Origin of the sequence: Methylocaldum sp. (assembly GCF_035627495.1) — a bacterium.
Taxonomy (GTDB): domain Bacteria; phylum Pseudomonadota; class Gammaproteobacteria; order Methylococcales; family Methylococcaceae; genus Methylocaldum.
In genome coordinates, this window is sequence record NZ_DASPLO010000078.1 from 1 (window position 1) to 57671 (window position 57671).

General features: G+C 55.4%; 54 protein-coding genes (1 of these 54 running past the window's edge). 21 read left to right on the forward strand and 33 right to left on the reverse strand.

The features are described from left to right. Positions 1 to 280: 280 nt before the first annotated feature. Genes nuoC through ndhC form a run of 3 tightly spaced genes read right to left on the reverse strand, consistent with a single transcriptional unit; the run spans position 281 to position 3150 of the window. Positions 281 to 2071, reverse strand: a complete 1791-nt coding sequence (nuoC, locus tag VEB01_RS06520; RefSeq protein WP_324873876.1) for an NADH-quinone oxidoreductase subunit C/D — start codon at positions 2069 to 2071, stop codon at positions 281 to 283. A gap of 9 nt (positions 2072 to 2080) precedes the next feature. Next, a complete protein-coding gene (locus VEB01_RS06525) occupies positions 2081 to 2719 on the reverse strand; it encodes an NADH-quinone oxidoreductase subunit B (protein ID WP_324873878.1) in 639 nt (212 codons plus the stop codon). 17 nt (positions 2720 to 2736) lie between these two features. After that, positions 2737 to 3150 (reverse strand): NADH-quinone oxidoreductase subunit A, encoded by a 414-nt coding sequence (ndhC, locus tag VEB01_RS06530; RefSeq protein ID WP_324873880.1) that lies wholly within the window; start codon positions 3148 to 3150, stop codon positions 2737 to 2739. Between the two features lie 349 nt (positions 3151 to 3499). Between ndhC and argS the strand changes: the two genes are divergently transcribed. Together argS and VEB01_RS06540 are read left to right on the forward strand one after the other, a co-directional pair. After that, positions 3500 to 5260, forward strand: coding sequence for an arginine--tRNA ligase (gene argS / locus VEB01_RS06535; protein ID WP_324873882.1), 1761 nt, complete (start codon positions 3500 to 3502; stop codon positions 5258 to 5260). A gap of 82 nt (positions 5261 to 5342) precedes the next feature. Further along, positions 5343 to 5927 carry an SPOR domain-containing protein gene (locus tag VEB01_RS06540; protein WP_324873884.1) on the forward strand — a complete coding sequence of 195 codons (585 nt, stop codon included), beginning with the start codon at positions 5343 to 5345 and terminating at the stop codon, positions 5925 to 5927. Positions 5928 to 6119: 192 nt separating this feature from the next. Here the strand turns inward: VEB01_RS06540 and hmuQ are convergent, their stop codons facing one another. The 6 genes from hmuQ to VEB01_RS06570 form a co-directional block, all read right to left on the reverse strand. After that, positions 6120 to 6422 (reverse strand): heme-degrading protein HmuQ, encoded by a 303-nt coding sequence (hmuQ, locus tag VEB01_RS06545; protein ID WP_324873886.1) that lies wholly within the window; start codon positions 6420 to 6422, stop codon positions 6120 to 6122. A 42-nt stretch (positions 6423 to 6464) separates the two neighbouring features. Continuing rightward, positions 6465 to 7829 carry a nucleotide 5'-monophosphate nucleosidase PpnN gene (gene ppnN / locus VEB01_RS06550; protein ID WP_324873888.1) on the reverse strand — a complete coding sequence of 455 codons (1365 nt, stop codon included), beginning with the start codon at positions 7827 to 7829 and terminating at the stop codon, positions 6465 to 6467. A gap of 275 nt (positions 7830 to 8104) precedes the next feature. After that, entirely contained in the window at positions 8105 to 8740 is a 636-nt protein-coding gene (locus tag VEB01_RS06555) for a uracil-DNA glycosylase family protein (protein WP_324873889.1), read from the reverse strand. A gap of 13 nt (positions 8741 to 8753) precedes the next feature. Next, positions 8754 to 10814 carry a glucans biosynthesis glucosyltransferase MdoH gene (gene mdoH / locus VEB01_RS06560; RefSeq protein ID WP_324873890.1) on the reverse strand — a complete coding sequence of 687 codons (2061 nt, stop codon included), beginning with the start codon at positions 10812 to 10814 and terminating at the stop codon, positions 8754 to 8756. 17 nt (positions 10815 to 10831) lie between these two features. Further along, on the reverse strand, positions 10832 to 11239 hold the full coding sequence (locus tag VEB01_RS06565) for a hypothetical protein (RefSeq protein ID WP_324873892.1): 408 nt from the start codon (positions 11237 to 11239) through the stop codon (positions 10832 to 10834). 89 nt (positions 11240 to 11328) lie between these two features. Beyond that, a complete protein-coding gene (locus VEB01_RS06570; protein ID WP_324873894.1) occupies positions 11329 to 12912 on the reverse strand; it encodes an OpgD/OpgG family glucan biosynthesis protein in 1584 nt (527 codons plus the stop codon). 591 nt (positions 12913 to 13503) lie between these two features. Here VEB01_RS06570 and VEB01_RS23055 point away from each other — a divergent pair. From VEB01_RS23055 to VEB01_RS06585, 4 genes are read left to right on the forward strand one after another with little or no spacing between them, the layout of a single operon-like run. Further along, entirely contained in the window at positions 13504 to 13674 is a 171-nt protein-coding gene (locus VEB01_RS23055) for a hypothetical protein (protein WP_414675422.1), read from the forward strand. Between the two features lie 4 nt (positions 13675 to 13678). Then, complete coding sequence (locus VEB01_RS06575) at positions 13679 to 13957, forward strand: HAD family hydrolase (RefSeq protein WP_324873896.1); 279 nt, start codon at positions 13679 to 13681, stop codon at positions 13955 to 13957. A 6-nt stretch (positions 13958 to 13963) separates the two neighbouring features. After that, on the forward strand, positions 13964 to 14227 hold the full coding sequence (locus VEB01_RS06580) for an HAD hydrolase-like protein (protein WP_324873897.1): 264 nt from the start codon (positions 13964 to 13966) through the stop codon (positions 14225 to 14227). Between the two features lie 12 nt (positions 14228 to 14239). Next, positions 14240 to 14734 carry a SixA phosphatase family protein gene (locus VEB01_RS06585; RefSeq protein WP_324873899.1) on the forward strand — a complete coding sequence of 165 codons (495 nt, stop codon included), beginning with the start codon at positions 14240 to 14242 and terminating at the stop codon, positions 14732 to 14734. A 189-nt stretch (positions 14735 to 14923) separates the two neighbouring features. Here the strand turns inward: VEB01_RS06585 and VEB01_RS06590 are convergent, their stop codons facing one another. The 6 genes from VEB01_RS06590 to VEB01_RS06615 form a co-directional block, all read right to left on the reverse strand. After that, entirely contained in the window at positions 14924 to 15268 is a 345-nt protein-coding gene (locus VEB01_RS06590) for a hypothetical protein (protein WP_324873901.1), read from the reverse strand. Between the two features lie 518 nt (positions 15269 to 15786). Further along, a complete protein-coding gene (locus VEB01_RS06595) occupies positions 15787 to 16491 on the reverse strand; it encodes a C39 family peptidase (RefSeq protein ID WP_324873903.1) in 705 nt (234 codons plus the stop codon). Positions 16492 to 16542: 51 nt separating this feature from the next. After that, positions 16543 to 16962, reverse strand: a complete 420-nt coding sequence (locus VEB01_RS06600) for a hypothetical protein (protein ID WP_324873905.1) — start codon at positions 16960 to 16962, stop codon at positions 16543 to 16545. 105 nt (positions 16963 to 17067) lie between these two features. Beyond that, positions 17068 to 17364 carry a hypothetical protein gene (locus VEB01_RS06605; protein WP_324873906.1) on the reverse strand — a complete coding sequence of 99 codons (297 nt, stop codon included), beginning with the start codon at positions 17362 to 17364 and terminating at the stop codon, positions 17068 to 17070. Between the two features lie 1028 nt (positions 17365 to 18392). Further along, positions 18393 to 19748, reverse strand: a complete 1356-nt coding sequence (locus VEB01_RS06610) for a sigma-54 dependent transcriptional regulator (RefSeq protein ID WP_324873907.1) — start codon at positions 19746 to 19748, stop codon at positions 18393 to 18395. A 202-nt stretch (positions 19749 to 19950) separates the two neighbouring features. Next, positions 19951 to 21147, reverse strand: coding sequence for a transporter (locus VEB01_RS06615; protein WP_324873908.1), 1197 nt, complete (start codon positions 21145 to 21147; stop codon positions 19951 to 19953). Between the two features lie 610 nt (positions 21148 to 21757). Here VEB01_RS06615 and VEB01_RS06620 point away from each other — a divergent pair. The 7 genes from VEB01_RS06620 (at position 21758) to VEB01_RS06650 (ending at position 28401) form a co-directional block, all read left to right on the forward strand. After that, the gene (locus VEB01_RS06620; protein ID WP_324873910.1) at positions 21758 to 22429 is read left to right on the forward strand and encodes a DUF2238 domain-containing protein; all 672 of its coding nucleotides are present in this window, start codon (positions 21758 to 21760) and stop codon (positions 22427 to 22429) included. A gap of 59 nt (positions 22430 to 22488) precedes the next feature. Beyond that, entirely contained in the window at positions 22489 to 23172 is a 684-nt protein-coding gene (locus VEB01_RS06625; RefSeq protein ID WP_324873912.1) for a TIGR04283 family arsenosugar biosynthesis glycosyltransferase, read from the forward strand. Further along, entirely contained in the window at positions 23169 to 23948 is a 780-nt protein-coding gene (locus VEB01_RS06630) for a sterol desaturase family protein (protein ID WP_324873913.1), read from the forward strand. The genes VEB01_RS06625 and VEB01_RS06630 overlap by 4 nt, the downstream gene beginning before the upstream one ends. Positions 23949 to 24256: 308 nt before the next feature. Beyond that, the gene (gene dusB / locus VEB01_RS06635) at positions 24257 to 25237 is read left to right on the forward strand and encodes a tRNA dihydrouridine synthase DusB (RefSeq protein ID WP_324873915.1); all 981 of its coding nucleotides are present in this window, start codon (positions 24257 to 24259) and stop codon (positions 25235 to 25237) included. After that, positions 25234 to 25524: a helix-turn-helix domain-containing protein gene (locus VEB01_RS06640; protein WP_324873917.1), complete on the forward strand. Its 291-nt coding sequence runs from the start codon at positions 25234 to 25236 to the stop codon at positions 25522 to 25524. The genes dusB and VEB01_RS06640 overlap by 4 nt, the downstream gene beginning before the upstream one ends. 44 nt (positions 25525 to 25568) lie before the next feature. Next, positions 25569 to 27131, forward strand: a complete 1563-nt coding sequence (purH, locus tag VEB01_RS06645; protein ID WP_324873919.1) for a bifunctional phosphoribosylaminoimidazolecarboxamide formyltransferase/IMP cyclohydrolase — start codon at positions 25569 to 25571, stop codon at positions 27129 to 27131. 31 nt (positions 27132 to 27162) lie between these two features. Further along, positions 27163 to 28401, forward strand: coding sequence for a (Fe-S)-binding protein (locus VEB01_RS06650; protein ID WP_324873921.1), 1239 nt, complete (start codon positions 27163 to 27165; stop codon positions 28399 to 28401). Positions 28402 to 28486: 85 nt separating this feature from the next. Here the strand turns inward: VEB01_RS06650 and speD are convergent, their stop codons facing one another. Further along, on the reverse strand, positions 28487 to 29281 hold the full coding sequence (gene speD, locus VEB01_RS06655) for an adenosylmethionine decarboxylase (protein WP_475441530.1): 795 nt from the start codon (positions 29279 to 29281) through the stop codon (positions 28487 to 28489). A gap of 115 nt (positions 29282 to 29396) precedes the next feature. After that, positions 29397 to 29816: an OsmC family protein gene (locus VEB01_RS06660; RefSeq protein ID WP_324873923.1), complete on the reverse strand. Its 420-nt coding sequence runs from the start codon at positions 29814 to 29816 to the stop codon at positions 29397 to 29399. 118 nt (positions 29817 to 29934) lie between these two features. Here VEB01_RS06660 and crp point away from each other — a divergent pair, with 118 nt between their 5' ends. Continuing rightward, on the forward strand, positions 29935 to 30582 hold the full coding sequence (gene crp / locus VEB01_RS06665; RefSeq protein WP_324873924.1) for a cAMP-activated global transcriptional regulator CRP: 648 nt from the start codon (positions 29935 to 29937) through the stop codon (positions 30580 to 30582). A gap of 53 nt (positions 30583 to 30635) precedes the next feature. Here crp and VEB01_RS06670 read toward each other — a convergent pair whose 3' ends face one another. From VEB01_RS06670 to VEB01_RS06700, 7 genes are all read right to left on the reverse strand, one after another. After that, positions 30636 to 32270, reverse strand: coding sequence for an ArnT family glycosyltransferase (locus tag VEB01_RS06670; protein ID WP_324873925.1), 1635 nt, complete (start codon positions 32268 to 32270; stop codon positions 30636 to 30638). A 184-nt stretch (positions 32271 to 32454) separates the two neighbouring features. Next, positions 32455 to 34500 (reverse strand): oligopeptidase A, encoded by a 2046-nt coding sequence (prlC, locus tag VEB01_RS06675; RefSeq protein ID WP_324873926.1) that lies wholly within the window; start codon positions 34498 to 34500, stop codon positions 32455 to 32457. Between the two features lie 57 nt (positions 34501 to 34557). Continuing rightward, positions 34558 to 35919: an HDOD domain-containing protein gene (locus VEB01_RS06680; protein WP_324873928.1), complete on the reverse strand. Its 1362-nt coding sequence runs from the start codon at positions 35917 to 35919 to the stop codon at positions 34558 to 34560. A 44-nt stretch (positions 35920 to 35963) separates the two neighbouring features. Next, positions 35964 to 36941 (reverse strand): HDOD domain-containing protein, encoded by a 978-nt coding sequence (locus tag VEB01_RS06685; protein ID WP_324873930.1) that lies wholly within the window; start codon positions 36939 to 36941, stop codon positions 35964 to 35966. Positions 36942 to 37487: 546 nt separating this feature from the next. Then, entirely contained in the window at positions 37488 to 38588 is a 1101-nt protein-coding gene (gene gcvT, locus VEB01_RS06690) for a glycine cleavage system aminomethyltransferase GcvT (protein ID WP_324873932.1), read from the reverse strand. Between the two features lie 136 nt (positions 38589 to 38724). Further along, a complete protein-coding gene (locus tag VEB01_RS06695) occupies positions 38725 to 40857 on the reverse strand; it encodes a sodium-translocating pyrophosphatase (RefSeq protein ID WP_324873934.1) in 2133 nt (710 codons plus the stop codon). 59 nt (positions 40858 to 40916) lie between these two features. Further along, positions 40917 to 42179 (reverse strand): 6-phosphofructokinase, encoded by a 1263-nt coding sequence (locus VEB01_RS06700; protein ID WP_324873935.1) that lies wholly within the window; start codon positions 42177 to 42179, stop codon positions 40917 to 40919. Between the two features lie 189 nt (positions 42180 to 42368). Here VEB01_RS06700 and VEB01_RS06705 point away from each other — a divergent pair, with 189 nt between their 5' ends. Next, positions 42369 to 42701, forward strand: a complete 333-nt coding sequence (locus VEB01_RS06705) for a PilZ domain-containing protein (protein WP_324873937.1) — start codon at positions 42369 to 42371, stop codon at positions 42699 to 42701. A 27-nt stretch (positions 42702 to 42728) separates the two neighbouring features. Here VEB01_RS06705 and VEB01_RS06710 read toward each other — a convergent pair whose 3' ends face one another. Together VEB01_RS06710 and radC are read right to left on the reverse strand one after the other, a co-directional pair. Continuing rightward, positions 42729 to 43409, reverse strand: a complete 681-nt coding sequence (locus VEB01_RS06710) for a class I SAM-dependent methyltransferase (RefSeq protein WP_324873939.1) — start codon at positions 43407 to 43409, stop codon at positions 42729 to 42731. A 35-nt stretch (positions 43410 to 43444) separates the two neighbouring features. Further along, positions 43445 to 44119: a RadC family protein gene (gene radC, locus VEB01_RS06715; protein WP_324873941.1), complete on the reverse strand. Its 675-nt coding sequence runs from the start codon at positions 44117 to 44119 to the stop codon at positions 43445 to 43447. Between the two features lie 112 nt (positions 44120 to 44231). Between radC and coaBC the strand changes: the two genes are divergently transcribed. Genes coaBC through argB form a run of 4 tightly spaced genes read left to right on the forward strand, consistent with a single transcriptional unit; the run spans position 44232 to position 49203 of the window. Further along, positions 44232 to 45452 carry a bifunctional phosphopantothenoylcysteine decarboxylase/phosphopantothenate--cysteine ligase CoaBC gene (gene coaBC, locus VEB01_RS06720; protein WP_324873942.1) on the forward strand — a complete coding sequence of 407 codons (1221 nt, stop codon included), beginning with the start codon at positions 44232 to 44234 and terminating at the stop codon, positions 45450 to 45452. Next, positions 45421 to 45876 (forward strand): dUTP diphosphatase, encoded by a 456-nt coding sequence (gene dut / locus VEB01_RS06725; RefSeq protein WP_324873944.1) that lies wholly within the window; start codon positions 45421 to 45423, stop codon positions 45874 to 45876. The genes coaBC and dut overlap by 32 nt, the downstream gene beginning before the upstream one ends. Positions 45877 to 45900: 24 nt before the next feature. Further along, a complete protein-coding gene (locus tag VEB01_RS06730; RefSeq protein WP_324873946.1) occupies positions 45901 to 48270 on the forward strand; it encodes a phosphomannomutase/phosphoglucomutase in 2370 nt (789 codons plus the stop codon). Between the two features lie 24 nt (positions 48271 to 48294). Further along, positions 48295 to 49203 carry an acetylglutamate kinase gene (gene argB / locus VEB01_RS06735; protein ID WP_324873947.1) on the forward strand — a complete coding sequence of 303 codons (909 nt, stop codon included), beginning with the start codon at positions 48295 to 48297 and terminating at the stop codon, positions 49201 to 49203. Positions 49204 to 49230: 27 nt separating this feature from the next. Here argB and VEB01_RS06740 read toward each other — a convergent pair whose 3' ends face one another. The 3 genes from VEB01_RS06740 to VEB01_RS06750 all read right to left on the reverse strand — a co-directional run bounded on the left by VEB01_RS06740 (position 49231) and on the right by VEB01_RS06750 (position 52076). Next, positions 49231 to 50241, reverse strand: a complete 1011-nt coding sequence (locus VEB01_RS06740) for a DUF4124 domain-containing protein (RefSeq protein WP_324873949.1) — start codon at positions 50239 to 50241, stop codon at positions 49231 to 49233. After that, positions 50238 to 50879, reverse strand: a complete 642-nt coding sequence (gene pyrE, locus VEB01_RS06745) for an orotate phosphoribosyltransferase (RefSeq protein WP_324873950.1) — start codon at positions 50877 to 50879, stop codon at positions 50238 to 50240. The genes VEB01_RS06740 and pyrE overlap by 4 nt, the downstream gene beginning before the upstream one ends. 192 nt (positions 50880 to 51071) lie before the next feature. Next, complete coding sequence (locus VEB01_RS06750) at positions 51072 to 52076, reverse strand: AAA family ATPase (RefSeq protein ID WP_324873951.1); 1005 nt, start codon at positions 52074 to 52076, stop codon at positions 51072 to 51074. Positions 52077 to 52210: 134 nt separating this feature from the next. On the opposite strand from VEB01_RS06750, the gene VEB01_RS06755 reads away from it, so the two are divergent. Continuing rightward, the gene (locus VEB01_RS06755) at positions 52211 to 52972 is read left to right on the forward strand and encodes a hypothetical protein (RefSeq protein WP_324873953.1); all 762 of its coding nucleotides are present in this window, start codon (positions 52211 to 52213) and stop codon (positions 52970 to 52972) included. Between the two features lie 24 nt (positions 52973 to 52996). On the opposite strand, the gene purD is transcribed toward VEB01_RS06755, so the two are convergent. From purD to VEB01_RS06770, 3 genes are all read right to left on the reverse strand, one after another. After that, positions 52997 to 54286 (reverse strand): phosphoribosylamine--glycine ligase, encoded by a 1290-nt coding sequence (purD, locus tag VEB01_RS06760; RefSeq protein ID WP_324873955.1) that lies wholly within the window; start codon positions 54284 to 54286, stop codon positions 52997 to 52999. 256 nt (positions 54287 to 54542) lie between these two features. Then, positions 54543 to 55052 (reverse strand): hypothetical protein, encoded by a 510-nt coding sequence (locus tag VEB01_RS06765; RefSeq protein ID WP_324873956.1) that lies wholly within the window; start codon positions 55050 to 55052, stop codon positions 54543 to 54545. 168 nt (positions 55053 to 55220) lie between these two features. Beyond that, positions 55221 to 55673: a glutaredoxin domain-containing protein gene (locus VEB01_RS06770; RefSeq protein WP_324873957.1), complete on the reverse strand. Its 453-nt coding sequence runs from the start codon at positions 55671 to 55673 to the stop codon at positions 55221 to 55223. Positions 55674 to 56085: 412 nt separating this feature from the next. Here VEB01_RS06770 and VEB01_RS06775 point away from each other — a divergent pair, with 412 nt between their 5' ends. Then, positions 56086 to 56994 carry a CHRD domain-containing protein gene (locus VEB01_RS06775; protein WP_324873958.1) on the forward strand — a complete coding sequence of 303 codons (909 nt, stop codon included), beginning with the start codon at positions 56086 to 56088 and terminating at the stop codon, positions 56992 to 56994. Positions 56995 to 57070: 76 nt separating this feature from the next. Here the strand turns inward: VEB01_RS06775 and VEB01_RS06780 are convergent, their stop codons facing one another. Then, positions 57071 to 57671 carry the 3' portion of a retropepsin-like aspartic protease family protein gene (locus VEB01_RS06780; RefSeq protein ID WP_324873959.1) on the reverse strand. Its footprint extends 293 nt past the window's final position, so 601 of the gene's 894 nt are visible here — the last part of the coding sequence; its start codon lies off the right edge, out of view; the stop codon is at positions 57071 to 57073.

Sequence of the window (57671 nt, forward strand, 5' to 3'; positions counted from 1 at the left end):
AAAGGGCGCGCGAGGGATCGCGCGCGGCGACCGAGGGACAGGAAGTCCCTTCGGTCGCCGCCGGCTCAGGGCGAGAAGCACAGGGCTAAGCGTGTCATTCGGGTGCCTTTTTCTTTGGTTACTTTCTTTTGGGCAAGCAAAAGAAAGTAACCCGCGTGCGGGGCGGCCCCCCGCTTCAAAATCACCGGCAGCACCAGCTGCCACTACCCCAAACCCGCTGGCTAGACCGACATCCTCAACCTCCGCAAACAAGCCATTTAGAAACGTCATATTCCCCCCCTCACCTATCCACATCCGACATCACGAAATCGATGCTCCCCAAAATCGCGATGAGATCGGCGATCATGAGGCCCCGGCACATCAGGGGAATCATCTGGAGATGCGGGAATGACGACGTACGGATGCGGGTACGGTACGACATCGTGTTGCCGTCGCTGATGAGGTAATAGCGATAGAGCCCCTTGGTGCCCTCCACGCAGGCGGAGCCTTCCCCGGCCGGTATCACCGGCCCCCAGCTTACGTTCAGGAAGTGCTGGATCAGGGTCTCGATATCGTGCATCGTCCGCGCCTTGGGCGGAGGGGTCGTCAGCGGATGAAACGCCTTGTGGGGTCCCGATGGCATGTTGTTCAGGCATTGCTCGATGATCCTGAGGCTCTGCCGCATCTCTTCGACCCGCACCAGGCACCGGTCGTAGCAGTCCCCGTTTTTCCCCGACGGAACCTCGAAATCGAAATTCTCGTAGCCGGAATACGGACGCGCCTTGCGATAGTCCCATGCAAGGCCCGTGGCCCTTAACCCCGGCCCGGTCGCGCCCCAGTCGATCGCTTCCTTAGTGTTGTAAACCCCGATGCCTTGAGTGCGCCACTTGAGGATGCTGTTCGCCAGCACCATCTTGTCGTAATGGGCCAGCCGCTTCGGGAAATAGTCGATGAACTCCCGCACCTTCTTATCCCAGCCTTCGGGCAGATCCATTGCCGTGCCGCCGATGCGGAAGAAGCTGGAATGCATGCGCCCGCCCGTAATCGCCTCGATGATCTCGAACACCTCTTCGCGATCGGTGAACATGTAGAACACCGGCGACAGCTGTCCCACGTCCTGGGCAAAAGTGCCGTAGAAAAGCAGATGGTTGTTGATCCGGTAGAACTCCGAGATCATCACCCGAATCACTTGCGCCCTGGGCGGCACCTCGATACCGGCCATTTGTTCCAGCGCCATCACGTAAGGGAGGTTGTTCAGCGAGCCGCCGAGATAGTCCACCCGGTCGGTGTAAGGGATGTAGGTGTGCCAGGACTGGCGTTCTCCCATCTTCTCCGCGGCGCGATGGTGATAACCGATATCCGGCACGGCATCGACGATCTCTTCGCCGTCGAGCTGCAGGGCGATGCGGAACACGCCGTGCACGCTGGGATGATTGGGGCCGAGATTGAGGAACAGGAAATCACTGCTTTCGCCGGATCGCCGCATCCCCCATTCTTCGGGCACGAAACGCAAGGCTTCCTGTTCGACCTCCTGCCTTTCCTCGGGCAGCGTGAACCGGCCCATCTCGGTGGCGCGGGCCGGATGATCCTTGCGCAGCGGATACCCTTGCCAGGTGGGTGGCATCAGGATACGGCGGAGATTCGGATGCCCTTCGAAGCGAATCCCGAACATGTCGAAGACTTCGCGCTCGTACCAGTTGGCGTTGGGCCAGAGCGAGGCGATGCTCGGCACGGATAACCGGTTCTCGGATAGGGCGACCTTGAGGCGGATATCCTCGTTCCGCTCGAACGACAAGAGATGGTAGACCAGTGTGAAATCGCTGGCCGGGAGTCCCGGCCGGCGTTGGCGCAGGCGTTCGTCCATAGCGGTGAGATCGAACAGCATGGCGTAAGGCCGTTCGATCTCGCGCTTCAGATAAGTCAGGCAGTCGAGCAGACGGTCCTTGCTTACCCAAAGGGTCGGGATACCGTCATAGGTGGATTGAACGGTAAACTCGCCGTCCCCGAAACGGCTGCGGAGTTCCGCCACGACCGCGCCGGTATCCGGCCTTTCCGCCGTTGTTTCGTTGCGTTCGGTCGCCGTGGAAATCATCCCCGATACCTATGTGTGATCCGGACTGCGTAACTCGGTGGCCATTTTGCGCTCCGGGGTCTTGAGGTCTCGAAAGCTTTTGATCGGCGCCTTTTGAACACCCCCTTCGCCGACGACCCAGCCGAGCGGCCGTCTCTCCTTGCCGATGGCCTCCTGCAGCAGAATCAGGCCTTCGAGCAAGGCGTCCGGGCGCGGTGGGCAGCCCGGTACATACACGTCCACCGGAAGAAATTTGTCCACGCCCTGAACCACGCTGTAAACGTCGTACATTCCGCCCGAATTGGCGCACGAACCCATCGAAATCACCCAGCGCGGCTCCAGCAACTGCTCGTAAAGACGTTTGATCACCGGCGCCATTTTCATGAACACCGTGCCCGAGATCACGATCAAATCCGCCTGCCGAGGGCTGGCCCGTATTACTTCCGAGCCGAAACGAGCGATGTCGTAGCGGCTGGTGAAGGCGGTCGCCATCTCGACGTAACAGCAGGAAAGTCCGAAATTGAAAGGCCAGACCGAATTGGCTCGGCCCCAGGCGATCAAATCCTCCAGCTTCGCCATGAGCAGGTTCCGCCCCACGGCCTCCTCGTTGACCTGTTCGCCCGGGCGGGGCGCGGGGTCTGCGTCGGCTCTGGTAAGCGTCCACTCCATAAATACGTCCTCTATGTCTATGCCCGGAGTTGAGCATCCTGCAATTTTTGGCGCGCCGTACGCCAATCCAGGGCGCCGATCCTCCAGAGATAGATCAAAGCCGCCAGCAAGATACCGATAAATACCGACATCTCGACGTAGCCGACCCAGCCGGCCTCCCGGAACGCGACGGCCCAGGCGAAGATGAAAACGGACTCCAGGTCGAAGATCACGAAAAAGATCGCGACCGGATAGAACTGGATAGAGAGGCGCACATGGATGTCGCCTACCGGGACGACTCCGGATTCGAATTGCTCGCCGGTCGCGCGTCCACGGTGGCTCTGGGCCAGAACATACGGGATTGCCAACATCGCTGCCACCACGACGACCACCGCCGCGACATAAGCGATGAACGGCCAAAGATTGGATACCTGCACCAGATCGGCATTCATGCCGCACCTCCGGGTATGTTGCAGTGGACTGGAAGGGCAATCAAACTGACTGCAGATTAATCGGACAGACTATGACTGGCATATAAGGACAAATGCATAGTCCAAAAAAACCAATCGGGATGGCAGGGACATGATCGAGCGGAACGCGAAACAGGCGGACCTCCCATTTTTCCCGACGCCATCCTATCGGCACGCTCAGCGCGGAGAAGATGGGCCGGAAGGCTACGGCCGCAGAGTATTCGAGGCGAGGATGGGCAACCCGAGCGTTGAAGCCAGCACCCGCATTGCAAGCACGTCTACGATTTTAGGATAATAGCCGCTCATTTTTCCCGTCCTAGCCATTCCCCGCATGAAAAAACGTCTGGAGAGTCTGCTGCATAGCGCCGTTTCCGCATTGAAAGCGAATGGCGAGCTACCTGCCGATATTGATCCGGCCATTATGGTGGAGCGCGCCCGCGACGCCCAGCACGGGGATTTCGCCTCCAATCTGGCGATGACCCTGGGCAAAACCGCTCGCTGCAATCCCCGGCAATTGGCGGAAAAGATCATAGCGGCGTTACCCGAAGACAGCGTTATCGCCAAGCTTGAGGTCGCCGGCCCCGGATTCATAAACTTCTTCATCGACGCCAAAACCCAACATCAAATCATCGGCGAGATCCACGAGGCCGGACACGAGTTCGGTCAGAGCGTCGTCGGAGCGGGCCGAAAGGTGCAGGTGGAATTCGTTTCGGCCAATCCGACCGGCCCTTTGCATGTGGGACACGGCCGCGGCGCGGCTTACGGTGCGGTGGTGGCGAACCTGTTGGCCGCCGCCGGGTTCGAGGTACACCGCGAATACTACGTAAATGACGCCGGTCGGCAGATGGATATTCTGGCCGCCAGCGTCTGGCTCCGTTACCTGGAGGAATGCGGCGAAGTGTTGACCTTCCCGAGCAACGGCTATCGCGGCGAATACGTACGCACGGTCGCTTGGGAATTGCACAAGCAGGCAGGGGAGAAATTCAGGCGATCGGCGTCCGAGGTCATGGCGGACATGCCACCGGACGAGCCCCAGGGCGGCGATAAAGAAATTCATATCGACGCGTTGGTAGCACGGGCCAAGTCGCTGCTGGGCGTCGAAGGTTACCGGACCGTGTTCGACGCTGGCCTCGACAGCATCCTCGATGACATTCGCCAAGATCTGGAGGAGTTCGGGGTTCGCTACGACGAATGGTTTTCCGAACGCAGCCTTACCGACGCCGGGGCGGTCGAAAGATCGCTCGAAAAACTTCGAGAAGCGGGTTATCTATACGAGAAAGACGGTGCGATCTGGTTCGCCTCAAGCCGGCTGGGGGACGAAAAAGACCGGGTGGTGGTTCGGGAGAACGGTCAGATGACCTATTTCGCGTCCGACATCGCTTACCACTTGAACAAGCTGGAGCGCGGTTTCGACCAAATCATCAACATCTGGGGCGCCGACCACCACGGCTATATTCCCCGCGTCAAAGCCGCCATCGAAGCTTTGGGGGGCGACCCCAAACGGCTCGACGTGCTGTTGGTCCAGTTCGCGGTTCTTTATCGCGGCGAGGAAAGAGTCCAGATGTCCACCCGCTCCGGGGAATTCGTAACGCTCCGGCAGCTTCGCAACGAAGTGGGCAAGGACGCCGCCCGCTTCTTCTACGTCATGCGAAAATCCGACCAGCACATGGATTTCGACCTGAAGCTGGCCACATCAAGGACCAACGAAAACCCGGTCTATTATGTGCAATACGCTCACGCGCGGATTTGCAGCGTATTTCGGCAACTGGACGAAAAAGGCTGGGAGCGCAATCTCGTCGGCGGCATGAAGCATCTGGAGCTATTGACCGAGGCGCACGAGTTGGCTCTGGTCAACACGCTGTCTCGTTATCCCGAGGTTGTGGAGCAATCGGCACTGCAGCACGAACCGCATCATCTGGTGCACTATCTACGCGAGCTGGCGTACGAATTCCACACCTATTACAACGCCCATCAGTTCCTGGTGGAAGATGCGGCGTTGCGGGACGCCCGCCTGAACCTGATTGCCGCCGTGAGACAGGTGATCGGCAATGGTTTAAACCTACTGGACGTTTCCGCGCCCGAAGCGATGTAAAGGCATGTCCAAGGACTATAAACACAGGATTCCGGGATATCGAAAACGCAGCCCCCAAATTCCGAGGCGGTGGGGAATTGCGGTGGCCGGCATAGTCGGCGCGATCGGTCTCGTCGTGTACTTTTTCTCAGGCGCCGATGGAGAGGAAAACCCTAAGGTACCCGAAACTGTGACCCTGCCGGCGCCCTCACCCCAAGTCGCCGCCGTAAATCCAGACGCCGGAAAGACGAGTCAGCCGGAGAAAGAGACGAAACAAAACAGCCGGGGTAAGGACAAAACCGACAAGAAACCGGAGCAAAAACCCCAACCGACCAAGCCGCGGGAGCCGCGGTTTACCTTTTACAAAATCCTCCCTGAAAAAGAAGTCATCATTCCTGAAAGCGAGATCAAAACCATCAAGCGGGAGGAAAGCCGGGGAAATAAGCCCACCGCGGCGCTTTATCTGGTGCAAGCCGGATCTTTTGACAATCTACAGAATGCCGAACAACTGAAGGCCGACTTGGCCAAGATCAAGATCAAGGCCAAGGTCGAAATGATCGAGATTGAAAATTCCGCCTGGTATCGCGTCAAGATCGGTCCTTATGCCACACTGGCCGACGCCGACAAGATTAGGGCATACCTGCGCAAGAAAGACATCGACAGCATTGTGCAGAAAGCGGCGAAATAAAGTCCCCTCTTCACCGCTCAAGCGGTTCGACGACTCGAGCCTCAAGCCTTGCGGCGGTCCAATGGAGGCTCAAACAGCCGATTAGAGCGTTTTCTGGTTTGGTATAGCATCCGCGATGGCGGACGCTATACCTCTGCCCCGTGAGGGCGGCTTCCTAATTCGCGCCGCCGCCACGCTGCAGCGAACAATGCTCTAAAGTACGACCTCGAATCCCTCGAATTGAGGGTGCCCAAGGTAGAGTCCTTTGCTTCCACCCGCGCTGGAGTGAGCCTTCCGAAAAGCCTCCGACCGTGTCCAGACTTCGAAAGCCTCCTTCGACTCCCAAATCGAATGGGAGGCGAATAGCGTGTGCTCTTCGTTGGTCGGACCTTGTAGCAGATGAAACTCACGGAACCCCGGAACTTCATCCAAATACGTTTCACGATTCCGCCATATTGCAACGAACTCGCTCTCCTTCCCTAAAGCGATCTTGAATCGGTTCATAGCGATGAACATTTTGGGCTCACACCTCTAAAGCAGTTATTTCCTAGTAATGAATTACGCTACCAACCGGTAACAGGGCTCGTAACGCACGCCGGGCAGCTTCATGCGGCCTTGTGCGACGAAAGCCGCCAACAGCTCGTCCAGAGGCTTTAGAACCGCCGAATCGCCTTGTAACTCGAAAGGCCCATGCTCCTCGATGGCTCGAATGCCTTCCGCTTTCACGTTTCCGGCCACGATTCCGGAAAAGGCTCGGCGCAGGTTGGCCGCCAAATGGTGGGCTTCCTGCTGTCGATGCAGTTCCAAGGCCGTCATATTTTGATGCGTGGGCAGAAAAGGCATTTGAAACTGCTGCTCGATTTTGAGCAGCCAATTAAAGTAGTAAGCGTCGCCGTTTTGCTTTCGGAATTCCCGCACCAGGCTGATTCCTTCTTTCATTTCCCGGGCTACTCCGGCGGGATCATCGATGATGATCCGATAGCATCGGCGCACTTCCCGACCGATTGTCGAGGTCAGAAACCGGTCTATCAGCTCGAAATAGCCGGCACACTCGGCAGGCCCCGTTAAAATCACCGGGAACGGTAAATTCTTGTTGTCGGGATGGAGCAAAATCCCGAGGAGGTGGAGAATCTCCTCGGCCGTGCCGACACCACCGGGAAAGATGATAATACCGTGCCCGAGCCTGACGAACGCTTCCAGGCGTTTTTCGATGTCCGGCATGATAACCAGTTCGTTGACGATGGGATTGGGCGGTTCCGCCGCGATGATTCCCGGCTCCGAAACACCCACATAACGGGCATCATGGATGCGTTGTTTGGCGTGGCCGATGGTGGCGCCTTTCATCGGTCCTTTCATGGCTCCCGGACCGCACCCGGTACAAACGTGGAGCCCCCGCAATCCCAGCTCATGGCCCACCTCCTTCGTGTAATCGTACTCTTCCCGGCTGATCGAGTGCCCTCCCCAGCACACGACTAAATTCGGACTTGCTTCCGTTATCAGACAGCCGGCGTTGCGCAGGATATGGAAGACCGCGCTGGTGACATCTTCCGACTTGCTCAGGTTGAATGCCGGGTTCGATACGATTTCCGAACCGGTGAAAACAATATCCCGAAGCACCGAAAACAGATGCTCCCGTATGCCTTTGACCATTTCGCCGTCGACGAAAGCCGAGACCGGTGCATTCAGCACCTCCAACTTAATGCCGCGCTGTTGTTGCAGTACACGAATGTCAAACTCTTTGTGTTGCTCAAGCACCAGCTTGCTGTCATCGACGGCACTGCCGCAATTCAAAACCGCCAGCGAGCAACGGCGGAAAAGCTGATGAAGGCCACCCTGGCTGGTATCGAGCAACTTCGCCACTTCCAGTTTGGACAATACCTCCAGAGCGCCTTCCGGCCTTACCTGAGCGTTGATTGTTTGCATCGGTATTCCTTATGTTGAATCTTCCATTGATTCGTAGTGAGAATTCTGTCGCACTTCTTAGAAGAAGATATTCACAGAATCTGTGGATAAGTTTGTGGAGAGCAGATCTAAAATTCCCTTGAAGCCCCGCGATTCCTGAAGTTTCTTTAATTTGACAAAATCCTTTTCAAGCCAAAATATGCGATTAATCAATAAGTTGAAAAAATCACAAAAACCGACTACCAGCGCGGCGAGAAATTGACAACCAATGCATCCGTGTGTGCATAACTTTTGCGTTACGTCAAAAATCCATCACTTGAACCCCGACATACCTCGCCCCAGGCGGGATGCCCGTGGATCAGCCTTAATGCATTGTACAGTAAGGTTTTACCGGGCTCTCGACGGTGCCAGGTCGAGGCTCCGGATGGGTGAGGCAAGGGTATCACATCTGCGTCTAGACCTTCCCGACGAAGCTCATGCCGGAGTCCAATCACCTGATCCAGCCTATCCGCGACGAGAATCTGACGTATCGCGAGCTTGCCGACCGGAATAATAAGCTTGGGTCTGAGAAGCCGAAGCTCGGCATTCAGCCAATCAGCGCAATGGGCAATCTCCTCGGGAGCCGGAACCCGATCGCCGCCTTTCGGGTTTTTGCCGGGAAAGCAGCGGCAGACCGCCGCCATGTAGACATTGCGGCGAAAGTCGTCTTCGCCTATGCCTATCTCGGCAAACCACTTGAAGAGGGTTTTTCCTGCCGTCCATGCAAAAGGTTTTCCGAATTGCCCCTCCTTGGCGCCCGGCGCCTGGCCGATGAGAACCACCGGCGACAACACGGCGTGGCCCATTACCACCGGCCCGATCATCCCGGTGCAGCGCACGCATGTCTTCAAGGTCTCCTGATGGAGGATTAATGAACGTAGCCGCTCGTTCATGGGCGGTCGCTGCTCAGGACGGCTGAGAGCTATCCTTATCCTTCCGGCTCCAGGCCAAGGTATGCAAACGCATCAGTGTCTCCGGATCGGAAATCAAGGTGCGCTTGTCGGCGGCGGAGAGAGTTTCCGACCCCTCTTCCACCAATTGATACACCAAAGCGCGCAACTGGTGGCGCTGGCGTTTTTTGACCGGACGATTAGGCAGAAGCGCGAGATGCAAGGAACATGCACCCGGGTCGGCAACGTTCAACTCGCCTTCATTTTGCGCGCCCGCTTGCTCGGCTCGAGCGAGGTTTTCCTGAAGCAGTTCGACTACACGCGGCGCCCTGTATTCTTCCGGGGTCACAAAAAATCCGAGTTTACGGGCAAGCAAGCCTACTTTTGTGCTGCTGGAAAGAATCGAAATGGGTATGGCGAGAACCAACCCGGCCAAGACCGGTATCAGCCACAGGAAAAAGTCAGGCACATACTCATAGCTCAGCCACCCGGCTCCCAATCCGGTCAACGTCTGCCCGCCGTGAGCAAGCGTCGCTTCCTTAAGGCTCAAACGGTGATCGCCGCGATTTTGCGGAGGCCAACCGACGCTGCGGCGCAACAAAATGGCTACGACGAATTTACTCTGGTACAGCATGAGCACCGGCGCCGTAAGCATTGAAAAAACGCTTTCGAAGAAAACGCTGAGAGCGGCCCGGATCACGCCGCCATAGCTCCTGATCATTTTGGGGCGCGTCAGGAGCAACAAGAAACTCCAGAATTTCGGCAGAAACAACATGGCCAGCGTCACGAGCAGCACCGTCGTCATCTCGACGGTATAAGACTCGGGCCAGACCGGAAAAATATTATCGCCGAAGAAATAAACCGGCATAGTTTGGCTCTGCACGTACGCCTCAAAGCCGGTCAATACTAAAAACAACAGCCACAGCGGCGAAGAAAGATACGACATGATGCCCATTAGGAAATATAAGCGGCTAAGCCCGGACAAGCCGCGGGCGAAAACCATGCGCAAATGCTGTAGATTGCCCTGGCACCAGCGCCGATCGCGCTTGGCATAATCGATCAGTGTAGGCGGCAACTCCTCGTAGCTGCCCTTAAGGTCAGCCGCCAGCCACACCTCCCAACCGGCCTTACGCAACAACGTGGCTTCAACGAAGTCATGGCTCAAAATCTCGCCGCCGAAAGGCTCCCGCCCCGGCAACTTTGGCAGACCGCAATGCTTAACGAAGGGCTGCATCCGGATAATGGCATTGTGCCCCCAATAATTGCTGCCCGAAAGCTGCCAAAAATTGATTCCCGCAATGAAGATATCGCTGTACAGGCTGCTGGCGAACTGTAGGATACGGGCGAACAACGATTTATGGTTCACGGGCAGCGGCGGCGACTGAATCAGGGCAACCCGGGGATGAGCCTCCATCAGGTCCACCATTTTCACGAGTGTCTCACCGGCCATAAGGCTATCGGCATCCAGCACGATCATGTAGCGGTAACGGCCGCCCCAGCGCCGGCAAAAGTCTTCGATATTGCCGCTCTTACGGGCGATGTTCTTCTCACGATTGCGGTAAAAGATTTTGCCGTGCGCATTGAAGTCACGGCACATGTGATACCAATTTACCTCTTCCTGCATCCAGGTATCGGGATCGCGGGTATCGCTGAGGATGAACAGTTCGAACTCGTCCGCACGACCGGTTTCGCGCAGCGATTGATAAATCGCCCGGAGCCCTGCGAATACCCGCACCGGATCTTCGTTATAGATCGGCATCACCAGCGCGGTGCGCGCCGGCTCTTGGTCGGACATCGTGTCCACGTTCAGGGCCAACCTCGTGATCGAGCGCTTATCGCCCCCCCGAATCAAGCACCAGAATCCAAGCGTAGCGGTCCAGAAGGAAGTGCTGACCCATAGAATCAGCAAGGTATAGAGCACGAGCAGCACAATCTCCTGCGGCGTAATTCCATTCTGCAGGAAAGCGCTCGTTATCATGGCAAGCGCCGCGAAGGCCGTTAGGGTCACTAGAATAAAGAAAAATGTTCGCCGTATAGTGCGGACATAGCCCGGCAATGCGCTGGCATGGGAAGACATATTCAAAGATGTAACGGTTAACTGCGTTGATGAGTCGATTTGAACAGCCAAAATCTCAGCGGCTGTTCGGCCATAGAAATATGGTCCTCTGGCGGCGTGGGACGAGGCAGAATTTCTCTTAGCATTTCACCGCTCTCCGGCGACTGGTCCGGATTTCCGAACAGGGCATCGCCGGCTAACGGGCTGCCGGTCAACAGCAAGGCCGCACGCGCCGCCGCTATGGGATGAGTATCTTTGGACGGAGACAAACGCATGGTGCGTGCCAAGGCATGGTCGAAACGCCGTTGAGCCTCTTCTACCGCGCGCCTTAGCAACTCGTCTCCAGCCCCCCGCCCCACCCGGCGCTGGGCCCGGTTCAGACAATCGTCGGCTAACTCGTCAACGAGACTCTGCTGAGACAAGCCGAGACTCCGCAAATAGGCCATGACTCGCTCCTTGATCCCAGGAGGCCATGATTGCGAAGCAGGCTCCGGATCACCGGGAGTGATCATCTCTTCTAAAATCCGCACTTGATTCATCGACGATTCCACTGGTAAACCCACGTTTCGGTGAGCGCATCCTTGCCGGATTTCAACATCGCACGCAACTCAATTGGGTCTTTGTCCTTTTCCGGCTCCAATTCAAAACACAGACGCCAGTTGCCATTTTCTCCGTTTTTCTGAACCACGGTATTGGTAATCTTACCGGCGGAAGCACCCACCTCGGCTTCAACCGCGGCCTTATCGCTGAGCAATTTGAGCGTGGGGCTGGCAAACTCGACCATGAATTTACGGTTTGGGCTATCCGGAGCCACAGCACCAATGCGCGTGGCTACGACTTTGCCGCCACCCGGCGCGGTGAACTCGTCCAACTCGAAATGCAAACGATAGCTGTACGTGTATTCCTTGCCTTCCCCGGTCGGCTGGTCAGGCACCCAAAAAGCGACGATATTGTCGTACTTCTCCGCGTCGCTCGGGATTTCGATCAAGTAAACCGCGCCGGGTCCCCAATCGCCCAAGGCTTCGATCCAGGCACTGGGGCGCCGGTGATAGCTGGCTTCCAAGTCTTGGTAATGGTCGAAGTCACGGTCCCTTGTCATCAGCCCGAAACCCGCAGGCTTTGTATCTTTGAAGACGCTGATGCGAAGCTGGCGCGGATTGTTGAGCGGACGCCATACCCATTCTCCTGTGCTTCTTCCAATCAAAAGCCCGTCGGAATCGTGCACCTCGGGGCGGAAGTCATCCATAAAACGATCGGTGTTCTCGCCATGGAAAAACATGCTGGTCAGCGGCGCAAGTCCAATCCGTTCGATGCTCTGGCGAAAATAAAGATGATTCGTCACATCCATCGTCAAATCAAGGCCGGGATGAATGACGAAACGATATGCGCCGGTTACCCTCTGGCTGTCCAAGAGGGCGTACACCGTGAGCGAACTCGCGTCCTTAGCCGGCTTTTCGATCCAAAACTCCCTAAAAATCGGAAACTCTTCCGCCTTCGGCAAACCGGTGTCGATAGCCAACCCGCGCGCGGACAAGCCGTATACCTGCCCCAGCCCAACCGCGCGGAAATAACTAGCGCCCAGGAAAACGGCGATCTCGTCGATGACGTCGTCCTTCCGTAAAGGATGGTGGAAACGCAGGCCGGCGAATCCAAGATCCGCAGGAAGGGGGTTGAGAAATTGATTCTTGCCGAAATCGAACAGTTCCGGCGAATACGCTAGCCGCGTGGCGTTTCCATGGTCCACGATATTAATGACCACGCGATCCTTGAACATAAAGCCGCGATGGAATGCCTGAATTTGAAAGGGCAAAGCCTCATCGCGCCAGAGGGCTTTTTCGGGTTTATACCGAATATCGCGGTATTGATCGTAGTCCAGCTTGGTCAGAAACTCAGGCATCCCGGCTTCATCGCGCATATAAGGCTTACGGGCTAACTCCTTTGCCTTTTGCTCCACATCCGAGAATTCAAAAGGTTTCGCGGGCGCTTTGTCCGCCGGGGGTGTAGCCGGTGCGGTCGGTGCTGGAACTGCGGGTGGCGGCGCCGGCTTGCCAGGCTCGGCCAGCGTATCATTGAAAAATAAAGGAAACAGAAGGACGACGATCCAGCTTCGAAAGCTCACAGTGTTTTTTTCCTCGGAAACTCAGTAACCAAATTTTGTGCTAATGATCAGGCTTAGATCTCTCATACGCTCACATGCAATTCTCTTACCCGCCGGGACAAAAGCTCGGGCAAATTAGGCCTAAATAGCAAAACCCACAACATTGTCAAGGTATTACCAAATGACAAACACTCCGGGAATATGCCCTTAATCGCCCCCGTGATTGAGTATTACGGCTTTTGCTTGAAATATGGGCGTGTTAAAACAATGAACTATTTCAAATACGGCTCGGTCGGAACCTTGGGGTCATGAAAGAGAATAAGAACGCGGCGGAAACACGCAATTTAAACACAGTATAACCTGCCGGCGCATAACGAAGAATCATCTCGTCAACGCATCGCCCACGCTCTTTCATCGAGAACTTGCCTAAGTTATACCGCTTGTGCGGGGAGGATCAATTCATGAAAATGTTCCGCTCGAACTTGAGAGTTAAGCGATGCCTAAGCCTGCGTTCTTGCTCGACATGGACGGCATACTCTATCGCGGCGACCGCGCAATCCCCGGAGCGGGGACTTTTCTCCGCGATATCTCCGATTTTCCTTATTTGCTAATTTGCTAATCACCAACAATTCCTCGACGACTCCCGATGCGTTGGCTAATAAACTGGCAAAGCTCGGCTTTCCGGAGATCGATCCCGCAAAAATATTGACGTCTGCGATCGCCACAGCGGCGTTTTTGCAAGCCGAAAAGCCCGGCTTTAGTTATTTTCTCGGTCGGCGGTAGCGGCTTGCGTGAAGCTCTCCGCCAGCACGGAATAGAAGATGCCACTGAACCCGATTATGCAATCGTCGGCGAAGGTCAAGGTCTCACCTATGAAACCCTGACTTTAGGTATTAACCGATTGGTCTTCGGACAGGCGAAGTTGATCGGTACCAATCCCGACCCCGTTCTCGACGGAACCTGGAACGGCCAAGACATCGTGTTGCCCGGTGGCGGCGCCCTGATTGCGCCGTTTGCCGCGGCCACCGGAGTGGAGCCCTTGTTCATAGGCAAGCCGGAACGCTGACTGTTTTTGGAAGCGCTGCGCCGATTGGATCGACTGACGGGCGAGGCGATCATGATCGGAGACCGCCCGGATACCGATATCAAAGGCGCCGCCCAACTGGGTATCGTAACCGTCCTGGTGCGCATCGGGCAGTTTTCGCCGGGCACGCCTTACCCCGATGGCTTGCCCAAACCCGATTTCGACGTTAAATCGTTAAATGACTTGAACCTTGACCAAGCACTACAGACAGTGCGCGAAAGGCAAACCCGGAGTTCCGGATTTATCGCTTGAGCAGTCACCGTCATGAAAAACTTAATCGTCATCCGCCACGCCAAATCCAGCTGGGACACACCGTCGCTAGCCGACATCGATTGCCCCCTGAACAACCGGGGCAAACGCGATGCGCCATTCATGGGCAGCCTGTTGAAATTCCGAAATCTCGAACCGGATTTGATCGTGACCAGCCCGGCCGGACGCGCTCTCGAAACCGCCAAGCTGATCGCGAAAGCAGTAGGTTATGAAAGCGAAGCGATTACCATGCGCGACAGCATTTACCTGCAGGAGGCACCGGCGTTAATCGAGTTGATTCGGTCTATTGAAGATACCCATAACCGGGTCTACCTGATCGGCCATAATCCCCACCTCACCGAACTGGTTAATCGGCTGACCGGCGAAAGCATCGGCAATATTCCCACCTGCGGAACCGCGTCTATCGAGTTCCAAGTGGATTCCTGGGCCTACATCATGGAAGGGAGCGGTCGACTTGCTTTTTTCGACTATCCCAAACGACACCTATAATTGCCTGAGGACCCGTCGAATCAAGTCCACCGAATATATCCCTGTGGGCTCCGTAATGCCCCTTCAGCCTTTGCCGTTATTCGCTCTTTCGAGCATCGCCGACATCCAAATCCATTACGGAGCCACAACAGAGACGCCACGGGAGTGGTTCCGGTAACTCTTATTTAAGCCCGAAACCGAACCGTTCTTCTAAAACCAACTCCAATTCGAGTTATTTCGCCCAATCTGCTGGGTGAGGTTTAAGAATTGGGTCACATCACCACCAGCGATGCCAGTCTGAACAACGACGGCAATGTTTTGCGCAAAATTTATCGTCACATCTTGGCCTATTCGTCTAAACAAACCATCGTACCTCATGGCACCGCCTTCGACACCGGAAAGCCGATCATCTGCCATTGAGATAAGAGAATTTTCATGGTGTGAGTGGGATAGATTGGCAAGGGCATGGAATCCGGCCTCCACTTCGGTGGCCATTCCAGGAGTAACGATTAAACTGAGCGTCAGACCGATAATGAAAGAAATCCAGCTTTTCATAAGAACTCCTAAAAACGATCGTCCTTTACAGTTTTTCAGCAGAAACCCGGAAATCCGAAGAACGTCCGGTTTTCCACTGCTCCTAACATGGGTCAACTTGTGCTCGTCCGCCAAGCGGCGTCTCAACCCTAGCACGCAGGATACGGCTTCGGCGCCAGGGTCTTGGGTAGCGGCAGCCGCCATTTAACGGATGTTCACGGAGATTAGAGGCCCACGATCCTGCTGCCGGAGTGCTCCAAGCACTCTGAATACGCGGGGGTATTCAAAAGCGGCAGATGGACCCGTATAGCAAGGCAAAACTTGGGCCATGACATTAATGACCCAAATAATCAATGACTTGGTATAAGTGCTAAGCAGGCATAAATTAAACTGTAAAAAAAGCTGACGCCAAAGCTGACCGGCCGAGCAGGGAAACTGCCGGAATTGCTGCCGATGGAAGCTGGAAAAGCGCAAAGTCCCACTCAGGCCTTTTTTATCAAGATTGTTACGAAATGAAGCGTAAGCAATCGCGGTCCGTTCTAACGAGGTAGTGTTCTGATAGCAAGATTGGTAGTCGCAGCGGCCCTAACATCGGCCCGTTCCGCAGAATCTGGCAACTGCACTTCAGGATAGTCTAGCGCCCGGTTCAGAGCTAGCGGATACGAGACCAGTTGCTCTTCCCCGGCTTTTCCCAACACGAATACGACGCCACCGTACTCGTCTTTGAAGCGCGACATCGTCATTCGAAGATTGCCGCGCGAAGGATCGGCAAGGTAAACCTTGTCGCCGGCTATACCGCGCAATATCGCGAAATGGTGGTACTCGAACGGGTGCACATACACAAGAACGGGCGCGACAAGCTGCCTAAGCTGATCAATCGTTAACTCAAACCCCGCTGCGCGGTAGCCTTTTTCCATGGCCACCTTCTTGAGGTCAAGCAACGAAAAACCAATCCGCTTTTTGTGCGCCCATTGCGCTTCACTCAAATTAGCAAGAAGTGTGTTAAGCCGAGTAAGTATTTCCTTCTCGGTAACATCTTCTCCATAGTAATATCGCAGAAGGGTTGCCAAAGCCGCGGCACCACAGGAGTAGTCGAGATTTTGCTTGACGACATACCTATCACGCAATTCTTTTAAGGTATGCCGCTTTACACCCGGAGCAGCTCCATTTTCAGCCAAACCCACATTGCTCGTAAAAGCGTGCAATATCAGCACGCCCCCCAATAACCGCCATAACTTTGCCATTCGTTTCCCTACTTTCAAGTCCGATGCATATACCAGCCTATATCCTAAAGATCACCGGACGATTTGATTGCTGTGAATACTAGAGCACGCCGGTCCGTCACAAACATAACGATAATAAGACCCGCTTCCATCAAGGTTGATCACATGGGTTAGACCATCTCCATTCGCAGCATTCGCGGCCCCCACTTGTCTCATAACATCTTGCACGATAGCTTCCGCCTGCGCCCACGTGCTGCTCGGGATAACCGGCGCGCCCTCTAAGCCGAAGCGCCCTAAAATCTGGGAAATCAAGGCAGCGATATCTAATCCTCCATCGATACTGGCGAGTTTGCCGTCCTCCAGAGACTTAAACGATGATTGTTCCTCCGTTAACAATTTGTCAAGAGCGTGGAACGTGGGTTCAGCGTAGGCGGAGGTTGCAGATAACAGAACGAGCGGTAGTATGCCACCACATACGAATACCTTTTTCATGACTGCCTCCAATATTCCTTGCATTATTTTAAACTCCAATCGGCACTCGATCTTAGGGAAGGCGGAAGCAAAGATGCCCTTTACTTCCGCCTAAACCAACGATCGTTACTTTTTAACGTAGTTTACGGACACGGCAAAATTACCGTCTCCAATCTGTTGCGTGATGTTTGCCTGATTAATTACATCACCGTAGTAAGAAGCGCCAAATTGCCAAATATCGGCTTTCTGCTTATTGAAACTAAATTTGTTAAAGGCAAAACCACCTTCGACGGCGCCAAGATTTTCCTCGGCCATGGGCTTGAGGTTCGAAGCCCCGCCCAGAGCGTGGAAATCGTTATCCGCCAAAGCCGGACCTGCAACCATAACGGAGGATAATACTGCACCTAATACATAAGATTTCATAGCTCGACTCCTTTCTGTGTCTTGCATTAGCAACTCTATCCTTACTGTCGCGCCGACTTTCTAGCGGCGCGAAAGCAAGATTGCGTTTAAGCAAATTCCCTTTTGCTCCGGTCGCTTCCTTACGACCGATAGTGATGAAGCAGATTGCGTGCCATATTTCAAACAAAACCCGAACGAAAATCATAAGAACATGTTTTTTATAACATTTTATTTGGATCAGATGCGCTCATAGCTTCCGAAGCGATGTTTGGCTAACCCTGAATGCTCTTATCGTCCAAAAAAGGACGAAAATTATTAACTTTTTGAAATAAGCACCAAAGGATTTCTTATTGACTTACCAGATACAACCACTGCGATATTGCCAATACCGGCCAAATCAATCGATTATTCAGCATAGTATTAGCCAGATTTAAGATTCCATCAATGCCAGGCTTATTAAGATCAATATACAATAAGCCATGCTACTTATACTGAACATCCATTAACTTTTTGTTAATGATTTAATCGATCAAACCGAGCCCCCTTTCCAAGTTGCTGATTATATTTAGTAAAAACGGTTTTCAGATGTTTAATATCCTGAAAAAGTGGATATCGATAAATTACAAAACATTGCCAGCGATGGAGTCAGAAGGTAGGCATTCATGACATTGAAGAACGTCAACAATAATGGGTCACCAAATTACCATTCCGTTCTGACGTCAAAGAGCCGGAATTCAGGATTTTTTAACCAATCGGCATCAGGCAGGATCTAATTGAGGAATTGAGATTTACGCCCATGATCAGAATAACAAACCATGTACGACTCAATTACGGGTTTTAGAGCAGTAGGAAACCCAAATAGCGTCACTGATAATTTGCAAGGAAACCTCAGATAATTTCCGAGCCGATGGGGTACCGTATTTATTCCAAATATCCCGAGTCCTCAAGAATCCGGGGTCCTAGTGACTACGCTTTCTATGGAGCCAAGATCAGACGCAGCCTATGGATTCCAGTGCATTACTGGAATCCATAGGCTGCAGTAACGGCGACTATTTGTGAACTTTGATCGCGTGCTTCTTGATCAAACGATAAAGGGTAACATGGGACACTCCGAGGAGCCGAGCAGCCGCCAATACACTGTCACCAGCCTGGGCCAACGCCCGGTTCAGTATGTCTTTTTCCGCCTGCTCCTTGGCTGCTTTCAAGCTCAACGAAAAAGGTTGCGGCGAGTATTCCTCCAAGCCGAGATCGACGGGCGTGATGCAAAGATCTTCACACATCACCAGTGCACGCTCTACACGGTTCTTTAACTCGCGCACGTTTCCCGGCCAACTGTAATGACGCATGGCCTTTAAGGCCCGGCGGCTGAACTGTCTCGCCTTACAGGCGTTTTCCTTTTTGAAATTATTGAGAAAGTGCTCCGCAAGTACTTCGATGTCGTAAGCCCGTTCTCGCAGCGGCGGCATGGGAATTCTTAGGACGTTTAGCCGGTAATAGAGGTCTTCTCTAAAGCGGCCTTCACGAACGGCCTCCTCGAGATCGACGTGGGTGGCGGAAATAATTCTCACATCGACGGCAATCTCTTCGTGACCACCCACTCGATAAATGGTTTTCTGCTGGAGAAAGCGAAGAAGATTGGCCTGCAAATCGAGCGGCAGTTCACCCATTTCATCAAGAAAGAGAGTGCCTCCTCCGGCTTTCTCGATTAACCCCGGTTTACGCTGGTGCGCACCGGTAAAAGCTCCTTTTTCGTAACCGAAGAGTTCCGACTGGATCAAATTAGGCGGCAAAGCCGCACAATTGACAGCGACAAACGGGCCATCGGCGCGCGGCGAATGATTGTGTATGGCTAACGCAGCCAGTTCCTTGCCGGTACCGCTCTCCCCAGTGATCAAGACCGGTAAATCGTAAGATAAGACTTTGTCGATTCCATGGAGCACCCGCATCATGGCCGGGCTTGACCCTATCAGCTCATACCTGCTGATCCATTCGTCTTCGCGGGAGAATGCTCTTCTCTTGACCCCCGCCATTCCGGAGGCATGGCCGAGGGTAATCCGCAATCGATCGGCATCGAAGGGTAAGGTGTGATAATCGTGGAAATATTCGGCAATAAGCTGACAGACGGCCTCATTTTGCATAGAGGCGGAAGAAACTAACGCCACCCATTGTATCGATGATCCCTCGGGATAATAAAAAATATCCCCGATAGCGCCTCGGAAAAACGTCTCGTCGAATGGTTCGAATTGAACGAGCCCGACATCGAACTTGTGCGTGCTTATTAGATTTCGAGCTTTTACGGGATCGGACGTTATATGAACTTTTCCTTTCACCACGCTCTTAAGGGGCCAAACGGTATTGCCCTCTTCGGCTTTCGGGGCAAGATAAAGGATGCTCACTCTTTCCATGCATTCTTCCTAACTTGCGATCCTTGCAAGTCTTGGCTAAGCAAAAGCGCTGGAGTATCGATCGTTCAATCTAACAAAGGCCAGTCCTTTCATGTACTTTTTGCCCAGTTTGGACTGTCGGAGCAAATCCCGAAATTCTGCTATGCGATTTGCTCGTCACCTCCCGTTTTCGAAAAAAAGATGCGCCTTGATTTAAATTTGTTTATCTCAAGAACGGCAACGGATATTGCTCGTCAAACCGATACGGAACATTGATGCCCGCAAAGAAATCGGTAGCTTCGTCGGTTAGGCCGAAGGCTACGAAAGGCTCCACGAACACGCGCTTAGCCACCTGTATAGTAACGGCGAAGTTGAGCGAATGAAGATCCCTGCCGGAACCGGGGAATTCCCCGAAATCCTCGAATTCCGTCCGCATCACTGCGGCGCCGGTTAATGATGTGGAGAAGCTAACCCGGTCATTCAAGGAGAACCCCATACCGAGGGAATAAAGAACTTGGTCTCCGGGGTCTACGCCGCTCTTCTCGAGGACGGCGTTATAGCCTAGGGACCCGAAGAGAACCACCGGATCTATAGTCTTGACGAGAGACACGGCAGCTCCGACATTCCAAAAGCCGGTCCCCAAAATCCTGTTCACATCGCCGGTATCCGATTTGACGTTCAGACTTAGAGTCGTTTCCGGCATAAAGCCCTCTTCATGCCAAGCCCCCCATCGCAGACTGCCGCTGACATCTCCCAGCCCGGAGTTATCGTTGCGGTCGAAGCGCTGGGGAGGATTAGTCAAAATTCGCGTCGTATTCGGGTCCACCTGCTGATCGGAAAAGGCAAACGGAACCGATATATCCAGCTCAAGATCATCGATCAAGCCGTACCGGAACAGAACGCCGGTACCTGCCGTTCTGGTCTCGAGTTTCACCGGCGGCACTTCCACGGTATCGTGGGAATAGGAAGCACTGAATTCGACCTGTAGATCGCCTTTTTTGAACAAGACCTTCTGCGATCTCAGGAATTGATCGAGCTCCAACCTGGACTCCTCGGCCTCTTTCTCCCGATCGCCCTCTTGCAATCCCATTTCGGGCGGCTTTTTTTTCGGAGCCGGGGGAGCGGCTTCCGCTTGTGCCGTTGCGGTCTTCTCCTCCTCCTTTCTTTCAGGCGTTTTTGCCGGCGCTTCCGGAGCTTTTAGTGCTTGCGCCGGCTTCAACTGCTCTCGCGCCCGCGCGTCATTTTCCATGAGACTCTGAACCTGCGCCTTCAGCGCTTCAACTTCCTGCTTCAGTTTTTCGTATTCGCCTCTGGGTACGGTATCCCGAACGGCTGACTTCGCGCGGGCATAGGAAACGCCGCTACCCACGAGCGTAAGAAAGAGCACCCCATGAATGAGCACCAGGCATTTTTTTATCATTGTCACGTCCTTGTTTGTTGCCAATTGCTAAGTCAGCAGGGGTCGTTGATGGAACAACACCGGATAGAACTTCTCTCAATGGTTCGAAACAACACGCTCGGTGCGCCAGCGGGACGGCCGGAAGCGGTCTATCGGCAATACATCAGCCATAGCGCGATTGCCTCCGATAAGCCAGGCTTATGAAAGGCTCGCACTTCAGACCAGTGTTTTCAGGGGGCGTGCGCCGACGTTCATCGATAGCCGATCGATGCCGCAAAAAGGACTGGGATAATGGGGTAAGTACCGATGAAGTACCGACTATTGTGCACAGCGCGATGGCCTTGAATGCCCAATCCGGCCGGATTGAGGGCTTGAAGTACACTATGCCTCCTCCTTGAGTTCGATACCGCCGCGACACGGCACGGCATTTCTGCGAAGTGTCTGGATTTAAGTCGCTTAGAGCAAACTCGTAAGCCGTTGTAAAGACTACTCGTCGATCAGTGGTTAGTCAACGTTTATCCGATGAAAAATGAGCTGTCTAACGTCCATGCGCCCCAGTCGGGATTGGCTCTGCAAATCTGTAAATAAGAACAATAGGAAAGAGATCTGACTGTCTCTGAAACTTGACCAGATGCGCTCGGTTTTGGGCTCATGGCAGACTTTTGATCTAGGATATATCTCCCAAGAAACCACCGGAGATATCAGCCCCTTGCTCAAAGTCTTCATTTTGGCGTTTGTTGCCGCGTTAGCTTGGTCGGCGATTCAGCCATACAGCTATATCGCCTGGATTTTAGATGCGATTCCCGCCTTGGCCGCGTTCGTTGTTGTGATGATTACGCACCGCTACTTCCCGCTCACGCCTTTGGCTAATGGCTTAGTCCTGGTTTTGTGCCTGCTGATTCTCGTCGGTGCCCATTACTCGTTTGGCAAAGTCCCTTTTTTCGATTGGCTCAAACCGCTATTCGGAAGCGAACGAAACAATTTCGACAAGCTGGCTCACTTTTTTCAAGGATTTTCGCCCGCGATGGTTTTGCGGGAAGTTTTCATTCGCTTTGACGTCTTTCGGGACCGGCGCTGGCTAGTCGCAATCGTCCCATCCCTGTGTCTTGCGCTCAGCGCAGCTTATGAGTTGATCGAATGGGCCGTTGCCGTGATCTCGAGAGACGGCGCTCAAGATTTCCTGGCGATTCAAGGTGATCTTTGGGATGCGCAGTCCGACATGGCTTTGGCTGTAACTGGAGCCTTAATTTCGCTTGCGTTGTTGAGCCCGTGGCATGATAGGCAAATTGATCGGATCAACTGATGCTTCAGTCCTGGCCCTAGAAAAACCCACCGTCCCGTGATACCCGTTACGGAATGCTTATGAAAATCCGGTTATCGATCATTATTCCCGTGCTGAACGAGGCAAGCGTTATCACGGAAGCTTTAACCCGGCTGCAGCCGCTAAGGAATCAAGGAACTGAAGTCGTCGTTGTCGATGGAGGAAGCACGGACGGGAGTCAGAACCTGGCCCTTGAGCTGGCGTCACGGTTTGTACGGACCTCTAAAGGACGAGCCGAGCAGATGAACGCGGGCGCTAAGATAGCGACGGGCGACTATCTGCTATTCCTTCATATCGACACCCAACTTCCGGAGAATGCCGACCTCGCGTTAGCGAAAGTTTTCGAGGCGGGTGCCGAATGGGGACGTTTCGACGTGCGGCTGTCCGGGAATCAGCCGCTACTTCGGATGGTCGAAACGCTGATGAACCGGCGTTCCCGATTGACCGGCATCGCGACGGGAGATCAGGCTATATTCGTGCGGCGGGACGCGTTCGAACGCATCGGCGGCTTTTCGGAGATGCCGCTAATGGAGGATATTGCTCTGAGCAAACAGTTGAAACACATTGCTCGCCCCGTCTGCCTTCGAGAGCGGGTGATCACGTCCAGCCGGCGATGGGAACGGAACGGAATACTGCGTACGATCCTCCTCATGTGGAGGCTGCGACTGCTCTACTTTCTCGGGACCGATCCGGCCAGGTTAGCCACTTTGTATTACCGCCCATGACTGAGCCGTTCATCCGCCTTGTTTTCTTTCTCGGCACGCTTGGCCTGATGCTGTTGTGGGAATGGCGGCGGCCCTTCCGAAAGTTTCCCGAAGGCAAAACACGCCGGCTCGCCAGACACCTCGGTCTGATGATCCTCAACTCCGGCATCGCGCGTATCTTGAGCGGCGGTGGCGCGTATTTCGCCGCCGCGTTCGCATTCGAAAGGCACTGGGGCTTGCTCAACCAATTCGCCTTACCTTACGGGTTGTCCTTCGTCCTGGCGCTGATCCTGCTCGATTTCGCCATTTATCTTCAACACGTGGCCTTTCATCGAGTTCCGCTGTTCTGGCGGCTGCATAAGATCCATCATCTCGACCTCGGCTTCGATACGACCACGGCCATACGCTTTCATCCCTTGGAGATCGTGCTGTCCACCTACTACAAAATGGCTTTGGCCATTGGCTTCGGATTGTTGCCACAAGCCGTTCTGGTCTTCGAGATACTCTTGAACGCCTGTGCCTTGTTCAATCACGGGAATGCGCGCCTTCCGGGCTCTTGGGAGAGGACAATCCGCCTGTTTCTCATCACTCCCGACATGCACCGCATTCACCATTCGAGCTACAGGCTGGAAACGGACAGCAACTTCGGATTTTCCGTGCCGTTTTGGGACAAACTGTGCGGCACCTATTGCAAGAGGCCGCATCTGGGGCACGAAGGCATGGAAATCGGCCTTAAAGAGCAACGCGATCCCAAACTGCTAGACTTTTGGCGGCTGTTGGTCTTGCCGTTTCGTTAAACCATGCCGGATTGCCGCTTTCCGCTCGCCACTGTGGCTATCACGACTAAAGCGCCGATTCCGGACCGGATTGAAACCCGGCTGATTCCCGTTCTACGAACGCACGGGGCACGGCTGCATACCGCCCTGCGCCTTACTACCGTCGGTGAGATGTGTACTGACGGTGGTCGGAACGGTCTTCCTCGTGGAATGTCGACCGTCCCGAAGGCTTGCGGCAGCTTGAAAGCCTAGGCTTACACGACAGAAAAACCTTTGCGTCCGCACCGTGAATCCGGCTAGACTTTTGCGCCCTCAACAGGCTCACCACTATGCATATCGGCCCGTATCGATTGGTTAACCGCTTGATTCTGGCCCCCATGGCCGGCGTAACCGACCGCCCCTTCCGAACGCTATGCCGTCGCTACGGCGCCGCTCTTGCTGTTTCGGAAATGGTGTCCGCCAATCCCGCCCTGCGCAACGATCGCAAGACCTTGCGACGGAGCGATCACGCTGGAGAACCGGAACCCCGGGCCGTGCAGATCCTCGGCAACGATCCGAAGGCTATGGCCGAGGCGGCGCGGATTAACGTAGATCGCGGGGCACAGATCATCGACATCAATATGGGCTGCCCAGCCAAAAAGGTATGCAACAAGGCTGCCGGATCAGCGCTCCTTAAAGACGAGCTTCTAGTCGGGCGGATTTTGGAAACGGTGGTCGGAGCGACAACCGTACCGGTCACGCTGAAAATACGCACCGGATGGGATCCCGAGCAGCGTAATGCCGCAATTATTGCCAAAATCGCCGAGAGCTCGGGCATCCGCGCCATTACGGTTCATGGGCGCACCCGCGCTTGCGGCTTTTCCGGTCACGCCGAATATCTTACAATTCAAGAGGTCAAACAGACCGTCAGCATCCCCGTGATCGCCAATGGCGATATCGATACGCCGGAAAAAGCGGCGGCCGTCCTTGAAATCACCGGCGCCGATGCCGTCATGATCGGCCGAGCCACCCTCGGAAACCCTTGGCTGTTTCGCCGTATCGACAATTTCCTTCGCGGAAACGGCGAGTCCGGGTCGCCCGAAGCCAAGGAAATACGGGATGTCATTGTGGAGCATCTTGGCGAGCTTTATGCATTCTACGGCGAGCATCTCGGAGTGCGTATCGCGCGGAAGCACGTCGGTTGGTACCTGAGCCACCTTTCCTACCCGCCGGATTTCGGGACGCTATTCAACGCACAAGATTGTGCGGGTCGGCAACTGGACTTGATCAACCTACTGTTTAACGAAGAAAGTCGGAAATTGGCTGCATGAAAGCACACGCAAGGAATATCGAAGCACTGCCCGGTGCCGTCGAGTTTGAAACAGACGTCACTCTGCTTTTGAGCGATCACGTACGCATGACTTTAAGGCGCTACTTCGCGCAGCTCGATGGGCATGAGGCAACGGATCTCTATACCATGGTCATCAGCGAAGTAGAAAAACCCTTGATTGAAACCGTATTGGAGCAATGCGGTCATAACCAGAGCAAGGCGGCGCTGGTACTCGGCGTGAGCCGCAGCACCTTGCGCAAGAAGATGCTTCAGTACGGCATCGAGTAGTCTTTTTTCGCCTTTTTCAACGGCAGCAGCCACCACCTCCCCTTATGAACATCAGGATAGCCCGAGCTCTCGTCAGCGTGTCAGACAAAACCGGACTTGTGGAATTCTGCCGGGAATTAGCTGCCTTTGGGATCGAGATCCTGTCATCGGGCGGCACGGCCACGCTTTTGCGCGAAAACGGGATCGCCGCCGTGGAAGTGTCCGACTACACCGGTTTTCCCGAAATGATGGGCGGGCGGATCAAGACCTTGCACCCCAAGATTCACGGCGGCATTCTGGGGCGCCGCGGGATTGACGAGAATGTGATGGTGCAGCACGGCATTGATGCCATCGATTTGGTGGTCGTCAACCTTTATCCCTTCGAGCAGACCATCGCCAAACCGGACTGCGAACTCGCCGAAGCCATCGAAAACATCGACATCGGCGGCCCCGCCATGATCCGTGCGGCCGCCAAGAATCACGAGTCGGTTGGCGTCGTTGTCGATCCGACCGATTATCCGCTGGTCCTCAGGGAACTTCAGGACCAAGGCGGCTGTCTCTCCGGCGATATGCGATTCAAGCTGGCGATCAAAAGCTTCCGGCACACCGCCGCCTATGACGGCGCCATTGCGGCTTATCTCAATAAAGTCGAAGGCTCCGACATGTTCCCCGACCCGCTCGTGATGCGCTTCCGCAAAGTCCAGGCGATGCGCTACGGGGAAAATCCGCACCAGAAAGCGGCGTTCTACGTGGAACCCGGCGCCCCGAGCGGCACTGTCGCCACGGCGAAACAGCTGCAGGGAAAGGAACTGTCCTACAACAATATCGCCGATGCGGATGCGGCACTGGAGTGCGTCAAGACTTTCGGCGACTCGCCCGCCTGCGTCATCGTCAAGCACGCCAATCCATGCGGCGTCGCGCAAGGCAAAACACTGATGGAAGCTTACGACCGCGCCTATGCCACCGATCCGACCTCCGCATTCGGCGGCATCATCGCCTTCAACCAAGCGCTGGATGCGCAGACCGCCCGCGCCATCATCGAAAGACAGTTCGTGGAAGTGATCATCGCCCCCCGGTTAAGCGAGGAAACGCTTCAAGCTCTGAGCGGAAAGGCAAACGTGCGGGTTTTGGAATCCGGTCCCTGGCTGGCTGTTCCCACGCCGGAGTGGGATTTCAAGCGCGTATCGGGAGGCCTTCTGGTACAAGACCGGGACATGGGCGCTATCGGCCGCGAGGATTTGCGCATCGTCACACGGCGCGCGCCCGCCGAGGACGAGATGGCCGATCTCTTGTTTGCCTGGAAAGTGGTCAAGTACGTCAAATCCAATGCCATCGTCTATTGCAAGAACCGTCAAACCATCGGCATAGGCGCAGGACAAATGAGCCGCGTTTATTCAGCGCGTATTGCGGCCATCAAGGCCGCAGATGAGGGGCTTTCCGTCCAAGGCTCGGTCATGGCCTCGGACGCTTACTTCCCATTCCGCGACGGGGTGGATTCGGCCGCCGCGGCCGGGATCACCGCCGTCATTCAGCCTGGCGGCTCGATACGCGATCCGGAAGTGATCGCGGCCGCCGACGAACACGGCATGGCCATGGTCTTTACCGGAATGCGGCATTTCCGTCATTGATGGGCCTTACAGTCTCGTTTTGCGAATTTCCTTGAATCAATCCGAACGCTTTTCCGATACCGACCTCTGCGTCAAATGCGGGCTATGTTTGCCCCATTGCCCCACCTACAGCAAGACTCTGGATGAGAACGAATCCCCGCGCGGACGTATCGCGCTGATCCAAGGCTGGGCGCAGGGCTCACTTGAGGCGACACCAGAACTAACCCGGCATATCGACAACTGCCTGTTGTGCCGGTCTTGCGAGGCAGTCTGTCCGGCCTATGTTCCTTACGGACATCTTGTCGATCGGTTTCGGAGCGAAACCGGCGAAGCGGGGAAAACAGCGTCCACGCGCCTCAAATCCGCCGGGATCAGGAGAGCGCTGACCAATAAACGCGCTTCCCATTGGGTGGAACAACTGGTTGGAAAATCGGGCGCTTTAAGTCAAGGGCTGCTAAGAAAGACCGGCCTCTTGAGAGCATTTGGACTGGCGGAATTCGAGGCGGGACTCCCGGATACCTCCACGTCTTTACGCTGGAATGACTTTTATCCCGCACAAGGCAAAAACGAGCGTGACGGGATAGCCCTGTTTCTCGGCTGTACGGCGAACCTTCTGGATGCCGAAACCGTCGCCTCGGCATTGCTCGTGCTGAATCGGCTCGGCGTCGGCGTTCGGGTTCCGCACACGCAAGCCTGCTGCGGCGCACTGCATTACCATGCCGGCGACCAAGCCCCAGCTCATGCGCTCATGAAACGCAATCTGGCTGCTTTCGATCTGCCTGACGTGGACACGGTCGTGACGATAGCCAGCGGCTGCGGTGCAATGCTGCGCGACTATCCGCAATTGGAATCCACAGCACCCGATTTTGCCGCAAGCGTCAAAGACGTCAGCCAGTTCTTGGCCGAACTCTCCTGGGCGAACGAAGTTGAGTTCAAACCGTTGCCAGCCAAGGTTTGTGTACATACGCCTTGCACCCTTAAGAACGTATTACGGGCGGAACGTTACGGGGCCGATCTGCTCCGCCGCATACCGTCTCTGGAAGTAGCGCCCCTGCCGAGCGGGCAACGCTGCTGCGGTGCTGCGGGCAGCTATATGCTGGAGCATCCCGAGATGGCTCAAGACTTGCGCAATGATGTGCTGGAACGGGTGGCGGCCGTCAACCCCGATTTCCTGGCAACGTCCAATCCGGGGTGTGCACTCCATCTGAGAGCGGGCTTAAAGAAAAAAGGAATGGGGCGAGTCGAAGTGCTGCACCCGGTCACGCTACTTGCACGGCAGCTCATTCAATAAAAAAGCCGGCCCGAGTTCCGGAGCCGGCTTCCGTAGTAACTGTCCTTAACGACGCTTACAACGTCGTGCTAGAGACTGTAATCCGTCATCTCCGCAGCTTGTAATTTCGGCCGTAGAAGATTTCCGCCATTTCGTGCTTGAGCTGCTTCTGAATGGCGATCCGTTCCTCGTCGGTCAACGCATCCTTGTCGGTCTCAAACAGATAGTTGTCGAGATGGAAATCCTTCAGGATCATCTTGGTGTGGAAAATTTTCTCCTGATAGACATTCACGTCGATCATCTGATACCGCTCCGCCATCACATCCGAAATGTAGTTCTGAATGGACGTGATTTCGTGATCGTTATAATGCTTCTGACCGCTGATATCACGGGTGAAACCGCGCACGCGGTAATCCATGATCACGATGTCGGACTCGAAGCTGTGGATCAGATAATTGAGCGCCTTCAACGGCGAGATTCGGCCACAGGTGGATACGTCGATATCGGCCCGAAAGGTGCTGATGCCGCCGTAAGGGTGGCTTTCCGGATAAGTGTGCACCGTGATATGGCTCTTGTTCAGATGCGCCACGACGGATTCCGGCGCGGGACCCGGCGCCTCCACGTTGGTAATGGTATCCGGCACATGACCCTCCGAAATGAGCATGGTCACGCTGGCACCTTGAGGCTCGTAATCCTGGCGTGCTATGTTCAAAATTTCGGCACCGATGATCGCATTCACATCGGTCAATATCTGCGTTAAGCGTTTGGCGTTGTACATCTCATCGATGTACTCGATGTAACGACGCTGCTGCTGTCCGGATTTGGCATAGCAAATGTCGTAAATATTGAAGCTCAACGATTTGGTGAGGTTATTGAAACCGTGTAACTGCAATTTTTCCATCGATCTAACGATTACCCCCGTAGTCGGTTGTAACTACCACTTGGTCACGCGCGCCTCTGAATAAAGAGCTGGGCCGGTGCCAAGAGTTCATGAGACCGAGAAACCTGTCCATCGTTCACTCGATTTCGACGATTTCGTAGTCATGTGTGATTTGTGCCGTTTTCCCCAGCATAATCGACGCGGAACAATATCTCTCCGCGGAAAGCTGAATAGCCCGATTAACCGCCGCATCGCTCAGCTCTTTGCCTTTGACGATGAAGTGCACATGGATCCGAGTGAAAACTTTGGGGTCTGATTCCGCCCGTTCGGCCTCCAGCTGCAGCTCGCAATCCCGTACGTCGTGCCGCCCCTTGCGTAGAATGTGCACTACATCGAATGCGGTGCAGCCCCCCATTCCCATCAGCAACATTTCCATCGGGCGAACGCCGAGATTCTGGCCGCCCGATTCCGGCGGCCCATCCATGACCACCGTGTGGCCGCTGCCGGACTCGGCCAGAAACATCGCATTTTCTACCCACTTGATGCGTGCCTTCATTGAAGACCCCCGAGTAAAAATAGCCGCATACTTTATCACAATTCACTGCCGGGCCAAGTGAATTTAATCGCTGCTAGACTTTATGGACCGCTTTCCATTCATAAGATCCACAACGCTTATGCACGCTCTCTCGAAATTGGACGAGGCCCTGGCAAATCTCCTACATTATTGCCATCGCCGTCGTTATCCCAATAAGACGAATATCATTCGGCCGGGAGACCCCGGAGACACGCTCTATTACATCATCGAGGGAGCCGCTACGGTCAGTATGACGCATAAGCCAAGCGGCGAGGACATCGTACTCGCTTACCTGAACAAGGGCGATTTTATCGGCGAAATAGGTGTATTCATGGGTCCCATGCCACGGGAAGTGACGGTCATTACCCGGGAACCGAGTTTGCTCGCCGAGATCGGTTATGCCCGATTCTCTCAATTGCTCAAAGGCGAACTCGCCGAACACGCCGTCGGCATTATGAATATCCTAGGGCGTCAACTGTCTCTGCGACTACTTCATACCAGCCGCAAGGTAGGCAGTCTCGCATTCCTTGATGTCTCCGGCCGCATCGCTCATACGCTTATAGAGCTATGTCAACAGCCCGAAGCGCTGACGCATCCCGACGGCATGCAAATCCGCATCACCCGGCAGGAGCTAGGCCGCATCGTAGGCTGCTCCCGGGAAATGGCAGGCAGGGTCCTGAAAAACCTGGAAGAACAAGGGCTTCTTTCGGCCAAAGGCAAAACGATCGTCGTTTATGGCACTCGTTAATCCACGGTTTTCGCCCGGAAACATCGCTTTGGGCTCGGCACCCCGCGCTCCGTTCAATCTGGCAGTCGGTCCAGCACATCCGGCCACGCAAGCAGACTAGACGCTTTCCATAACCCAACGCGGCGATTGCCTCGATAGGACTGGGCAAACTCAGCATTCTCCTCAAGGGCTTTTTTGTTGCCACGATAGACGATGACGACATAATCACTGGGGTGCGCCGTCAACCATTCGGACAGCGCCATGCGCGTGTGAAGCACCTGCAAAGGCGCCTTGAGCCTCCCGACGAACTGAAAATCCCCGCTGTATTTTTCCCAATGCGCAATCGACACTCCCTGCTCCTGTAATTGGCCAATGCGAGCCGCGATGGGCCGCATGTCGTGATGGGATCGTTCCGTTTCGACATAAATCAGATGCGCGGCCAACACGACGCCGATCATCGCCCCAGTAACTCCACACACCATTTTTGCGGAGCTCTTAAATCTCCATAGCAGCAGACAAACGCCCAACCCGACTATCAGCGTTATCGCGACAACGGGTGTTTTCTCGGCGATTTCCACGACGGTACTACTGGCATTCGGAACGCCAAAAATGCTTACGACAGTGGGAAGCAAAGCCAATGCTAGCCCCAAGCTAAATACGATCGCTCCGAAAACCCGCTGACCGAAGAACCCCATCTGAATTGAAGGATCGCCCGATAGGCGGGCAAGGATCAGCGCCCAAACAGGCAAGGACGGAAGCAGATAATGAATTTGTTTGGCACTGATAGCCGATAGCAGAATTAACACGCTTACAACGTGAAAAATGCAGAAACGTAGTTTCAGGTCCGTTTTCAGCTTCTTGACATTACGCCAGAGCCCTGGCCAAAGCACCCAAGGAAACAGCAAAACCGGCAACATGGCGGCATACCACAACCAAGATCGCCGGTGAGCGAAGGAATTGGCGATACGACCGGCCGACTGACCCCAAAAGATCGCTCGGCGATACTCTTCTCCCCCAGCCATACCGGCGGGGATAGCCCACACCAACGCAATTGTCGCTCCTAAGACGGTCGCCGCCAGGATACCGGCATACCATCCGGGCCAGCCCGAACGCGGAACCCGTCCCACCCACCAAGGCGCCAACAGACCCACCGGCAGTATGAACAGCAGGATTATAGGCCCCTTGGATAATACTCCTCCGCCAATTCCGACCGCTGTCATCAACCAGCCAAGATAGGGGGATTCCTGGCTTGCCCGCAGAATACCCAGCACACCCAACAAGGTGAAAAAGGTCACCAGCATGTCGTAAAGGGTGAGAGTCGTCCACAAGGACCAAACCGCAAGACTGAGCAAAATCAAAGGAGCCAGGCGGGATGCCGACTCCAATTCAGGCCACAGCCGGCGCGCCAAGCGCTCGGTCAGGACGAGATTGGCCAACCCGAACAAGGGACCGACGAATCGGGGCGTCCAGTCGTTGACGCCGAAGATGAGCCAGCCTAAATGAATGGCCCATTGGAAGAGCGGCGGCTTGTGACTGTACGGTTCACCGTTCAAATACGGTACGAGGAAATCGCCTCGCTGCCACATCTCCCAGGCTACCGATACGACGCGGGTTTCATCGACGGGCACAAGAGGCCTAAGGGCGAGGCCAGAGAAAACGAGAATACACCAGAGGAGGACGTAATCCCTGGCAATCGGCCGGTATGGCATAGATATCGCTATTATGGATTAACTTTCGTTACGAAAAACCGGCGCCCCCAAAGCACCGGCGTTTGAGCCTGTTCATCTGACTCGACGGCAAGCTGCGGACTATATGTTTAAAGACGAGATAGCTGGCGGGCGAAGACACTTACGTCGACCCTGCCCCGCCTTGCGAGACTAGTGAACTTATCCGCTAAGCCGCTTCAACGATGCCGTTGTGCCTAAGCAGAGCATCGATCGTTGGCTCGCGGCCGCGGAAGGCAGTGAAAAGCTCCATAGCCTTGCGACTGCCGCCCCGCTCAAGGATGTTTTCCAAGAACGAACGGCCTACGTCAGGCGCGAAAACGCCCTTTTCTTCGAACAGCGAGAATGCGTCGCTGGATAAGACTTCGGCCCATTTGTAGCTGTAATAGCCAGCCGCATAACCGCCGCCGAAGATGTGCGAAAAACTGTGCGGGAACCGGTTAAATGATGGTGGGATGAATACCGCCACCTTTTTTCTGACATCGTCGAGAATCGGGTAAACCCTCCCGCCTCGGCTCGGCTCGTATTCCAAATGAATACGGAAATCGAAAAGACTGAATTCGAGCTGGCGGACCATCTGCATGCCGGATTGAAAATTGCGGGCCGCCGTCATCTTGTCCAGCAAGTCTTTCGGCAAAGGCTCGCCCGTCCGATAGTGGCCGGATATAAGCCCGAGCGCCTCCGGCTCCCAACAAAAATTCTCCATGAATTGGCTCGGCAGCTCGACCGCATCCCATTCGACACCGTGGATACCCGAAACACCCAGATAATCGACCTTGGTCAGCATATGGTGCAATCCGTGGCCGAATTCATGGAATAGGGTCAACACCTCGTCATGCCGCAACAAGGAGGGATCGCCATTCGTTGGGGGCGTAAAATTGCAGGTCAGGTACGCAACCGGGTGTTGGATGTTTTGGCCGATTCTGCGCCGAGTGACGCATTCGTCCATCCAGGCTCCGCCACGTTTTTTGGGCCGCGCATAAAGATCCAGGTAGAAACTACCCAGCAACTCACCCGAGCGGTTATGGATTTCGTAGAACTTAACGTCCGGATGCCATACGTCCACCCCGGATTTTTCCCGAATTTGGAGCCCGTACAATCGCTCGACTACGCCGAACATTCCGGGAACAACCCGAGTCACGGGAAAATAGGTTCGAATCTCTTCTTCGGAAAGGGCGAATTTGTACTGCCGAAGTTTCTCGGAATAATAAGTCAGATCCCAGGATTCTAAGGTTTCCTGACCGTGCTCCCGGCTGGCGAAGCCTTGCAGCTCTTCGAGATCGCCCCTCGCGTGCGGCAAACTGCGGTGTGCCAGATCGCTCAGAAAATGCATCACCTCGTCAGTCGAAGGCGCCATCTTGGTGGCGAGCGACAACTCCGCATAATTCGAGAACCCTAGGAGCCGCGCTTCCTCATGCCGCAAGGCCAGCATTTTCTCCATGACCTCGGAGTTGTCCCAGCGTCCGGCGTTAGGGCCTTGATCGGATGCGCGGGTGTTGTAGGCAATGTAGAACTCGCGGCGTAAATCCCGATCGTCGGCATAAGTCATCACGGCGATGTAAGACGGGAATTCCAGACTGAACAGCCAGCCGTTCTTACCCTGCGCTGCGGCCGATTGACGCGCCATCGCAATCGCCGACTCGGGCAAACCGCTCAGAAGCTTCTCGTCTTCTATATGTTTGCTCCAGGCGTGAGTCGCGTCGAGCACGTTATCCTGAAATTGACTGGAAAGCTTGGAGAGCTCCTGAGCAATCTCCTTGAAGCGGGACTTTTTCTCCGGAGACAATTCGACGCCGGACAAACGGAAATCCCTGAGAGCGTTTTCAAGAACTTTCTTTTGGGCGATATCCAAGCCGGTCGCACCGGCGCTTTCGGCGAGGCTGCGATAAGCCGCGTACAGATCCTCGTTTTGCCCGATCTCCGTGGCATATTCACTCAACCGCGGCAGACATGCATTGTAGGCCTCCCTAAGCTCGTCGCTGTTCACCACGGCGTTCATGTGACTCACCGGAGACCAAGCCTTGTTGAGCCGGTCATCCAAATCCTCCAGCGGTTCCACCAAGTTTTCCCAGGCATACGTTTTCCCGGATTCGAGCAGTTCCGCGATAGCCGCTCGATTCTCTTCCAGTATTCGATCCACCGCCGGCACGACATGCTCGGCTTTGATGCGGGAAAACGACGGAAGACCATCCATATCGAGTAATGGGTTGCTCATAGTTTCAATAAGAATTCAGAGAAAACGGGGACGACTTTTGGACGGGATACAGCCGGATCAAGTTTCAAAAAACTTCATAGCCTCATGGATTCTATCCTTGGCTTCGTGCAGCGCATTAAGGGCATGAGTCGGCGACAACTGATCGTCCTTGAGTTTGGAGTACGCCGGAACGGAATTGATCGCCGGCAGCTCCGCCATACGAGACGTACCGATACAGCTATGCAGCCGAGATAAGATCACGACATCACTGAGGGCCAGTGCATTGCCGCTGTCGTGATACCAATCCTCGGCCAGCACCGGGATCTCTATCAAATCGGCAGGGAAACCCCACTTTTTCAGCAAAAAGGCGCCTACTGGCCCTCGAACATAGGGTATCGCCGACTCGATCTCGTCCGGACTCCAGTACTCACGAGGAAAATTTTCGGCAAAATAGAGGAATGGTACGACGCCGATATCGGCAATCAATCCGGCGAGCAAGGCTTCCTCTTCGTTCACCCCCTCGTTTTCGGCCGCTAAAACATAACAGAGGCTGGATAGGTTAATGCTTGTCTTCCACTGCTCGTGAAGAATCCGGCTGATGTAAGGATCTTTACAACTGAAAATCTGCCTCAGGCAAAAGCTGGTCACCAGATTGCGGGTCGCCGTCAACCCCAGACGCAAAACCGCGTTCTGACAATTATTGATAGGGCGAGCGGGCAGATATAAGGGGCTATTGGCGACATGGACGAGTTTGGCGGCAACGGCGGGATCGAGCTGAACGATCTTGGCGGCTTCGTCGATGCCGATATCGTGCTGTATAGCCTGCCTGAGCTTGATTGCCACATCGGGCAAAGAGGGAATTCGCAGTTCCTCCTCGCCATAATATTGGGAGAAAGCCTGAAACAACCGGCTTTCCCGGACGGCCTCCGGAATCTGCTTGTCGTTCGGATCTATCAGCGTTTGCGCCGACTCGTCCCTGACGATGCCCTGGCTCATGATCTTGCTGGCGACGCGCAAAATCTGAATTTCTGTTTGCGCATATGCCGTGGCACTGTACTGCTTGCCGCAACACAGGGGAAATCTTGCTTTGGCGGTGTCGGCGCCGATCTCGTAAGTTTTTCCGCCACCGACGTCCATCAGAACCGTCCCTTCCAAGAGGTAATGAATCGATTCGATCGGTTCCCCGGAGTTAAATAGGATTGTGCCGGGGCCATATACCTCGGCCTTCCGCTCCAGGACAAACGCGTTCAGCTCATCTTCGCTAAGGGTGCGAATCGGGAACAATTGCTTCAAGATATCCAATGTAATGGACATCCGCTCCCGCGACGAAGGCACGACTTTCACTGCCCCCGGAGCGGCCTTCGGTCCTACCTCGGCGGCTTGCACCGCGGGATCGGCTGTTTTGCCCCTAAAACCGAAAATACGCGTCAGCAAACTCATTTCTCAACTCTACCACAGGACTATCGGAAGCTCTTACACATAAATCACTGACCGAAGACTTTCATCGTTTCGGCAATCTGCTCTTTGGCATCGTACAACACCTGTAGCGACTGCTCCGGCGTCAAAGTGGCATCTTTGAGCTTGGCATAAGCGGGCAATTCGGTAATGGGCGGCAAATCTCCCATCTTGGGCGTACCGACATAGCTGTGCCAGGCCGCCAGCCGGACAACATCGGCCAAATCCAACCGGTCCGTACCGGACGAGTAACTCCACTGCTCGGCTATGAGCGGAAGCTCGATGTATTCGTCGGCAAATCCCCACTTGGCAAGCATATATTGCCCCACCGGTCCTTGGATTATTGGCAATGCCCCCTCAAGCTCGGCGGAGCCATGATACTCAGAGCGAAAATTTTCGGCAAAGGAAAGAAAGGGAATAGCGCCGATGCGCACAATCAAACCACCCAATAACGCTTTATCCGGGTCCACTTGACCAGTTTTGGCTGCCAACACGGAAGAGATCACCGATAGCTGAAGGCTGCGCTTCCACATGTCCTGCATTAATTTTATGATATGCGGGCTCCCGGCATTAAAGAGGCCTTTCATCCCCATGCTGAAAATGAGGTTGCGAGTTGCCACCAGGCCCAAGCGGGTAATAGCGCTCTGACACGTCTTGACGCGGTTGGCCGTGAGATAAAGAGGGGAATTGGCAACCTGGATCAGTTTAGTTGCAAGCGCAGGATCCATTTGGACGATCTTGGTCGCCTTTACGAAATCGATTTCCTCATGCATAGCCTGCCGTAATTTGAAGGCAACGGACGGAAAAGCCGGCAGTTCGAGCGTGCCTTTGTGAAAGGTGCGGCAGAAGACATAAAACAAACTGCTGCCGCCCAATTCCGGAGGAACCGGCAACCGCGCCAGATCCGGCGGAGCTATTGTTTCGGCTTTCGATTTCTCGTCATACTGCTGCAAAATCACCGTAGGGACACGCAACACCCAAACATCCGTCCAAGCGTTCGCCACCACCGAGCTCCGCTCGTCACGATTGAGAGGAAAGCGCGCGGCGTCGCTATCCGAGTCCACCTTCAGCATGGCGCCGCGTTCCGGTCCGATCATAACCGCGCCTTTGAGCAGGAAAAAGGCTGCCTCGGACACTTCGCCGCCACGGAACACAACCGTTCCCGCCGGATAGAACTCCATTAGGCGCTCGGAAGCAAAGGCAATCAGCTCTTCCTCGCTAAGTCGTGCGAACGGTGCCAAACGCCTGAGAATCTCGGGAGGAACCGGTTCGGTCCGGATGCGCACAGGCTCGGCAACGGCCGAACCCCGAGTGTGGGACCCTGAAAAGATCTGAATATCGGAGAGAGCGGCTCTCCTCCTCGCGGCGATTAGCTTAAATCCGAGCCAGCCCGCTACGCCGAGACTGATAATGCCAATTGCCAACACTAAGGTATTCATCTGTGACCGCTTACACTCAAAGGCGGAACATTATTTTTCGTTTATGTAACACTCTTCAAACAAAATTAACCGAGCTCGTGTTAACCGCTCTTTAAAAGACTAGCCTAGTAACCGCTAAATTCGATCCAGATCGAAAGCCGGACGACCCTGCCTGACAAAGCGAGGCGGAATAACCCACGCCTCTTTCAATTGCCCGCGAATATCGACCCAACCGCACTCGTAACTCCCGGGGGGAAGACGAGCAAAGGCGACGGAGCGATTTAGTGTAGGCGAGAAAATTCCGCTGGTAATAATACCCTCGCCAATCTCCGGAATGACGACCTTTTGACCGTGGCGCAGAACGCCTTTGTCCTTTAACACGAGCCCGGCAAAACGCCGCAAAGCCCCGGTTTTCCGCTGATCCTCCAGTGCCTTGCGACCGATAAACTGCCGCTCGACCGGCTCCCAGGCGACCGTCCATGCCAACCCGGCCTCTAATGGAGTTACGGTCTCGTCCATATCCAGCCCATAAAGGCGCATCCCGGCTTCCAGCCGTAAGGTGTCCCTAGCACCCAGTCCGCAGGGTCTAACTCCATTAGCGATTAACCCTTCCCAGAAACGCCGAGCATCGGCACGAGGCAAAATGATTTCGTAACCATCTTCGCCGGTATATCCGCTACACGATACGAACCAATCACCGGTCTCGGTAAACTCGAATGACACTAGGGAGGTCACGGCCTCACGCAATTCGGGGGGCAGACAACCGTGCGTTTTGCGCCTTGATTCCGGCCCTTGCGCCGCGATGATCGCGAGGTCCTGCCGGGGCACGATGCTTAAAGAAAATTTCGAGGCATGCTGCTGCATCCAAGCAATGACCTTATCATGGGTCGCGGCGTTGCTCACGATTCGAAATCGATCCCCTGCCCTGCGAAAAACGGTCAAGTCATCCAGGATACCGCCGCTCTCGTTAAGCATGCAGCTATACAGAGCCTTGCCGGGATGGCTCAATCGATCGACGTCGTTCGACAAGAGCATCCTCAGAAATCCATGGCAATCCGCGCCCTCGAGATCTATGACGGTCATGTGCGACACGTCAAAAACGCCGGCATCACGTCGCACAGCATGATGTTCCTCCACTTGCGATCCGTAATGCAGCGGCAACTCCCAACCCGCGAACTCCACCATCCGTCCGCCGGACTGTCTATGGATGTCATTCAAGATTGTCTTACGCACCATGGGCTCGGACCTGATATCAGTGAATGAATGTTTGCTTAGACCTGATCGCCAGCAGATACCACCAAGACAAAGGCAATAAATGCAAGAAACAAAGAGGCCGGCAAAGCCGGCCTCGATAACTGCGTCGTCGCGTCACTTACAGTAACGGAATGATCAAAAGAGCCACAATATTGATGATCTTGATCATCGGATTGACTGCCGGGCCCGCCGTGTCCTTGTACGGATCGCCAACGGTATCGCCGGTCACCGCAGCCTTGTGGGCTTCGGAACCCTTGCCGCCGTGATGGCCGTCCTCGATATATTTCTTCGCGTTATCCCAGGCGCCACCTCCGGTGGTCATGGAAATGGCCACGAATAACCCGGTAATGATCGAACCGATTAGTACGCCGCCCAATGCCTCCTTGCCGAGCAGCAGCCCCACCAGAATAGGCATCGCCACGGGCAATAGGGACGGCACGATCATCTCCTTGATCGCAGCCATAGTTAGCATGTCCACCGCACGCGAATAATCGGGCTTGGCTTTGTATTCCATGATGCCGGGAATCTCCCGGAACTGCCGCCGAACCTCGTTGACGATTCCGCCCGCGGCGCGACCCACGGCCTCCATGGCCAAAGCACCGAACAGATAAGGCACCAAGCCGCCGATGAAGAGGCCGATGACTACCATATGGTTCGACAAATCGAAGCTGATATCGCCGCCCAAATTATGGGTGTAGTCGGCGAACAGCACGAGTGCGGCGAGCCCGGCGGAGCCGATGGCATAACCCTTGGTAACGGCTTTCGTGGTATTGCCCACGGCATCGAGAGGATCGGTAATATTGCGGATTTCCGCAGGCAAATCGGCCATTTCCGCAATGCCCCCGGCGTTATCCGTGATGGGGCCATAGGCATCCAAGGCAACGATCATCCCGGTCATGGACAGCATGGCGGTAGCGGCGACGGCGATTCCGAACAGACCGGCCAGCTCGTAGGCTCCCCAGATGCTGGCGCACACGGCCAGAACGGGAGCCGCCGTAGACTTCATGGAGATGCCGAGCCCCGCGATGATATTAGTGGCGTGTCCCGTGGTGGATGCCGATGCGATATGCTGAACGGGGGCGAACTCCGTCGCCGTGTAGTATTCGGTGATGGCTACCATGACGCCGGTAAGAATAAGACCGATGAGGGCGGAGAAATAAATGCTGTGCGCCGAAATCGAAGTGCCCCCGAAAGAGATATCGCCGCCGAACAACATCAGGGTGACCGGATAGAATGCCAGAGCCGCTAACCCGCCCGACACGATCACGCCTTTATAAAGACCGCTCATGATCTTGCGACCTTCGGTCACTTCCACGAAGAAGGTGCCGATAATGGACGCAATGATGGAAATTCCGCCGAGCACTAGCGGGAACACGATGACTGTTTCCGCCCCCGCGGTGAGGAGACTGCCCAGCAGCATGGTTGCGACGATCGTTACGGCATAGGTCTCGAACAAGTCAGCCGCCATGCCGGCGCAATCGCCCACGTTATCACCCACGTTATCGGCGATAACGGCAGGGTTTCGGGGATCGTCCTCGGGAATTCCGGCCTCGACCTTACCCACCAAATCTGCGCCCACATCGGCGCCCTTGGTAAAGATACCACCGCCCAAACGGGCAAAGATGGAAATCAACGAGCCGCCGAATGCAAGTCCTACCAAGGCGTGCAAAGGATCTTCGATACCAGCGGCTTTAAGAATCGCATAGTAACCGGCGACCCCCAACAGGCCCAATCCGACCACCAATAAGCCCGTAATAGCACCACCCCGGAAGGCGACGGCAAAAGCGGCGTTCATGCCTTGATAAGCCGCCTGTGCGGTGCGGGAATTGGAGCGCACCGAGATGTTCATGCCGATGTAACCCGCAGCGCCGGATAGCACCGCACCGACGGCAAAGCCGATTGCGACAGCCCACCCGAGGGCAAAACCGATAACTAGGAAGAGAACACCGCCGACCAAACCGATCGTCTTGTACTGTCGGTTCAAATAAGCTTTAGCGCCCTGCTGAATGGCGGAGGCAATTTCCACCATGCGCGCATTGCCCGGCGATTGGGCATTGATCCAGGCAATGGAAAGGATTCCGTAGATCAGGGCGGCAACCGCGGCCGCGAAAGCGAAAGCCACGCCCCAACCGACAGCGAAACCGATGTATAGGAACTCGACGAGTCCCAAACCGGCAATCAGTTTACAGCGGCGGTCATTTAGCACCAACCGGACGCCCTCTTGCGCGCGGGCGACGAGTAAATAAGCCATTTTCTCCTCCTCTTTTACTAGTTCTTGTTTTTACGTCACATGGGGCATGAACTCGGAAATCAAATTGCGAATTGGCTGGTTAACTTTCTGGGGACCGACGCGTTTTTCAAAACGACGTAATCCGGCAAGCCGTCTTTGTACGGCGGGTAATCCTCGCCCTCTATCAAAGGCTGCAGATAGGCGCGACAGGCATCGGTAATGCCAAAGCCGTCCGAAGAAATGAATTCCCGCGGCATTTTCTTTTCTACATTGGCTACTTCAGACAAGTTCGCGTGACCGATTCTCCACTGATAAGGCGAATCGGAGGCACGAACGATAGTGGGCATGACCGCGTTCCTGCCCTCCAAAGCCAATTCGACAGCGGCCTTGCCGAGGGCGTAAGCCTGTTCAACGTCGGTTTTCGAGGCAATGTGCCGGGCGGCGCGCTGCAGGTAATCGGCCACTGCCCAGTGATATCGGTAACCCAGCGCATTCTTGACGAGTGCGGCGACAACCGGAGCAGCGCCACCCAACTGGGTGTGGCCGAAAGCATCCTTAATGCCGGCATCGGCCAGGAACTTGCCGTCCGTCCCTTTCACGCCTTCGGAGACCACGATCGAGCAATAGCCGTAGCGCTTGACCTTCTCGTCGACCGCAGCCAAGAACCTTTCCTGATCAAAGGTGATTTCGGGAAATAGGATGATCAGAGGAATATCGCGTTTTTCATCCGCCGCCAGCCCTCCGGCCGCGGCGATCCAGCCGGCGTGACGCCCCATGACCTCGATGACGAATATCTTGGTGGAGGTAGCCGACATCGAAGCCACGTCGAAACTGGCTTCACGGGTGGATACGGCGATATATTTGGCTACGGAACCAAAACCGGGACAGTTGTCGGTAATGGGCAGGTCGTTATCGACGGTTTTGGGAATATGGATGGCGCACAGCGGATACCCCATCTTTTCCGCAAGCTGCGAAACCTTCAGGCAGGTATCGGCCGAATCGCCGCCGCCGTTGTAGAAGAAGTAACCGATGTCGTGGGCCTTGAAGACTTCGATCAGCCGCTCGTATTGCGCCTTGCTCTCCTCAAACCCTTTCAGTTTGTATCGGCAGGAGCCGAAAGCACCGGCCGGCGTGTGCCGCAAATCGGCAACGGCTTGATCGAATTCCTGCCCCGTGTCGATAAGGTCTTCGGTCAATGCGCCGATAATGCCATTTCGCCCCGCATAAACGCTGCCCATACGATCGCGGTGCTGCCGCGCGGTTTCGATCACGCCACACGCCGATGCATTGATTACGGCGGTTACACCGCCGGATTGGGCATAAAATGCATTCCGAATGGTCATAGCCGCCCTTTTCGGGAGTTTTAGGAGTGGCCTACATTAGAACAATTGCCCTGCTAGTACAAGGCGTTCGGGTTCGGATTTGAATGGGGCGCCACGTCCATCTAACCTTATCTCCGTGTAAATCTCATCATACTCTTCTCACGATGCTGCGTTATCAGAGACACAGCCGAACGCCATAGGCAGCCGAATATGCAGGAAAGAAGAAAAAGCATCAGAAAACAAGCCCATCACCCCTTGGCGGTTACCGATCGAGACCGAGATGCATTACTCGGTTATCTCGTCGACATCAGCTCGGAGGGCATCATGGTTCTCAGCCCCGAGGCCATTCCGACCAATCGGGTATTTCAACTCGGCCTGGAGCTACCTGCCGATATCGACTGCGGCCCAGCGGCCTTGTTCGGCGCGGAGAGCTTATGGACGGAATCCAGTAGCGAGCTGGAAAAATACTGGATAGGCTTTCAGATTATCGATATCGCCCCGGAACACGCCCAAAAAATCCGGCGATTGATCGATGCTCTTTGATTCCCGATTGCCCGTCGGCGCACGCTCTTAAACCGTTTCCGAGGAAGAAAGCCGACCGGAGACGACAAGATGGCGGTCGCTGACGGTATTAACTGCAAAATCGGTCAGCCCGGCAGCCTCCAATTGTGCGCGGATTTCATCCGGCCAGTAGGCTGCCCGAAGGGAATTCGAGAAATCCCTTCTTAGCACCTCGGGCGCATCGGCCGCATAACGCAAAACCAGATCCTCCAGCCGCTCATCGTCTGCGGGCCGCAGCAAATCCATGATAAAAACCGGTGCTCCGGGCTTACCCCAACGCTTTACTGCCGTCCACAACGCCATCGGGTCGGCCAGGTGATGAAGCAGGGAGTTCGAGATCACCGCATCGTAGGACATCAGCGGTAAGGTCGCATCGGGCAGATAGGCCTTGATCAGCCGGACACGTTGCTCCAACCTTGCCGAGCGAACGATTTTACGGCCGAATTCGAGCATCGCTTCGGCTCCATCCACGCCATCTATCCGGCAACCCGGAAAAGCGCGGGCAAAACGTACGGTCACGTCGGCCGAGCCGCAGCCCAGATCCAAGACCGGGCCCGCAAGTACGTCATCCGGGAAGGCTGTTTGAAAAAGGGAGACGAAGCGATCATGCGGCTCGGAAAAATCGGCTTCCGCATAGGCGCGGGCCTGATCTTCCTCATCCATCAATTCCGGCTCGGGCACGCGCTGCATGCTGACCTCCGTTGACCATATCGATTATCGGAACACTATATTAATCCGTGCTCGGCAAAAGAATACGCATCTCCGTCACCGACGATAAAATGGTCGAGCACGCGAATATCGATCAGCGATAACGCTTGCTTGAGCCTTTGCGTAATGTGCTTGTCCGCCTCGCTCGGCTCGGCGATACCCGAAGGATGGTTGTGTGCGAAGATGACTGCCGCGGCATTGAATGACAAGGCCTTTTTCACGACTTCCCGAGGATAGACGCTGGCACCGTCGATAGTGCCCCGAAACAGCTCCTCAAATTCGATGATCCGGTGCTGGTTGTCGAGAAACAGGGCGGCGAATACCTCGTGAGGATAGCTGCGTAATCGCGCGGCGAGATAGTTGCGGGTCAGATCAGGGCTCGTTAGCGCGCTCCCGCGCCGGAGCGTCTCTTTGAGATGTCTTCGAGCCATTTCGAGCACGGCCTGGAGCAGCGCGTATTTGGCGGTACCGAGTCCGTGGCTGCGGCTGAACCGTTCGAAATCGCTTTCCAGCAAAGCCCTCAACGAACCGAACTCGATCAGCAGTTCGCGAGCCAGATCCACCGCGGTTTTGCCTTTGACCCCCGTACGCAGGAAAATCGCCAATAGCTCCGCATCCGACAATGCCAGCGGTCCTTTCTGAAGCAGCTTTTCCCGCGGTCTTTCATCGTCGGGCCAATCCGTGATGGGCATAGCTCTCCCGTCCAAATAAAGTGTTTCAAACCGAATCGCAGCAAAGCATAGAAGCCGCAACGCAAACTTGCCATAATGCGGCGCCGTAACCTCTTATCAAAACCAGCTAGCATTGACGAATCTCACGGGCAAACACATTGTCTTAGGCATCACGGGCGGTATCGCCGCGTATAAAGCCGCAGAGTTGACAAGATTGTTGCGCAACGCCGGCGCCTCGGTACGGGTCGCCATGACACATGCCGCAACGGCTTTCGTTTCTCCGCTGACGTTTCAGGCGCTTTCGGCCAATCCGGTGCATACCGAACTGCTCGATACGGGCGAGGAATCGGCCATGGGACACATTAGCCTGGCCCGATGGGCGGATCTGGTGCTGATCGCACCGGCCACGGCTGATTTCATCGCTAAGCTTAGAGCCGGACTCGGCGACGATCTTTTGTCGACACTGTGCCTGGCGACCCGCGCCCCCATCGCCGTCGCCCCCGCCATGAACCAAGCCATGTGGGACAACCCGGCGACCCAAGAAAACGTCCGCTGCCTGAGGGACAGAGGCATGCGAATACTCGGGCCGGAGGAAGGGGGCCAAGCTTGCGGCGAAGTCGGCATGGGCCGGCTGCTGGAACCGCAGCAGATATGCGATGAACTGGGAAGCTTCTTCGATAACGGCGTTCTGGCCGGGCTGTCCGTCCTGATCAGCGCAGGGCCGACCCGCGAGGCGATCGACCCGGTGCGTTACATCAGTAACCGAAGCTCGGGCAAAATGGGCTATGCGTTAGCGGAAGCCGCCACCCAGGCCGGGGCAAAGGTCAGTCTGGTTACCGGCCCCACGGCGCTGAACGCCCCTCGGGTGCACGATCTGTCACGGGTCGAGAGTGCCGCGGACATGTACCGCAGCATCATGGACAAGGTCTCGTCCGCTAATATCTATATCGGTGCCGCGGCAGTGGCAGACTATTGTCCGGCAGCCCCCGAGAAGCAAAAAATAAAGAAAAACGAATCCGAAATGGTTCTGACACTGAAAAAAACTCAGGACATACTCAGCGCCGTCAGCGCCTCGGAAAAACGCCCTTTCACCGTCGGCTTCGCCGCCGAAACCGATCAACTCGAAGACCATGCCCGGCAAAAACTGGCTGCCAAGTCGCTGGACATAGTTGCCGCCAACTGGGTCGGCCGCGAGCAGGGCGGGTTCGAAAACGACGACAACGCGCTCTTCGTGTGCTGGAACGGCGGTCACGCTTATTTGCCGTTAGCCCCGAAGAAGACTATTGCCGAACAGCTCATCCGACTCATTGCCGAACGCTACCATGCGCAAAATCCAGCTAAAAATCCTCGATAAACGCCTCGGCGGCGAAATTCCCCTGCCTCATTACGCCACGTCCGGAGCGGCCGGACTGGATCTCCGGGCCTGTTCGGACGAGCCGCTCCGACTCGAGCCCGGCGAGACCAAGCTGATTCCGACGGGACTCGCCATCCACATCGAAGATCCGGACCTTGCCGCCGTACTGTTGCCGCGCTCGGGACTTGGCCACAAGCACGGCATCGTGCTCGGCAATCTAGTCGGCCTGATCGATTCCGACTATCAGGGCCAGGTTTTTGTTTCCTGCTGGAACCGTGGAAACGAACCGTTCGAAATCCAGATCGGCGACCGAATTGCCCAGATGGTATTCGTGCCGGTGGTCCAGGTGGAATTCGAGCAGGTCGATGAATTCGAAGCCAGCCGGAGAGGCGTTGGCGGCTTCGGACATACCGGGCATCGATAGAATTTCAGACGAAGAGAAAGCACTATGAGTTTGGGGCGTCTTTTTTCTCTGATAGCGGCGGCCACATCCGCGCTGACGCTTCTTACCGGCGCCGGGCTTTACCTGGCCGCCTGGCAGAGCGCCACGGAAAACGCTTCGGCGACCGTTCAAATGGCCGCCCAAGCCAGCGCAAACAACATTAAGCAATCCATCGGCCTTCTGAATCAAATCCTGGATCAGCTGGCACGAGATTCTCATCTGGCACAAGTCATCCAAACGGGCGATACATCGGCAATTCTGGCCGAGGAAGAACGATTGACTCACCTGATCCCCGGCGCTTCGCTCGTGCGCCTCCTGCCGGAGGCAGTAGCCGCGTTGGACGAACAACGCACTCCACACATGGGCTATGCGGATCTCGACATGGTCCGTCAAGCCAAGACCGCCAATCCGCTACCCGCCATGCACGCCGCCAACACCTCGGACGCACATCTCGCGTTGGCCCGGCGGTTTACCCAAGGCGGCGGCGTTATCCTGGCAAGTCTTTCGCCCAATATCGCCGGCACAGGCAGCCTGCCCATATTAGCCGATGGCGCAGTGGAGTTGCGCCAAGACGCCTTGAGCCTGGCTTACCAGGGGAATGAAGCCTTGAAAGGCGAATCGCCGAGCGGCGAATTGGCTGTCTCGGGAACACCTTGGAAACTCGTCTATTGGCAACCGGCTTCCGTCAGTACGGCAGGCCTTTGGTTTTTGCTCATTCCCCTCGTATCGGCCGCCGTCATGGGCGCCTGCACCTTCTTTGTCTACCGCTGGTCGGTCAAGGCCGTCACACAGGACCAGGGCAGCGTGCTAAAACTGGTCAAGGACCTCTTCACCGGTAAAGTACAAGGCCATTATCCCGTTCAAATCAAAGATCTTCAGCCACTAATAATCCAGCTCACGCAATTGAAGCGCGTCACTCGAAATGCTGACGCACAAGCCGCCATCCCCGTTACCGGAGAAGATCGAGCGACGGGGGAAACGGTAGAGAGTCTGCCGACGGTTGAAACGATTTCTCCCACCATTTTCCGCGCTTACGACATCCGGGGCGTGGTCGGCGATACGCTGACCCCCAAAGTGGTTCACTTAATCGGTCTCGCCATCGGCAGCGAAGTCCAGGAAAAAGGGGAACAGCGGGTCGTCGTCGCCCGCGACGGCCGCTTATCCAGCCCGGAGCTGAGCCAAGCGCTGAGCAAAGGGTTACGGGAAAGCGGGTGCACCGTAATCGATGTGGGGTTGGCGCCGACTCCGGTGCTGTACTTCGCCACCTACGTGCTCAATACCCGGTCGGGCGTGATGATTACCGGCAGCCACAATCCGGCTGATTACAACGGGCTCAAAATCGTCATTGCCGGCGAAACCCTGGCCGAAAAAGGCATCCAAAAGCTTCGGACAAGAATTGAGAAGAACGACTTCTCAACCGGCCAGGGACAGGTGGAAAAGCGGGATATCGTCCCTAGCTACATCGAACGGATTGTCGACGACACCCAAGTCGGGCGCCCCATGAAGGTCGTAGTCGATTGCGGCAACGGCGTGGCGGGCGATATCGCGCCGACGCTTCTCGAACAGATCGGCTGCGAGGTGGTGCCGCTCTTCTGCGACGTCGACGGCAATTTCCCCAACCACCACCCGGATCCCAGCAAGCCGGAAAACCTGGAAACGCTAATTCAAACCGTCCTTCGCGAACAAGCCGATCTGGGCGTGGCATTCGACGGCGACGCCGATCGGCTCGGTGTGGTCGATTCCTCCGGCAAGATCATCTGGCCGGACCGGCAAATGATGGTGTTCGCCGCCGATGTGCTGTCACGCGAACCGGGAGCGGACATCATTTACGACGTCAAATGCACTCGGCATTTGGCCGGCCATATCATCCGACACGGCGGGCGGCCTTTGATGTGGAAAACCGGCCATTCGCTGATGAAAGCGAAGATCAAGAAAACCGGCGCCTTGCTGGCCGGCGAGATGAGCGGACACATCTTCTTCAAAGAACGCTGGTTCGGCTTCGATGACGGCATATACGCCTGCGCCCGCTTGGTGGAAATTCTCTCGGGCGATCCGCGCTCGACCGCCGAAGTCTTTGCGGAACTGCCCGACAGCGTCAACACACCGGAAATCAACGTCACCTTGACCGAGGGCGAAAACTTCAAGTTTGTTTACAAGCTTCAGCAGATTGCCGATTTCCCGGACGCCCGCATCACCGATATCGATGGCCTCCGGGTCGACTTCTCGGACGGCTGGGGTTTGGTTCGCGCGTCGAACACCACCCCTTCGCTCGTCATACGTTTCGAGGCGGACACCCCGAAAGCCCTCAGCCGCATTCAGGGACAATTCAAGGCTTTGATGCTGAAAGTGAAACCCGATATTGCCCTACCGTTCTAATCGTTTGATAGTCGCCCAACTACTGTGAAGAATCAGCAAATTTTGGAATTCGACACCGCCACTCAGATCGCCCACGTCCTTATCGAAGCGCTGCCTTACATCCAGCGCTTCAAAGGGAAGACCGTAGTCATCAAGTACGGCGGCAACGCCATGACCGAGGAAAGGCTCAAAAACAGCTTTGCCCGCGACATCGTGTTGCTGAAACTGGTCGGCATCAATCCGGTCGTCGTTCACGGCGGCGGCCCCCAAATCGGCAATCTTTTGCAGCGTTTGGGCAAGACCAGCGAATTCGTGCAAGGCATGCGGGTAACCGATTCCGAAACCATGGATGTCGTCGAAATGGTGCTCGGCGGATTGGTCAACAAGGAAATCGTCAATTTGATCAACCGGCACGGGGGTTCGGCGGTCGGCTTAACCGGCAAGGACGGCGACTTGGTCCGTGCCCGGAAGATTGTGGTCAAACAGCGCTCGCCCGAAACCGAGGAGCCGGAAATCATCGACTTGGGCCATGTCGGCGAAGTCGAGAGCATCGACTCGTCCGTGGTGGATATGCTGGTGCAAGGGGATTTCATCCCGGTCATCGCGCCGATCGGTGTCGGCGCCGACGGTTTTTCCTACAACATCAACGCCGATTTAGTGGCGGGCAAGATGGCCGAGGTATTGAAAGCGGAGAAGCTGATACTTCTGACCAACACCAAGGGCATTCTGGATAAGGACGGAGGTTTATTGACCGGGCTGTCCCTGTCCGAAGTGGACGATTTGATTTCGGACGGCACCATCACCGCGGGCATGATCCCGAAAGTACGCTGCGCCACGGATGCGCTTAAAGGCGGAGCCGCCAGCGTTCACATCATCGACGGACGGATCGAGCACGCCGTGCTGCTCGAACTTTTCACCGACCGGGGAATCGGCACGCTGTTACTGCGACGCTGAGCGGACGAAAGCCATTCTTTTCGGAACTTATCTGGCGGGACTTGCCAATCCCGCCTCAATATACGGCTTGAAGCCCGCACGAATCTTATGAATTTGGGGGCTGGAACAAAGCTCCTCCCCCACGGTGGACGGCCGGCAGCGAATATCGAGGAAAAGGATGTCCTCGGTTTTGCCGGCTATGCGGGTAACGGTCATCGCGAAGTCCCGATCGTTCCGCGGACTCGCGGTTTGCAGGATTTTGTCGTTATCGATGGACAATGACGTGCTGGTATGATCGAGAAGATAGGCGCGCGCCAGACTCCACGCCTTGTCGCAAACCGCCCCCACAGCGCAGGCAACGGCGCTGATGATGATGCCCTCGGTGCCGGGATTATCCGCCAGGCTAAGTGACTCCTGCCTGATTTGATGCCCTCCCAAATCTTGATGCTGGGCTTTGATCGATTTGAAGCGTGCGATGTCCTTGGCAAAGCTCTCGGAAATCGTCACCTTTTCGGCTTCGATGCGCTTTATTTTTCCGTCGTAGCTGGCTATCTGTCGGCGCGTCGTTTCGATCATGTCGTGCAGATTCTTCGCGATCGCCTGCCCCTTTCTCTCGATATCGGCAGCGCGCTTCTCGTGGCCGCTCAATAGTTCCTGTTGGCGCTGCTTATTGGCCTCGGTAATCTTGATCAAAGAGTCCAGCGTGTTCAGTTTCCCCTGCAAGGCCAGGTTCATCTCTTCCTCGTTACGGTAGGTCCTGAGCAGCGACAAGTCCCGATCCCGTTGCTCGGCCAAAATACGTTCCTGCTCAAGACGCAACTGCTTGAGCCGGTTTTCTCGTTCGATCTGTTCGGGAGATTTGGCACCCTCGAGCACTTCCACCTCACGCCCCTGGGTATTGAGCTTGGACCGACGGTGCTTGGCTTGATCGGGCGGAAGCTGGTCGGAGTAATGCACCGCGCCATGCTCGTCAACCCAGCGGTAAGTCTCGGCAACGACACTCGGGCCATAAACGGTGACCGCGAGCGCGATGAGACGAAAGCAATTTGAATATTTCATAGCACGCCGAATTGAGACTGGTATTCCCGAATGGCCTCAACGTCCGCAGGACGATTCGCCGTCTGCAAAAATTCGAGAATATCGTGCAGCGCGATGATGGAATAAACCGGCAGCTGAAATTGATTTGCGACTTCCTGTACCGCGGAAAGCTCGCCCCGTCCCTTTTCCTGCCGATCCAGGGTAATCAGAACGCCGCTCGGAACAGCCCCTGCGGCCCGGATGATTTCGACCGACTCTCTCACCGACGTGCCCGCCGTGATCACATCGTCGACGATTAACACCAAACCGGACAGCGGTGCTCCGACGAGCGAGCCTCCCTCGCCATGGTCCTTGGCTTCTTTGCGATTGAAGGCAAACGGGATTTCTTCACCGGTTTCGCGGGCCAGAGCCATCGCGGCGGCGCAGACTAAGGGAATACCTTTGTAGGCAGGACCATACAAAACATCGGCCTTGATGCCCTCGTGCAACATCGCTTGGGCATAAAAACCGCCGAGCTTGGCCAGGCGAGCGCCCGTATCAAAGAGCCCGGTATTGAAGAAATAAGGACTACGCCGTCCGGACTTCAGGGTGAAGTCGCCGAAGCGCAAGACGCCGCACTGCAGGGCGTAATCGATAAACTCCGCTTGGAATGGCTGCATGTCAGATTATCTCCGTAATCTCGTTTTCTAAGGTCCGTGGCGAGCACAGAGCAACGATGATTCTGTAACAGTTCGCTGGCTAATCGTTTCGCGTGCTATCGGCGAAAAAGTGTCAAAAATTTTTACACTATTCAACTTTAGCACATCAGCAATACCAAAAAGCCAGGGTGCTTGAACGTGTTGGCGGATCGGCTAAGGCACGGCCACCCGACGAAGCAATTCCTGGACGACACGATCCGGCGACACGCCTTCCGCTTCTGCCTCATAGCTCAGGATCAAGCGATGGCGCAGCACGTCCGGAGCGATGGATTGAATGTCTTCGGGGGTCACGTAATCGCGCCCGTTAAGCCATGCCCGCGCTCGGGCGCATCGGTCCAAGGCGATACTGGCGCGGGGACTTGCGCCGTACTGCAGCCAGCGCTCCAGTTCCTTGCCGTAGGCGCCGGGATTCCGCGTACTCAACACCAACTGCAGCAGGTACTCTTCCAGAGTGTCCGCCATGTAAAGGTCGAGTACCTCCTTTCGCGCCGTAAACAAGGTTTGCTGGCTGACGGACTTAAACTCGGCCTCCGCACCGGCATGCCCCCGCCGCGATTCATCCCGCACCAGGCGTAAGATCGCGCGTTCGTATTGAGCTTCGGGATAACCGATACGGATGTAGAGCATGAAACGGTCCAACTGCGCCTCAGGCAGCGGATAAGTGCCTTCCTGTTCGATGGGATTTTGCGTCGCCATCACCATGAACAGCTCGGGCAGCTTGTAGGTCACGCGACCGACCGTAATCTGGCGTTCCGCCATCGCTTCGAGCAGCGAAGACTGCACCTTGGCGGGCGAACGGTTGATCTCGTCCGCCAGCACCAGGTTATGGAACAAAGGTCCCGGCTGAAAATGGAAGGAGCCGTCCTGGGGACGGTAGACTTCGGTGCCGGTAAGGTCGGCCGGCAGCAAATCCGGGGTAAATTGAACGCGGTGAAAATCGCCCTCGATGGCCCGGCTCAGCACGTTGATTGCTCGGGTTTTGGCGAGGCCGGGCGCCCCTTCCACGAGGATGTGCCCGTCCGCCAGCAGCGCGATGAGCATCCGCTCGATCAGGACATCTTGGCCGATGATCTGGGCCGCCACGAACTGGCTGAGCCGTTGCAAATCCTGTTGAGCAGGCGATAAAGTCCTTTCGGAAGCGTCGTTCTCTTGAAGCATGCGGTAACGTAAGCCTTCTGGAAATTGATCGATTCTAGGCGTTTCAAAGGGACACATTATAATTGAACCCATCGTCCCCGCAGCGTGCAGATGTTCCCGGCAATTAGGCCCCTCAGAAGATGAACAGTTCTCCGATGATTCCAAATTTCATACCGGTCCGCCGGTGGGCGCTCTTGATGATGTGTGCCTTGCTTGTTTCGTGCATGACCTATGAGGATCGCATCCCCCCTGTGCCGCTGCCCTCATCGAACGGCGATCATGTGGACGTGGAAGGCGCACGGGTGGCGGCGCAGGCTTATGCGGATCCCGAACAGGCCGAGCAAGCATTCGGATTCGACATACGCGGAGCCGGATTGCTGCCGGTGCGCCTGGTAATCGACAATCAAAGCGCGAGCGTCGTCAAAGTCAACCCGCAACAAACGTTTCTGGTCGATCGGGACGGTCAGGCTTGGCCTCTGTTGACCGGTGAGCAAGCCCATAACCGGTTAGCGAGCGCCGTGCAATTCGGGGTAATGGCGAGAAATGCAGGGCAAGCCGCCGCATGGGGCGGCGGGGCCGGCGCGCTAACCTCATTCGCTATCGGGCTGATATTGGACGGCGGGCTTGGCGGCGGATTTAGCAATAATTTACTCGAACACGCAACCGTGGGCGCCGGTGTCGGGGCGATCGTCGGCGGCGGACAGGACTCCCAGGGCTTGGAAGACCGGATACGCAGGGACTTGATTAAGAAATCGCTCCGCAACCAGCGGCTACAACCCGGGGAATTGGCTTACGGCTATCTGTTTTTCCCCGGAAAGGAAGAGGCCCGAAGCGCTAAAACCCTGCGCATCGGGCTCGAATTGGACGGTTACCCGCAAGTCGCAAATCTGCCCTTAAAACCGCCGGCACCGCGCTAACGAGCCCGACGCGACGGCATATCGTCAATCCGTCGGCGTACGTCCTATAGCCCGGTAGCCAATGTCGGAGCGGTAGTACATGTTCTCCCAGTGAATCTCGCGCACCTGTTCGTACGCTTTCCGCTGGGCCTCCAATACGGTATCGCCTAGAGCGCACACGCATAGCACACGCCCTCCGGCGGTGACGGTCTTGCCATCCGATTGCGCCGTGCCGGCATGAAAGACTTTGGTATCCGCCTTTTCCCGTTCCGGCAAGCCCCCGATTTCGTCGCCCTTGATGTAATCGAAGGGATACCCGCCCGCCGCCAATACGACGCCAAGCGCCGCACGCCCGTCCCATTCGGCCCGGACTTCGCTCAACCGCCCGTTCAATGCGTTAAGACACAAATCGATCAGGTCGCTCTTGAGCCGCATCATGATCGGCTGGGTTTCCGGGTCGCCGAAACGGCAGTTGAACTCGAGCACCTTGGGCGTACCGTCCGGTGCAACCATCACCCCGGCGTAAAGGAAACCCGAGTAGGGGATGCCGTCCGCCTCCATGCCCCGCAGCGTCGGTGCGATCACCTCGTTCATGATGCGGCTATGGATTTCCGGCGTCACCACCGGTGCGGGCGAATAGGCCCCCATACCGCCGGTATTGGGGCCCTTGTCTCCGTCATCCCGCGCCTTGTGATCCTGGGAAGTAGCCATGGGCAGAACATCCAGTCCATGGGCCATGACGATGAAACTCGCCTCTTCGCCCCGTAGGAACTCCTCGATCACGACCCGATGGCCGGCCGAGCCGAACACGTTGCCCGACAGCATATCCGTCACGGCTTCGATCGCCTCGTCTTCCGACTGAGCGATGACCACGCCCTTGCCCGCGGCCAAGCCGTCGGCCTTAATCACGATAGGCGTGCCTTTTTGCCGGATATAGGCGACCGCCTCGTCGACCGCCGTAAACGTCCGGTATTCGGCGGTCGGAATGCCATGACGAGCGAGAAAATCCTTGCAGAATGACTTCGAGCCTTCAAGCTGTGCGGCACGGCGGGTAGGACCGAAGCACTTGAGTCCCGCCGCGCTGAACTCATCGACGATGCCGGCGACCAACGGCACTTCGGGACCTACTATTGTGAGATCGATGGCCTGGTCCTGCGCGAATGCCAGCAAGGCAGGAATATCCTCGGCGGCAATCGGCAGATTCTCCACGTTAGGTTCAGCGAACGTCCCGGCATTGCCCGGCGCGACGAAAATCTTCTCCGCCTTGGGCGACTGCGCTGCTTTCCACGCTAAAGCGTGCTCCCGGCCACCGCCGCCGACTATCAATACTTTCATGACTTTATTGCAGTTGAATCGATTTATAGGAACCTTTACTCACCCCATTTTAACCAATTCCATACAGCCGCTCGACCGAATAGCCCGTGCTAGTCGGTTGTTCCGGTTAAGGATCGGTCAAGGGACTGTAGAACTCTACGAAAACCTGCTTTTGTAAATCGAAGGATTCGAATCCTAATCGGAATTGGAGGCAGAGTCCGCTCCAGTTTCGCGCACGACAATCGGCTCTTTCACCCTTATCGTAAATTTCGTGCGATCAACCGTTCGGCTGCGCCTGAACAGAGGTCAGAAATCGAAGCCCTCCGCTCCCACAGATCACATATTGAACTTTCAGATGACTTCCCGCCGCAAACAGCGTCGGCAGTTGCGACTTTTTTTCTTCCGGCACTCCATCAACATCCAAATAATATTTATTCGTCACGCCTTGCTCGTCGGTCAGCAGCACGCCTTTTTTATAAGATTCAAAAATATCTTTTCCGCCCATCTCTTTTACGATCACCTCATGGGCTTTCTTCTCGGCCTCGCATCCAGGCCCGCCCTGCCCCGCGATCGTGATTTCGGCCGCACCCGGAGCCTCCAGTCGCGGTTGTGGGACAGGCGCCCTACCCGGCTCCTGCTCAGGTGCGGGCGGAATAGGTTCTTGGGTAGAAGGCCTTCTACCCATGATAAACAAAACGGCTACGATCAAAATTACTAGAGCGGCGGCGATCAACATCGCCCACCTGGCCCATCTTATAATCGAAAACTTCTGCTTCTCCGGCTGCATATCTCGTCCCTTCCGATATAAGTCAAATGAACTCTTATCGTCGATTTTCTAAACGCTGGCAAAACCGATGGGCGAATGCAAATCCAACTTTGCCGACGGCCCTTCCTGCAAATATGCCCCCGCATCTCTGCGGAGTCGATTGCACGACGCATTACGCCGGGTCAAAAACTAAATACCGGCATCGCCCAACATTGCCTCAAACTTAGACGGGGAAAATCCAATCATTTTCTCTTTACCGACCAGAATAACCGGTACGGCTCGCCCACCGAGCTGATCGAATTTAGTCTTTGCGGATCGGGACTTCTCGATATCGAGCTCATCGTAGGCAACCCCGTGACTTGCCATATACGCTTTAGCCTTCCGGCATACGCCACACCATTCCGTGGTGAAGATCGTCACTTTGCGCAATGCGGGGGAGTCTTCAACCGATGAAACTTCAGCCGAACCGGTATAAGAGTCGATCTTAACAACCTCGACTTTGGTGTTGGCGCCGCCCTCCGCATTACTATCGGTGTACGTCACCTTCCCGTCGGGACCTGTCACCTTGTAGACATCGGCTTTAGCCGCCGGGCCAAGAGCAACGATTAAGGACAGATAAGCGAAAGACAAGCACTTCTTCATAGACCCTCCAGTAGCATGTATCGAGAGCGGCGAAATATGCGAGACCGTAACATCCCCTATAGACTGATACGCCCGCACGCTCCCTGACTCCGTCTTCTTAAAGCCATTCTTCGAAAACATTTGACGGAGCGAATATTACCTATTGCGCACGGCTGTTTGCGCTTGCCCGCCCTTCAAGGCGAACTCTCTGAGTTGAAAAGAATTGATTCGGTCCCGGCCAAGTCGCACTCCGATAGTACCCGGAACATCTTCGGGCGAAGTCTGTCTCAGATTAAAGTCTTGTCCGCGAAAAACCAAAAATACTCGGTCTATGAGCCGGAAGCTCCCCGGAGTCAGTTGTCGGCTGATCGAGACGTCAATTTCTGCGAGATATTTCCGGCGGACCAAGAAAGAAATGACAAGGAGGTTAGAAGTGAATCGTTGCGCCCTATCGACACTGTTTATCTTGGTCTTCGCTGCAGGCACGGCTCACGGAAACAACGGAAGCGCCGTACCCCTTCGCTTCGACGCTACTCTCAGCGGATCCGACGAAGTACCCGCTCCGGTAAACACCCTGATGTTTGGCCGGTCGGATTTCCTATTTAACCCGGAAGAAACTGTCATGAGATTCATCCTGACATTTGCCAATGCCGCAAATGTCACCGGAGCCCAGCTGCATTGCGGCCCACAGGGTACGGCCGGACCCGCGGTAGTTTCACTTCTGAGACCCATTGAAGGCGGTTGGAATGGCTCAGTGGACATAAAAGCCATGCTAACCGATGCCAACATCATTCAAGGCGTGGATTGTTTCTCCACAACCGGGAGAAACATCGGCACTCTTGCCGATCTGGCCGCGACCATGAGAGATGGCAACGTCTATGTAAATATCACCTCCGCCACATTTCCCGAAGGCGAAATCCGAGGGCAGGTACAGGCCACGCTAAATGATTTGGCCTTATTGCTGCCACCCGGCACATTCCCCATTCCGTCGAGTGCAGCTATTGATTCCCCCGCCAGAGTACCTTTGCAGATTGGCGGAGAATCGGGCGCCTTCATTAGAAACGTCACCCCATCCCCTGAGACGGTGATCTCACTGCCCACAACATTCAATCCACCCCTGAGGGATACGACGACATCTCCGTCCTCAGTCTTCAATCCACCCCTGAGAGACACGACGACATTTCCGTCCTCAGTCTTCAATCCACCGCTAGAAACAAGCCCTTCATTTAATCCGGGCTTCGGTACATCCTTTGGAGCAGCGGGTTCGCAGGCAGGACCATTCCCCACATCGCCGGTCATGGAAGATTCTGTGTTTAGGGTATCGGGCTCTGTTATCAGATGACAACTTGGCGGGGCTCAACGCATTCCGGCGGCTGACTCATCGCCCTGTAATACGGTGTGCATTCAGTCACAGCGGGTCAATCGCCTTGCATGCACCTTAAAGCTTTGGCGTCGACGACCTTACCGGAGCCCATGCACTCTTTAACGGATCGCTTCAGAGCCAAAGGCTTATTTATCGGTTCAGCATCCCCCTCTTCAGGTTCATCTTCGTCAGGATTCACAAGTTGTTGAATTACCAAGCGCCCGTTTTGATGAATTAATCGAAGCCGTTGCAAGGCGCTCATGCCTAACAGAACGACGTCGTTTGGCGCATAGGAATTTAAAGCACCTGCGATATTCCGAAGCCGAATCGGTCCGAGCGACAAATTATTAATATGCGTCATGTAATTCGTAACGACTCCGTTAGCCGTCGAGGCCTGAATAGGCTGTGCCGCCGTAAGCTTAAGCTGCCATTTCAAACGTTCCGGAATCACGACCAGACTTGCCCCCGTATCCACTTCAAATACCACATCGTGCTGGTTAATTTGTCCTCTGACAAAAAAATTCCCGCTGCTGCCGGAAGGCAAAACCAATTCCAGAATCTTCGGCGAATTACCCGGAACGCCCTGCACACTAGGATCGGGTGCATAACTTTGAGGGGGCGGGGTTAGAAGTTGAGGCTGAACATGAATCCTGGGT

What these genes read in the sequence shown, in the direction of transcription:
- radC (WP_324873941.1), bottom strand. Translation starts at nt 44,119, where the DNA reads ATGCCCATCACGGATTGGCCCGACGATGAAAGACCGCGGGAAAAGCTG.
- VEB01_RS06695 (WP_324873934.1), bottom strand. Translation starts at nt 40,857, where the DNA reads ATGGCTTATTTACTCGTCGCCCGCGCGCAAGAGGGCGTCCGGTTGGTG.
- hmuQ (WP_324873886.1), bottom strand. Translation starts at nt 6,422, where the DNA reads ATGTTCATCGCTATGAACCGATTCAAGATCGCTTTAGGGAAGGAGAGC.
- ppnN (WP_324873888.1), bottom strand. Translation starts at nt 7,829, where the DNA reads ATGCAAACAATCAACGCTCAGGTAAGGCCGGAAGGCGCTCTGGAGGTA.
- nuoC (WP_324873876.1), bottom strand. Translation starts at nt 2,071, where the DNA reads ATGATTTCCACGGCGACCGAACGCAACGAAACAACGGCGGAAAGGCCG.
- VEB01_RS06770 (WP_324873957.1), bottom strand. Translation starts at nt 55,673, where the DNA reads ATGAAGAAGTGCTTGTCTTTCGCTTATCTGTCCTTAATCGTTGCTCTT.
- mdoH (WP_324873890.1), bottom strand. Translation starts at nt 10,814, where the DNA reads ATGTCTTCCCATGCCAGCGCATTGCCGGGCTATGTCCGCACTATACGG.
- speD (WP_475441530.1), bottom strand. Translation starts at nt 29,281, where the DNA reads ATGGAAAAATTGCAGTTACACGGTTTCAATAACCTCACCAAATCGTTG.
- VEB01_RS06640 (WP_324873917.1), top strand. Translation starts at nt 25,234, where the DNA reads ATGAAAGCACACGCAAGGAATATCGAAGCACTGCCCGGTGCCGTCGAG.
- dusB (WP_324873915.1), top strand. Translation starts at nt 24,257, where the DNA reads ATGCATATCGGCCCGTATCGATTGGTTAACCGCTTGATTCTGGCCCCC.
- VEB01_RS06565 (WP_324873892.1), bottom strand. Translation starts at nt 11,239, where the DNA reads ATGGCCTATTTGCGGAGTCTCGGCTTGTCTCAGCAGAGTCTCGTTGAC.
- VEB01_RS06605 (WP_324873906.1), bottom strand. Translation starts at nt 17,364, where the DNA reads ATGAAATCTTATGTATTAGGTGCAGTATTATCCTCCGTTATGGTTGCA.
- VEB01_RS06730 (WP_324873946.1), top strand. Translation starts at nt 45,901, where the DNA reads ATGAGTTTGGGGCGTCTTTTTTCTCTGATAGCGGCGGCCACATCCGCG.
- VEB01_RS06710 (WP_324873939.1), bottom strand. Translation starts at nt 43,409, where the DNA reads ATGCAGCGCGTGCCCGAGCCGGAATTGATGGATGAGGAAGATCAGGCC.
- VEB01_RS06585 (WP_324873899.1), top strand. Translation starts at nt 14,240, where the DNA reads ATGAAAAACTTAATCGTCATCCGCCACGCCAAATCCAGCTGGGACACA.
- VEB01_RS06700 (WP_324873935.1), bottom strand. Translation starts at nt 42,179, where the DNA reads ATGACCATTCGGAATGCATTTTATGCCCAATCCGGCGGTGTAACCGCC.
- purD (WP_324873955.1), bottom strand. Translation starts at nt 54,286, where the DNA reads ATGAAAGTATTGATAGTCGGCGGCGGTGGCCGGGAGCACGCTTTAGCG.
- VEB01_RS06590 (WP_324873901.1), bottom strand. Translation starts at nt 15,268, where the DNA reads ATGAAAAGCTGGATTTCTTTCATTATCGGTCTGACGCTCAGTTTAATC.
- VEB01_RS06750 (WP_324873951.1), bottom strand. Translation starts at nt 52,076, where the DNA reads ATGCTTCAAGAGAACGACGCTTCCGAAAGGACTTTATCGCCTGCTCAA.
- purH (WP_324873919.1), top strand. Translation starts at nt 25,569, where the DNA reads ATGAACATCAGGATAGCCCGAGCTCTCGTCAGCGTGTCAGACAAAACC.
- VEB01_RS06755 (WP_324873953.1), top strand. Translation starts at nt 52,211, where the DNA reads ATGATTCCAAATTTCATACCGGTCCGCCGGTGGGCGCTCTTGATGATG.
- VEB01_RS06625 (WP_324873912.1), top strand. Translation starts at nt 22,489, where the DNA reads ATGAAAATCCGGTTATCGATCATTATTCCCGTGCTGAACGAGGCAAGC.
- VEB01_RS06660 (WP_324873923.1), bottom strand. Translation starts at nt 29,816, where the DNA reads ATGAAGGCACGCATCAAGTGGGTAGAAAATGCGATGTTTCTGGCCGAG.
- VEB01_RS06670 (WP_324873925.1), bottom strand. Translation starts at nt 32,270, where the DNA reads ATGCCATACCGGCCGATTGCCAGGGATTACGTCCTCCTCTGGTGTATT.
- VEB01_RS06620 (WP_324873910.1), top strand. Translation starts at nt 21,758, where the DNA reads ATGCGCTCGGTTTTGGGCTCATGGCAGACTTTTGATCTAGGATATATC.
- crp (WP_324873924.1), top strand. Translation starts at nt 29,935, where the DNA reads ATGCACGCTCTCTCGAAATTGGACGAGGCCCTGGCAAATCTCCTACAT.
- VEB01_RS06615 (WP_324873908.1), bottom strand. Translation starts at nt 21,147, where the DNA reads ATGATAAAAAAATGCCTGGTGCTCATTCATGGGGTGCTCTTTCTTACG.
- gcvT (WP_324873932.1), bottom strand. Translation starts at nt 38,588, where the DNA reads ATGGTGCGTAAGACAATCTTGAATGACATCCATAGACAGTCCGGCGGA.
- VEB01_RS06525 (WP_324873878.1), bottom strand. Translation starts at nt 2,719, where the DNA reads ATGGAGTGGACGCTTACCAGAGCCGACGCAGACCCCGCGCCCCGCCCG.
- pyrE (WP_324873950.1), bottom strand. Translation starts at nt 50,879, where the DNA reads ATGCAGCCATTCCAAGCGGAGTTTATCGATTACGCCCTGCAGTGCGGC.
- prlC (WP_324873926.1), bottom strand. Translation starts at nt 34,500, where the DNA reads ATGAGCAACCCATTACTCGATATGGATGGTCTTCCGTCGTTTTCCCGC.
- VEB01_RS06630 (WP_324873913.1), top strand. Translation starts at nt 23,169, where the DNA reads ATGACTGAGCCGTTCATCCGCCTTGTTTTCTTTCTCGGCACGCTTGGC.
- VEB01_RS06705 (WP_324873937.1), top strand. Translation starts at nt 42,369, where the DNA reads ATGCAGGAAAGAAGAAAAAGCATCAGAAAACAAGCCCATCACCCCTTG.
- VEB01_RS06610 (WP_324873907.1), bottom strand. Translation starts at nt 19,748, where the DNA reads ATGGAAAGAGTGAGCATCCTTTATCTTGCCCCGAAAGCCGAAGAGGGC.
- VEB01_RS06680 (WP_324873928.1), bottom strand. Translation starts at nt 35,919, where the DNA reads ATGAGTTTGCTGACGCGTATTTTCGGTTTTAGGGGCAAAACAGCCGAT.
- VEB01_RS06555 (WP_324873889.1), bottom strand. Translation starts at nt 8,740, where the DNA reads ATGAACGAGCGGCTACGTTCATTAATCCTCCATCAGGAGACCTTGAAG.
- VEB01_RS06595 (WP_324873903.1), bottom strand. Translation starts at nt 16,491, where the DNA reads ATGGCAAAGTTATGGCGGTTATTGGGGGGCGTGCTGATATTGCACGCT.
- dut (WP_324873944.1), top strand. Translation starts at nt 45,421, where the DNA reads ATGCGCAAAATCCAGCTAAAAATCCTCGATAAACGCCTCGGCGGCGAA.
- argS (WP_324873882.1), top strand. Translation starts at nt 3,500, where the DNA reads ATGAAAAAACGTCTGGAGAGTCTGCTGCATAGCGCCGTTTCCGCATTG.
- VEB01_RS06740 (WP_324873949.1), bottom strand. Translation starts at nt 50,241, where the DNA reads ATGAAATATTCAAATTGCTTTCGTCTCATCGCGCTCGCGGTCACCGTT.
- VEB01_RS06765 (WP_324873956.1), bottom strand. Translation starts at nt 55,052, where the DNA reads ATGCAGCCGGAGAAGCAGAAGTTTTCGATTATAAGATGGGCCAGGTGG.
- VEB01_RS06600 (WP_324873905.1), bottom strand. Translation starts at nt 16,962, where the DNA reads ATGAAAAAGGTATTCGTATGTGGTGGCATACTACCGCTCGTTCTGTTA.
- ndhC (WP_324873880.1), bottom strand. Translation starts at nt 3,150, where the DNA reads ATGAATGCCGATCTGGTGCAGGTATCCAATCTTTGGCCGTTCATCGCT.